Source organism: Nitrobacter sp. MLSD-S21 (assembly GCF_058809865.1).
On sequence record NZ_JBXASZ010000001.1, the window covers coordinates 479,100 to 535,657 of the forward strand.

The window sequence follows — 56,558 nt, forward strand, 5'->3', positions numbered from 1 at the left end:
GTCGAAGTTGGGTATCGTGTTCGCAGCCCGAAAATTTGCGTCGCTCTGCTTGGCTTGAAAAGACGACGACTACGGAAGTGGCGGGATGATCGCACGGCGGCATGTCTTTCATATTGGCGGATACGATCCGATTTCGCCGGAGCAGCAGCATCGTCGCTGTGAACGATCACTGTCGGTGTTTCAACGCACGTGGGGCGTGAGGGCCGAAATCGTAAGCGCGATCGAGGCGACGCCGGTTAGCGCGTCTTGGGTAATCGAGGCGTCCGGACCCAACTGGAACACGCGTACGTCCTATGAAATGTTGCGATGGGACGACTTGATCCTTGAGGATCACACGCGAGGCATGTGGTCGCGCCTCGGGCAGAGCCTCGTCACGCTGGCTGATTTCATTGTGACCGGCACACTGTTTCGTTTCATGTATGCAAGCTGGAAATACGCCGGCTTCTTTCTGTTTCCGTATCTGTATGTTGCAGGGTTCGCCGCGTGCGGCGCGGGCATCGGATACGGCCTGGTTCGACTAGCGGGTGTGACCGGGTTTGCAGCAGTCCTGCTGACTGCAGCGGTGACCGTGGGCGTGACGGCAGGTTTGCTGCACCTATTAGGCTGGCGATGGCCGATCAATCATGTGTTCGACGATTGGATCTTCTCGCGAGAGTTCGTCTACGGTCGGCGGCCGCGCATGGATGCCCGGATCGATCAGTTTGCGGGGCGAATCCTCGACCGGGTTCGCAACGCCGACGTCGATGAGATCGTCATCGTCGGCCATTGCCTCGGTGCCGCGCTCGTCATGGATTCGGTCGCGCGAGCGCTCAAGCGCGATCCTGAATTTGCCCGGTGCAGTCCTTCGCTGTGCATCTTGACCGTCGGCGCCACGATTCCGAAATTCTCACTGCATTCGCACGGTGGGTGCATTCGTGAGGCCACGCAAACCGTCGCCGACGAGCGCCGAATCCGCTGGACCGAATATCATGCCCGCGATGACGCCATCAGTTTCTATCGCTTCGATCCGGTGACATTGAAGCGCGTCAGCCGCGAGCGCTCCGACGGACGTCCGAACATCCGGCGCGTGCAGTTGCACGACATGATGGACAAGGCTAGCTTCCGGCGCCACCGGTTCAACTTCATGGTGTTGCACTACAAGTTCTTGATGGGAAACAGCGTGCGCGCCAACTACGACCATTGCCTCATCGTCTGCGGTCCGCTGTCGTTCGACGAGATCACGGCGCCGCGCGGCGGTGTCGACCGTTTCGGAGAGGACGGCTCGCTTCTGAAGCGCGCGTCATCCGAGGTGACCGCGGCCACGACCAGGCTGGCGGGCGCCGCCGTCGGCGCTGCGTAAGCGCGGCGGCGGCTGATGTCTTCGATCGCTCTAGGGCAGACGATATGGCTTATCGGCCTCGTCGCCTGGTTTATCATCCGCTATCCCTACGCCCGGCGGGCGCGGGGCACTGCGACGTTGCGGCGCGATGGTACCTGGCGAGAGCGCGCGCTTCTGGCGGCGTCTTTTGTCGGACTGTTTGCCATTCCGATGGTCAATCTCGCGACGGGATGGCCGCGCGCTTGCGCCTACGATCCGGGTTATGGTCTCGTTGTGCTCGGCGGCGTATTGTTTGCCTTCTCGCTTTGGCTGTTCCGCCGGTCACACAAGGATCTCGGTCGGCAATGGTCGGCCTCGCTCGAGGTGCGTGAGGGGCATAGGGTTGTTCGCACCGGTGTGTACCGGACGATCCGTCATCCGATGTATGCGTCGTTCTGGCTGTGGGCGATCGCGCAGGCCTGCTTGCTGCCGAACGTCGTCGCCGCCTTTAGCGGCATCGTCGCTGTGGCGGTACTGTTTTTCGCGCGTGTGCGCTTCGAGGAGCGAATGATGATCGAGATGTTCGGGGAAGACTATCGCCGCTACATGCAGCAAACACACCGTATCATTCCCGGCGTGTATTGACCGGAGGTCGAAGGCCCGGCCAAGTTCTTTGATGATTAAGTCTCTCGCAAGAGACTGCGCCCCGCAGCTTCTCCGCGTCGTCAGGTTGTAATCCAGCCGGCGTGAGTGCCGCACAACCATAGGATTTTCGATGGCATCCCAATCCAGCACCGCCGTTATCGTCGGCAGCCTTCGCAAAGAGTCATTTTCGCTGAAAATCGCCAAGGCTTTGACGACCCTCGCGCCGTCTTCGCTTCAGCTTGACGTCATCACGCTGAATGGATTGTCTTTCTACAATCAGGATCTGGAAGCGACGCCGCCGGCTGATTGGGTGAGTTTTCGTGATCGCGTCAGGAAAACTGACGCTGTCCTGTTCGTGACGCCCGAATACAATCGGTCCGTTCCCGGCGTGTTGAAAAATGCCATCGACGTCGGATCTCGTCCCTATGGGCAGAGCGTTTTCAACGGCAAGCCGGGCGGGGTTATCAGCAATTCGCCGGGTGCTATCGGCGGTTTCGGCGCCAATCATCATCTGCGCCAGTCGCTGGTTTTTCTCAACGTTCCGGTTTTGCAGCAGCCGGAAGCCTATATCGGCGGCATTGGTGATGCGTTCGATGAGAAGGGAGATCTCGTCAAGGCGTCACTGCGCGAGTTCCTCGCAGCCTATGTCAACGCTTTCGACACCTGGGTAGCTCGGTATAGAAAATAGCAACTTGGGTGCCCCTTGGTTGTTAGCGAAGCATTAACCGGACGACCGCATCGTCGAGCCATGGTTTCGCGCTCACGACTCATATCGCTGCTCACCGGCCTTGCTCTCTATGCGATGGCGGCAATGATCGTCGGCTATTTCGGCGTTAACGCCTATATCGGCAAGTACGGGCTGAATGCGCGGCAGGAGCTAGATCAGGAGATCGTTGCGCTGACGTCCGAACTGGAGCGGCTGAAGGCGGAGCGCGCAGAGGGCGAGAAGCGGGTCGCGCTTTTAAGGTCAAGCGGAATCGACCCCGACATGCTCGATGAGCGCGTCCGTTATCAGCTCGACTACGCCAATCCGCGCGATCTGATTCAGATCATCCGTCAGAAATAGGAACGCCGTTGGGAGCGCATTGCTCGCGGTATTCTATCCTTTTCGCAAAAGGCTTTTGTCTAATTTCAAAAACCGCTGATTTTCGGTCACGGAATTTCGTGGCGTATCAAACATCGGTAAGATCACGCGCTTTCAAGGTTGCCTGACTTGGGCTAGAGAGGGTGATCCTTTCTCGCATCCGGAATTGCCATGGTCGCATCCAAGAAGAGCGTCACGCAGGTGGTAGGCAACGGCTCGACTAGCCAGCCACCCCCCTCGTTCACGCGCGAGCAAGACCTTCACGCGTTACGCGAAATGCTGCTGATCCGCCGTTTTGAGGAAAAAGCCGGTCAGCTCTACGGAATGGGTGCGATCGGCGGCTTTTGTCATCTTTACATCGGCCAGGAGGCGATCGTCGTCGGAATGCAGATGTCGCTCGAGGAGGGCGATCAGGTCATAACGGGCTATCGCGATCATGGGCACATGCTGGCCTGCGGCATGGACGCCAAGGGTGTGATGGCCGAACTGACCGGGCGGCGCGGCGGCTATTCCAAGGGCAAGGGCGGCTCCATGCACATGTTCAGCAAGGAGAAGCGTTTCTACGGCGGCCACGGCATCGTCGGCGCGCAGGTGTCGCTCGGAACTGGCCTCGCCTTCGCCAACCGTTATCGCGGCAACGATCGCGTCAGTCTCACTTATTTTGGGGATGGGGCGGCCAATCAGGGCCAGGTCTACGAGAGCTTCAATATGGCGCAGCTCTGGAAACTCCCGGTGGTCTACATCATCGAAAACAACCGGTACGCAATGGGCACGTCCGTGACGCGCTCGTCGGCGCAGACGGATTTTTCCCGGCGCGGGGTGTCCTTCAACATTCCCGGCGAACAGGTCGACGGTATGGATGTTCGGGCCGTAAAAGCGGCAGGCGACAAGGCCGTGAAATGGTGCCGCGAGGGTAACGGTCCCTACATTCTGGAAATGCAGACCTACCGTTATCGCGGTCACTCGATGTCGGATCCGGCGAAGTACCGTACGCGCGAGGAGGTCGACAAGGTTCGACACGATCAGGATCCGATCGAACAGGTCCGCAACCGGCTGCTGGCGGCCAAGCTACCTGAGGACGATCTGAAGAAGATCGACGCGGACGCGCGCGAGATAGTCAATACGGCCGCGGACTTCGCGCAAAACGATCCAGAGCCCGACGCGTCCGAGCTTTACACCGATATTTATCGCTGAGCGCGCAAGCCTTTTTCGGAGCGATCATGCCAATCCAAGTTCTGATGCCCGCGCTTTCTCCGACCATGGAGAAAGGCAACCTCGCTAAGTGGCTGAAGAGGGAGGGCGAGACGATCAAGTCTGGCGACGTCATCGCGGAGATCGAGACCGACAAGGCGACCATGGAAGTCGAGGCGACCGACGAGGGCACGCTTGGCAAGATACTCGTTCCCGAAGGAACCGCGGACGTGGCGGTAAACACGCCGATCGCAACCATTCTTGCCGATGGCGAGAGCGCGGCCGATCTGGGCAAGATCGAAGCGAAGGCTTCAAAAACATCGGCCGATTCCGTCCAGGACGCTTCGAAGGAAGTTGCGGAATCACGTTCGCCGGTTGGCGAGGGCAAGCCGATGATCTCGGATCCGCAACGGCCTGCCGGACCGGCGATGGAGACTCCAGAGGATCCTGACATTCCTGCCGGCACCGAGATGGTGACCATGACCATCCGCGAGGCGCTACGCGACGCCATGGCCGAGGAGATGCGCCGCGACGACAACGTCTTTTTGTTGGGGGAAGAGGTCGCCGAATATCAAGGTGCCTACAAGGTGTCGCAGGGTCTCTTGCAGGAATTCGGCGCGCGGCGGGTGATCGACGCGCCGATCACGGAGCACGGTTTTGCCGGCGTCGGCGTCGGCGCTGCGATGGCGGGATTGAGGCCGATTGTCGAGTTCATGACCTTCAACTTCGCCATGCAGGCGATCGACCAGATCATCAATTCGGCTGCCAAGACGCTTTACATGTCCGGCGGACAGATGGGCTGCGGAATCGTGTTCCGCGGCCCCAACGGCGCCGCGTCGCGCGTCGCGGCCCAGCACAGTCAGGACTATTCGGCGTGGTACTCGCAAATCCCGGGCCTCAAGGTGGTCGCGCCGTATTCCGCCGCCGACTACAAAGGACTTTTGAAAGCCGCGATCCGCGATCCTAATCCGGTGATTTTCCTCGAAAATGAAATCTTATATGGACACACCGGTCCGGTGCCGAAACTCGACGACTATGTGCTGCCGATCGGCAAGGCGCGGATCGCGCGTGCCGGTCAGCACGTTACGCTGGTCTCGTGGTCGAACGGTATGACCTACGCATTGAAGGCCGCGGATGAACTCGCCAAGGAGGGCATCGAGGCCGAAGTCGTCGACTTGCGTACGCTGCGCCCGATGGACACCGAAACAATCGTGGCATCGGTGCGGAAGACCGGCCGCGCGGTGACCGTGGAGGAGGGCTGGCAGCAATCTGGCGTCGGCGCCGAGATCGCCGCGCGCATCATGGAGCACGCATTCGATTATCTCGATGCGCCGGTGACGCGCGTTTCGGGCAGGGACGTGCCGATGCCGTATGCGGCCAACCTCGAAAAGCTGGCGCTGCCGTCGGTGGCCGAAGTCGTCGCGGCGGCCAAGGCCGTCTGTTATCGGTGAGCGGGGTCAGTCATGCCGATTAACATTCTGATGCCCGCGCTGTCGCCGACGATGGAAAAGGGCAACCTCGCCAAGTGGCTCAAGAAGGAGGGCGACAAGGTCAGGTCTGGCGACGTCATTGCCGAGATCGAGACCGACAAGGCGACCATGGAAGTCGAGGCGGTGGATGAGGGCACCATCGCGAAAATCCTGGTGCCGGAAGGTACGCAGGATGTGCCAGTCAACAACGTGATCGCGGTGCTCGCCAGTGACGGCGAGGACGTGAAGGCTGCCGCCGGCGGCGGCGCGTCTTCGAAAAGCGAGCCGAAGGCCGAAGCAAAAGCAGAATCCAAAGCATACACGAAAGCTGTTAGCGGAGGTGCAACTCGAATCGCCGACCTTTCCTCCAGTGCGCCCGCGCCTAAGCCTGCATCGTCAGAAACTCAAGCGGCGCGGCGAGCGAACGGTCACGCCCGCATCTTCTCCTCGCCGTTGGCGCGGCGGCTCGCAAGCGAAGCCGGCATCGACCTGGCGCGCATTGAAGGCAGCGGCCCGCATGGACGTGTCGTCGCCCGCGACGTGGAGCAGGCGAAATCCGGCAAAGGCTTGAAGGCGTCGGCGACCACACCAGCAGGTGCGCCTTCGATCGCGCCTTCGATGTCGGACAAGCAAATTCTGTCGCTGTTCGAGGACGGCTCCTACGAACTCGTCCCGCATGACAACATGCGCCGCACGATCGCGCAGCGCCTGACCGCTTCGATCCAGAACGTTCCGCACTTCTATCTGACGATGGACTGCGACATCGGACGGCTGCTGTCCGCGCGCGAGGACATCAACGCGTCGGCGCCGAAGGACAAGGAGAAGAAGCCGCTCTACAAGCTCTCGGTCAACGACTTCGTCATCAAGGCGATGGCGGTGGCGTTGCAGCGCGTGCCGAATGCCAACGTCAGCTGGACGGAAGGTGGTATGCTTAAACACAAGCATTCCGATGTCGGAGTCGCGGTTGCGATGCCGGGCGGCTTGATCACGCCGATTATCCGCAAGGCGGAAGCAAAATCGCTCTCTGCGATCTCGTCCGAAATGAAGGACTTCGCCGCGCGGGCGCGGGCGCGAAAGCTCAAGCCCGAGGAATATCAGGGCGGCACCACGGCGGTCTCGAATCTCGGCATGTACGGCATCAAGGATTTCACCGCCGTCATCAACCCGCCGCACGCCACCATCCTCGCGGTCGGCGCCAGCGAGGAGCGCGCAGTCGTGCGGGGCGGCAAGATCGAGGCCGCGCACATCATGAGCGTAACGCTGTCCTGTGATCACCGCGCGGTGGACGGCGCGCTCGGCGCGGAGCTGATCGGCGCGTTCAAGACACTGATCGAAAACCCCGTGATGATGATGGTGTGATATGCGCAATAAAAGAAGAGCGCGTCAGCCAATTGGTGAGCGAGATTCTACGGCGCTCGCAAACAGAGTCATGAGACAGATTGAGACTATGGAGAAGGAAAAGGCCGCTCTTCGTCGTTACGAAGTTAGTAGCAGCGACAGACTTGAACTCGGGATGAAAACGTCGGGTTGGACGATATACTTAAGTAGACTTCGAACAGAACTTGCGTTGGCGAGGAAATGCAACTTTGTGTCGGCTGACGATATTGCGCGTGTTTGGAACGGCAAGGGATTTAAGACCGGCTACGGAAAGGTCTGGACAGCGCGGCTTGTGAAAATAGCCAAGACAGTCGTCGCCGACGCCGCAATTGAACAAATAACTACCAGGAAATAACTGATACGTCCTTCAACGTCATCATCATCGGTTCTGGGCCCGGCGGTTATGTCGCCGCGTCGCCCGCCGCAGAGCCGATGACGGGACTGGCGCGAATCGTGCGGTCTGCGCTTGGTAAAAGACGTGCAGGCTATAAGTCAGACTAAATCCTGTGAAGGAAAAAAGATGCGGACCTTCCTGATGTCTCTTGGTGTGGTTCTGGTCGCGGCGTCCGTGCAAGCAGCGGACATCAAGGGCGGCAAGGATCATCCGTTGCTGCCGCGTTATGACGGCTCGGAGATCACCCGGTACAAGCAGGAAGCGTTTACTGATTACAAGCTTGTGACCGCGCCCGTTAGAGATCACGGCGGAAAGGATAGGAATCCAAATTCCGTGACCCCGCTGGAGGGTAAGTTCACGCAGATCTCCTACAAGATGCCGGAAGGCCGCGCGGCATTGGAGGTGTTCCGCAACTACGAGCAGGCGATCAAGAAAGCCGGCTTCGAGACGCTCTTCACTTGCGAGCGCGAGGCATGCGGCGGGCGAAACTTCAGCCTCGCTATCGCCGGCGACCCGCTCTACATGCTGTTCGGAGACCAGCAGGCCGACCAGCGCTACATTGCCGCGCGACTCAAGCGGGCCGAAGGCGACGTCTATGCCTCGCTCTATGTCATCATGCACCGCTCGGGTGGTGGACCGCTCAAGGACCGTGCACTGGCGCTTCTCGAAATCACCGAAGTCAAGCCAATGGAGGAACGGATGGTGGTGGTGGACTCGTCCGCCATGCAGCGTGATATCATGGCACAGGGACGTGTCGCGGTTCACGGCATCCTGTTCGACTTCGACAAAGACACCATGCGTTCCGATTCGAAACCGCAGATCGAAGAGATCGCCAAGCTCTTAAATGAGCAGCCCAATATGAAAGTGCTGATTGTCGGGCATACCGATTCCAAGGGAGCGCTCGACTACAACCGCGACCTGTCGTATCGCCGCGCACGATCCATTGTTGAGACCCTTAGCCGCGACTATGGCGTCGTCGCGGCGCGTCTGACTCCACTTGGAGTCGGGATGGCCTCCCCGATGGCGACCAACCGCACCGAAGAAGGTCGTGCGCTGAACCGGCGGGTCGAGCTGGTAGACGCCACGAATTGAGGACAGAAAGCAGAAGCCATGCCTGATACCTCCTTCGACATCGTCATCATTGGCTCCGGTCCGGGCGGTTACGTCACCGCGATCCGTGCCGCCCAGCTTGGATTCAAGACAGCAATCGTCGAGAAGCAACATCTCGGCGGCATCTGCCTGAACTGGGGCTGCATTCCGACCAAGGCGCTGCTGCGCTCGGCGGAAATCTATCATTACATGCAGCATGCCAAGGATTACGGCCTGTCGGCGGAGAATGTGAGCTACGATCCGAAGGCCGTCGTGCAGCGCTCACGCGGCGTGTCCAAGCGCCTCAACGAAGGCGTCGGCTTCCTGATGAAGAAGAACAAGATCACCGTGATCTGGGGCGATGCATCCATCGATGCGCCCGGAAGGATCACGGTGAAGGCGGGCAGCGCCGATGCGCCGAAGGGCGTGCTGGGTGCGGGCAGCTATCAGGCCAAGCACATCATCGTCGCGACCGGGGCGCGGCCGCGCGTGCTGCCGGGGCTGGAAGGCGACCAGAAGCTGGTCTGGACCTATTTCGAGGCGATGGTGCCCGATCGCGTGCCCAAGTCCCTGCTCGTCGTCGGCTCCGGCGCGATCGGCATCGAATTCGCCTCATTCTTCCGCACCATGGGGGCCGAGGTCACAGTTGTTGAGGTGCTGCCGCAGATCCTCCCCGTGGAGGATGCCGAGATCGCCGGCCTTGCCCGCAAGCAGTTCGAGAAGCAGGGCATCAAGATCATGACCGGTGCCAAGGTGACCAAGCTCGACAGGAAGGCGGACAGCGTCGTCGCCACCATTGACGCAGGCGATGGCAAGCCGGTTACCGCCGAGTTCGAGCGGGTGATTTCGGCGGTCGGCGTGGTCGGCAATATCGAAAATCTCGGATTGGAAAAGCTCGGCGTGAAAACTGATCGTGGCTGCATCGTGATCGACGGCCATGGCAGAACCAACGTACCTGGCATTTACGCGATCGGCGATGTCGCGGGACCGCCGATGTTGGCGCATAAGGCCGAGCATGAGGGGGTCATCTGCATCGAAACCATCAAGGGGCTGAAAACGCACCCAATGGACAAGCTGCTGATCCCGGGTTGCACTTATTGTCACCCGCAAATCGCGTCTGTCGGCCTGACCGAAGCCAAGGCCAAGGAGGCGGGCAAGGACATCCGTGTCGGCCGCTTCCCGTTCGCAGGCAACGGCAAGGCCATCGCGCTGGGCGAGGATCAGGGGCTGGTGAAGGTCATCTTCGACAAGATGACTGGGCAATTGCTCGGCGCGCACATGGTCGGCGCGGAAGTCACCGAACTGATCCAGGGTTACGTGGTTGCGATGAACCTGGAGACGACCGAGCAGGAATTGATGCACACCATCTTCCCGCATCCGACGCTCTCGGAAATGATGAAGGAAGCGGTCCTCGACGCCTACGGGCGCGTGCTGAACATGTAAGAGCAATAGCGGGTTTGGACAGCAACCGCGCAGGCTCGGATTTAGCCTGCTCGGACTACCGCAAAACTGGACATTGCTCGGTCAGAATCCGCGCGAGTTATTGATTGAGGGTACATATCGCAGAGCAACAGAGCATGTTGCCCCGCGATATCGTTGTTGCCAGGTCGCAACACCAGCCGGTCATTTAACCCTACAAACAGGTGGCTCTTGCAGACGCCGCTATTTAGCCACACCCCTTCGTGAAGAATTTACCCGTCGGCTAAAAGGCTGGCGCTTTTGGTGGCTCGGACGTCCCGGAAGCGTCTTCAGAAAAAATGGCCGCTGGGAGGAGTGGGTTCGCGATGGACGTCGAGGCGGGCATCAAGGGCAGGCTGTCGAACCGTCACCTCGCGGAAGGTCAGACGCGCGTGCCCGGCCGTTCGGGTTCGTATGGCGCGCGATGGATCGTTTCTCTTAACCCTGCCGGGCTCGCGATCGTTGTTGGCGACACGCGGATCGTAACGGCGGTCGGCCGGCCTTCTGACGTAAATTTGATTTGTGCCCGATGCCTTGACCGCGAGACCGAATGGCGGATCGGCGCGACTAATCCTACATCCGGCGAGCGCACAAAATACGCTCGGCAGTTTGGACAAATGTTTAGTGGTACCCTGACCTATTCGGGCGGGATGTTCGAGAAGTTGCGTTATGCGGATGGCTAGGAGCACAGCTTTTGCGTTGGCGTGGAGCGTGGCGTGCGTGAGCGCGTCGGCCTTTGCCTTCGATGGAACCGTGGCCGGACAGCAGGATGCCGCCGCGGCGCTTCCCGTAGCCTCTGCGCCCCTCGCTGGTGGGGAGACGCTGAAAAAGGCGGTGGCCCCGAGCGCGTCGTTGACAGCCCTGCAGTATGCGGCCGAGGGTGGGCACCCGATTGCCCAGTGGCGGCTGGGGCGTATGTACGCCAACGGCGATGGCGTCACCCAGGATGATCTACGCGCTTTCCAGTACTTCAGCCGTATTGCCAATGCGCATGCCGAGGACAGCCCTTCGGCACCGCAGGCCCCCGTTGTGGCCAATGCGTTTGTTGCGCTTGGACGCTATTACCTACAGGGGATTCCTAACTCGACCATCAAGCGCGACGCCGAGCGCGCGCGAGAGATGTTTTCCTATGCGGCCTCCTACTTCGGCAATGCCGATGCGCAATACGATCTGGCGCGGCTTTATCTGAAAGGGGTCGGAGCTCCTCACGATGTCAAGTACGGCGCTCGTTGGCTAGGTCTTGCGGCGCAAAAGGGCCAGCATCAGGCGCAGGCGATGCTCGGCAAGATGCTGTTTGTCGGCGATCAGTTACCCCGGCAGGCTGCGCGCGGGCTGATGTGGCTGACGCTGGCACGCGATGCCGCTCAGCCGGACGAGACCTGGATCACCGAGAGTTACAATAAGGCGATCGCGAAGGCTTCGGAAGACGACCGCGCCATGGCGCTGCAGATGCTGGAGCACTGGGTGCAGGGACGGCGGGACTAGCGCGGAAGTGCGGTAGCGGTCCGCCGTATAGCTCTGAAATCTCGAAAACAAGAAGACTGCGTCGCTAAGGCTGTCCGGCGGGGTCCAGCTCCAGATCGATCCAGACGGGAACATGGTCCGACGCCTTCTCCCAGCCGCGGACATGACGATCGATTCCTACTCCGCTGAGCCGGTCACTGGCCTGCGGCGACAGCAACAGATGATCGATCCGCAATCCGTTGTTCTTCTGCCAGGCGCCGGCCTGATAATCCCAGAAGGTATATTCCCCCGCGGCATCCGACACCGCTCGTAACGCGTCGGTCAGGCCCAGCCCGAGCAACGTCTGAAACGCTTGCCGTGTTTGCGGGCGAAACAAGGCATCATCGACCCATGCGGAAGGGTTGTACACGTCACCCGCTGTAGGGATGACGTTAAAATCGCCCGCAAGTACGAAGGATTCTTCGCTTTTCAGCTGCTCTTTTGAATACTCAATAAGTCGGGATATCCACTTGAGTTTGTAAGGATATTTATCGGTGTTCGGCGGATTTCCATTGGGCAAATAGAGACAGGCGATCCGGACGACCCCTTGTTTGAGTGAGACAACGCCTTCAAGGAATCGCGACTGTACGTCGTCGTCATCGCCGGCCAGCCGGGGCCGGGTTTCGTCGAACGGGAACTTCGATAGCAGCGCCACGCCATTAAAAGTCTTCTGACCGTGCGTCACCACATTGTAGCCGAGCGCCTCAATGGCTTCGCGCGGGAATTGTTCATCAACGCATTTGATTTCCTGGAGACAGACGACATCGGGCGCGGTCTCCCGCAGCCAGGCGAGCAGGTGATCCAGGCGCTGCCGGACCGAATTGACGTTCCAGGTGGCTATGCGCATGAGACGGTCCCGCGTGCGATGACCGACATGATCGGGCAATCCCGCGCAAAGGTCTTCTTTCGGCGGAGGAGCGGGTTAAACCCGCGCATGACATGAAAGCCTAGATCGAAAAGCTGGTGCCGCAGCCGCAGGACGCGGTGGCGTTCGGATTGACCACGCGGAACGACGCTCCGATAAGATCGTCAACGAAATCGACTTCGGACCCGCTCAGGAACGGGACGGAGGCTGGATCGACGAGCACCACTGCGGAATCTCGCGCGATCACCAGATCATCGTCCGCTTTGGCCCGTTCGATGTCGAATTTGTATTGAAAGCCCGAGCAGCCGCCGCCTTCGACGCTGATGCGCAACATGGCGCCGTTACCCTCGGATTTCAGGATTTCCCCGATCCGCCGCGCCGCGCGCTCGCTGACGGTGATGTTGGTTTCTGTCATCCTGCGACTCCGTATGAGATGGCGGATATTGTCCAATATTTTGAATTACCCGCAAGCCATAGTTAAGTGCCCGGACGACAGAATCAAACGATCGGAAGGGGGCAAGTGCCGTGGCAGTCGGAATGGCAGCTCCCCGCGCGCCTTTTGCCAGCGAGCCCGACCGCAGCCGCGGTCGGTTGTATGACGAGCCGCCGAGCCGGACCCGCAGCGCGTTCCGGCGCGATTGCGACCGGGTGATCCATTCGACGGCGTTCCGGCGGCTGAAACACAAGACCCAGGTATTCGTCTATCATGAGGGCGATCACTTCCGGACCCGGCTCACCCATACCCTCGAGGTGGCGCAGATCGCCCGCGCGCTGGCCCGGCAGCTCGGGCTCGATGAGGATCTGACGGAAGCGCTGGCGCTGGCGCATGATCTCGGCCATCCGCCGTTCGGCCACGCCGGCGAACGGGCGCTGGACCTCTGTCTCGGTCCGTATGGCGGTTTCGACCACAACGCGCAGACGCTGCGGATCGTAACCCTTTTGGAACACCGCTACCCGGATTTCGATGGCCTTAACCTCACCTGGGAAACGCTAGAGGGGATCGTCAAGCACAACGGTCCGCTGACGGATGCCGCGGGGAACGCCATTGGACGTTATCAGTGTCGCGGCGTTCCACTGGGTATCGTCGATTTCAACCGGACCTGCGATCTGGAGCTATGGAGCTTCGCCTCGCTCGAGGCGCAGGTTGCGGCCATTGCCGACGACATCGCCTATAACACCCATGACATCGACGATGGCTTGCGCGCCGGCTTGTTCGCTGTCGATGATCTTAAGGAAATGCCGTTAACTGACGGAATAATCGCCGATATCACACGCCGTCATCCGACGCTGGATCATGGCCGGCGCGGCGCCGAATTGGTGCGTGAGCTGATCTCCTATCTGATCATGGCCGTTTTGTCCGAGGCGGGCACGCGGCTTGCCGTTGCGCAGCCGCGGTTGGTCGATGACGTGCGGCGGCACTCTGCGCCGCTGCTTGCCTTTCCGACGGAGGTGGCAGAGGCCGAGACTCGGATCAAGGCGTTTCTCAAACAACGGATGTATCGCCATCTCCGCGTCGTGCGGGTGATGGACCAGGCCGAGACTATTGTTCGGGACCTGTTTGTACGCTACCGCGACGATCCGGCGGCGCTGCCTGCCGAATGGCTGCCGGAGAATGGCAACAACCGCGAATTCGATGCCGAAAAAGCGCGCAGGGTTGGCAATTTCATCGCCGGGATGACCGACCGGTTCGCTATCAACGAGCACAGGCGTCTTTTTGACTCGACTCCGGAATTGCGTTAGGCGGCGCGTATTCCAGGTCCACTCAAATCGCAGAAATCATGACCAATTCCAGTCCATCGCAGCATCTTTTCGCGGATGTGCTTGCGCGCGTGCTTAAGGCGTGCGCCGCGCTCGTGGAAGACGAAGCGCTGCCGGCCGGGCTTGATCTGTCGCGGATCGTGGTTGAGCCGCCGAAAGATGCCGCCCATGGTGACATGGCGACCAACGCTGCCATGGTTCTGGCGAAGGACGCCAAGACCAAGCCGCGCGATCTTGCCGAACGGATCGTGACAAAACTGCGCGCTGACGACTTGGTCGAAAACGCCGAGATTGCTGGTCCCGGTTTCATCAATTTGACCCTGAAGTTGCAGGTCTGGTCTAATGTACTGCGCGACCTGCTGCGCGAAGGCGAGGGCTATGGCCGCAGCGCGGCCGGCGCGGGCGAAAAGGTCAATGTCGAATACGTCTCCGCCAATCCAACCGGCCCCATGCATGTCGGACATTGCCGCGGCGCGGTGTTTGGCGACGCGCTGGCGAGCCTTTTGTCATTCGCCGGCTATGACGTCACGCGCGAATACTACATCAACGATGCGGGCGCGCAGGTCGACGTGCTCGCGCGCTCGGCATTCCTGCGCTATCGCGAGGCACTCGGCGAAAACATCGGCGAAATTCCGGAAGGGCTTTACCCCGGCGACTATCTGAAGCCAGTCGGGCAGGCGCTTGCCGACGAGCACGGCGACAAGTTGTTGAGGGCGCCGGAAGCCGAATGGCTTCCCATCGTGCGCGCCATCGCGATCGCCATGATGATGGAGATGATCAGGGGCGATCTCGACGCGCTGAACATCCGCCACGAGATGTTCTTCTCGGAGCGCTCGCTGATTGAGGGCGGTATGGACCGAGTCGCCGCCACCATCGATTTTCTGCGACAGAAGGGCGACGTCTATGAGGGTCGATTGCCGCCGCCGAAGGGCGCTCCGGTAGAGGACTACGAGGATCGCGAGCAAACTCTGTTCCGCGCCACAGCCTACGGCGACGATGTCGATCGTCCGCTGAAAAAATCGGATGGCGGTTACACCTACTTCGCCTCCGATATCGCCTATCACAAGACGAAATTCGACCGCGGCTTCCTCAACATGGTCGATGTCTGGGGAGCCGATCACGGCGGTTACATCAAGCGCGTTCAGGCAGCGATCAAAGCCGTTACCGCAGGCAAGGCGACGCTCGACGTCAAGATCGTGCAGCTCGTCAAGCTGTTGCGCAACGGCGAGCCGGTGAAGATGTCGAAGCGCGCCGGGGATTTCGTGACGTTGCGCGAAGTGGTCGATGAAGTCGGCTCCGACGCCGTCCGCTTCATGATGCTATTCCGCAAGAATGACGCGGTGTTGGATTTCGATCTTGCCAAAGTCATCGAGCAGTCGAAGGACAACCCGGTGTTCTACGTACAGTACGGCCACGCCCGCGGGTTCTCGATCTTCCGCAACGCGCGGGAAGTGTTCCCGGACCTTCCTGAAACAGATGCGGCGCGGAGGGATTTCCTCGGGGCGGCGGCTATGGAACGGCTGTCCGATCCGGCGGAACTCGGATTGCTGCGGCGGCTCGCGCTCTACCCGCGAACCGTCGAAGCGGCCGCGGTGGCACACGAACCGCACCGGATCGCATTCTACCTGTATGATCTTGCAAGTGAATTTCACGCGCTTTGGACGAAAGGGCGCGATTTGCCTCATTTACGCTTCATTATCAATAATGATGCACAAATAACCAGGGCACGGTTGGCGCTGGTTCAGGGTGTTGTCGCTGTTCTGGCATCCGGACTTGCCGTTCTCGGCGTTCACGCGCCGACCGAGATGCGATAGTGGTTTAGCCATCATGAAGGGGATCGTGATGGGCTTGATTGGCAGCTGTTTCGTTTAGAACGAGCGAGTTGGCGCCTTTCCGAAAGGGACGCGACATCACAATGGCTCATCGATATCAGGACAGACCTTTCCCGGAGGACGATGATTACGGGCGCGACGATCGGGGCGCGACAACTCCCCCCGAGCCGGATCCGCTTGCGGAACTTGCGCGTCTGATTGGTCAGACTGATCCCTTCGGCGATGTCAAACGAGTAGCACCGGTGGCTCCGGTGGATGATCCCGTAGATCATTTTGAGCCGCAGCCCACCGCAGAGGATGAGGTTCCAGCCAGTCCGCCGCAGTGGATTCAGAGGCGAATGGCCCAACCTGATCCTTCGCCGGAGCAGTTCGAATCCCCGCCGCATCCGGTTCTGCGGCGCGCGGCGGTTTATCCCGACAATCAGCATCAGCCGCCTGAGCCAGAGTCATATTATCAGGCTGACCGTTATGACGACGTGCTGTACGGGAGGCGGCCGGACGAGCAGCCGGCGTATGCGTATGGGGATCATGTTCCACGCGACGCGTATGAAGGCCAGTTTCCGCGCGAGACCTATACGGAAGCGCCATTCGGCTACGAGAACGGTTATGAGGAAGTTGATCCGGCGCCCGGGCGTCGCGGCAAAATGGCAACCGTGGTCGCGGTTTTAGTGCTCGCCGTGGTCGGTACTGGTGCGGCGTATGCTTATCGCACCTTTGTTGGAAATGCCCCGAAAGGTGAGCCGCCGGTCATAAGGGCCAACACCGAACCGAACAAGATTGTGCCTCAGCAGGCCACTTCCGGGGATGCCGTTGGCAAGTTGCTTCAGGACCGAATGTCCTCGGAGAACGGTACCGAGCAGATGGTGTCTCGCGAAGAGCAGCCAGTCAACGTTAAGGATGCCGTTAACGCCGGCCCGCGTGTTGTATTCCCGCCGTTGAACCAGAACGGCCATCCGCCGTCCGCAGCAAGCGTGGCTCCGAACATCAAGCCTCCCGCGACGGCGGCAAACGGAACAGTTGCTGGCGATGAACCACACAGGGTCAGGACCCTGACGGTCCGTGGTGATCCGGCCGATCTAACGGCGGCGGCCGTTGCGCGGCCTGAGTCCTCCGAATCTCGGCATACGACTCCCACGGGTCCTGCATCCGGGGCAAATGCGCCTCAGTCGGTGTCACCACAGGCTGCCGAACCGCGCACCCGAATAGCTTCGACCAATCCGACCCAGCAGGCGCCGGTCGTCGCCAGTACTGGGGGTTATTTGGTGCAGGTTTCCTCTCAGCGTAACGAGGCGGACGCGCGGGCATCGTTCCGGCACCTGCAGGGTAAATTCCCGGTGCTGGGATCGCGCGCTCCTTTAATCAAACGCGCAGACCTTGGCGCCAAGGGTGTCTACTATCGTGCCATGGTCGGTCCGTTCGGTTCCTCCGAGGAGGCCTCGCGTTTCTGCGGAAGCCTCAAATCGGCCGGCGGACAGTGCGTCGTCCAAAGGAATTAACGGCCGATTCCTTGACCGTCGCGGCCGATGAAGGCTAATCGGCCGCCATGAGTTCGCGCGCATTCATCACGGGAGCGTCAGGCCTAAGTCTGACAACGGAGGAGCGCGAATTCCTGCGCGAACAGCGCCCGTGGGGGTTCATTCTGTTCAAAAGGAATGTAGACAATCCCCTGCAAGTCGCTCGTTTAGTTCAGGAGTTTAGAGAAGCCGTCGAGGATAGCGATGCTCCTGTCCTGATAGACCAGGAAGGCGGCCGCGTGCAGCGGTTGGGACCGCCCCACTGGCCCGTCTATCCGGCAGGCGCGACGTTCGGCGTCCTCTATGACCGCGACCGCGACGCGGGGCTAAAGGCCGCACGGCTCAGCGCACAACTGATCGCGGCCGATCTCGCCGATCTCGGCATCACAGTCGACTGCCTGCCGCTGGCGGATGTTCCTGTACCCGGTGCGGATGCCGTCATCGGTGATCGCGCCTATGGCGCTGATCCTCACAAGGTCGCGACGATCGCACGGGCCGTTACTGAGGGACTAGAGCAGGGTGGTGTTCTGCCGGTTCTCAAGCACATTCCGGGTCACGGTCGGGCGACTGCTGACACCCATCACCGACTCCCGATTGTGGAAACCTTGAAAGACGATCTGGAGGCCTTTGATTTCGCTGCATTTCGTCCCCTTGCGGACCTGCCGATGGCGATGACCGCACATGTTGTGTTCAGTGCAATTGATGCCACCCAACCGGCCACGACATCTGCGACAATCATCGAACGGGTGATTCGCGGGACCATCGGGTTTCAGGGATTATTGATGAGTGATGACGTGTCCATGAACGCGTTGGCGGGATCGATCGCCCAGCGGACGAGAGCAATCGTTGCGGCTGGCTGCGACATAGTCCTGCACTGCAATGGCAATCTGGATGAGATGCGGCAGGTCGCCAGCGAAGCTCCGGAGCTATCGGGTTTTGCGCTGGACCGCGCCCGGCGAGCCCTGGCCAAGCGCAAGCCGCCGCAACCGTTCGACCGCGAAGCGGCGCGGGCGGAACTCGACGCGTTAACGGCAGCGGGGGCAGCGAGCGCATGAGCGCGGAAATTCTGTCGTTTGAAACAGGTCGGCCCACCGAGCCCGTCGTCATCGACGAGGTTGCGCTCGTGGTCGATGTCGAGGGTTATGAAGGCCCGCTTGACCTTTTGCTGGCGCTTGCCCGCCAGCAAAAGGTCGACCTGTCGAAAATTTCCATTCTGGCGCTTGCCGATCAGTATCTCGTTTTCATAGAGGCGGCCCGCAAGATTCGTCTCGAACTGGCCGCCGACTATCTGGTCATGGCGGCATGGCTAGCATTTCTGAAATCGCGCTTGCTGCTGCCGGAGCCCCCGACGCCGGATGGGCCCAGCGCCGGGGAGATGGCGACGGCGCTTGCCAATCGCCTGCGGCGTCTTGAGGCCATCCGGGAGGCGTCGAACCGCCTGATGAATCGTCAGCAGTTGGGGCGTGACATCTTTCCGCGAGGCAACCCGGAATCGATCGCTGAGATTCGCCATCCGAGATTCACCGCGACGCTGTTCGACCTGCTCTCCGCTTATGCCGTGCAACGGCAGCAGCGTGTATTGACGACCGTTCATATGGCCAAGCGAACGGTCTGGTCGTTGAGCGAAGCACGAGCCTCGCTTGAGCGTCTGGTCGGTCTCTCCGGCGAGGATTGGGGATGTCTCGACCAGTATCTGATGACCTTTGTTGTCGATCCGTCGCAGCGGGCTACCGTGTTCGCGTCGAGTTTTGCGTCTGCACTCGAATTGGTGCGCGAGGGTGTCATGGATCTGAATCAAAAAGAGGCCTTCGCACCGCTTTATTTTCGCAAGCGTGCGCGGCAGCCGGCACCCGATCCGATGGCGGGGCCGGACACCTCGACGCAGTAAGTGAAGAAGGAGAGCGAGCATGGCAAGCTTGGCGGAAATGCGCGTGGAGCAGCTCGAGGAATTTGAGTCGGAACGACCCGCAGCGCGTCCCGAGGAATTACGGTTGTTGGAGGCGCTGCTATTCGCTTCATCCGAGCCGCTGGATCAGGCCGCGCTGGCCAAGCGGATGCCCGACGGTGTCGACATCAAAATGGCCCTTGCCCAGTTGCAGGCGGACTACGCCTCGCGGGGCGTCAACCTGGTGCGCATCGCCAATAAGTGGACATTCCGTACAGCGGGCGATCTGGCGTGGCTGATGACGCGGGAAAGCACGGAAACCCGGCGTCTGTCGCGCGCGGCGATCGAGGTGTTGGCGATCATTGCCTATCATCAGCCTGTGACCCGCGCCGAGATTGAGGAAATTCGCGGCGTCGTCACCTCCAAGGGGACGCTCGACGTGCTGCTGGAGACCGGGTGGATCAAGCCGCGCGGCCGCCGCAAGACACCAGGCCGCCCGCTCACCTTCGGAACGACAGAGACGTTCCTGTCCCAGTTCAGCCTCGAAAATCTCGGCGACCTGCCGGGCCTGGAAGAACTGAAGGGAACGGGGCTGCTGGATTCTCGTCTGCCGGGCGGGTTCAGTGTTCCCACACCTTCCGACGATCCGACTTTGCGGGACGATGAGGAGCCGCTTGAGGCGGGCGATCTCGAACTGGCGCTAGTTCCGCCTCTGGATCCTGAAAGCGATAGTTCGAGCAGCGGCGGCTCGGCGCAGTAGGGTCTAAGCCTAGCTTGAGCTAGAGGCTCTCCGCTGCTGATCGGATCGGTCGCGGGTTCGATGTTTTTTTGGTCTGACGCGTTTTAGCCGCGATTTTTCGCGCGTGTTCCTCCGCCGCTTGCGTTGCCTGCTGGGCCTCCCCGCGCCGGCCGAACCCTCACCACCATAACCGTCACGCAGGTCGTCAGCGCGTAGTCAGGACCACCGTTCCATCATCAGATTCTGGTTGCCAGAATAGCCTATAAGTGTCTGAAAAAACGACGGGAAAAAACCGCCTTGCAGGGCTGCCGAAGGTGGTCTTCCGAGCCTCGATAAGCTATATGAATCCAAGTAGAAACCGACCGGAATCCTTCTTTGTCAGACACCGACGACACCAAACCCGGGGAGCCGCCGGCGCCTTCGGGCATTCGGCCCGTTTCGATCCTCGATGAGATGAAACGAAGCTATCTCGATTACGCCATGAGCGTAATCGTGGCGCGGGCGCTGCCGGATGCGCGTGACGGTCTCAAGCCGGTTCACCGGCGAATTCTCTACGCGATGTACGAGAACGGTTTCGAGTGGAATAAGCCCTATCGCAAGTCGGCGCGCACCGTTGGCGACGTCATCGGTAAGTACCATCCTCACGGCGACCAGTCGGTCTACGACGCGCTGGTGCGTATGGCGCAGAGTTTCTCGATGCGCGTGCCGCTGATCGACGGGCAGGGCAATTTCGGCTCGGTGGACGGCGATATGGCAGCGGCCATGCGCTACACCGAATCCCGCCTTACCAAGATCGCGCAATCGCTGCTCGACGATATCGACAAGGACACCGTTGATTTCCAGCCCAACTACGACAACAGCGAGAAGGAACCCTCGGTCCTTCCGGCGAAGTTTCCAAACCTTTTGGTCAACGGCGCCGGCGGCATTGCCGTCGGCATGGCTACAAACATCCCGCCGCACAATCTCGGCGAAGTCATCGATGCCTGCGTGGCGCTGATCGACAATCCCGCGCTGGGGATCGACGACCTCATCAACATCATTCCGGGCCCGGATTTTCCAACCGGCGGCATTATCCTCGGGCGGCAAGGCATCCGCTCGGCTTATCACCTCGGCCGCGGCTCGATCGTGATGCGCGGCAAGGTGTCGATCGATACGATCCGCAAGGACCGCGAAGCGATCGTGATTTCGGAGATCCCGTATCAGGTCAACAAGGCCAGTATGGTCGAACGTATCGCCGAGCTGGTGCGCGAGAAGAGGATCGACGGTATTTCGGACTTGCGTGACGAATCCGATCGAGAGGGTTTCCGCGTCGTCGTCGAGTTGAAGCGCGACGCCGTTCCGGAAGTCGTGCTCAACCAGCTCTACAGGTTCACGCCGCTGCAAACCAACTTCGGCGCCAACATGGTGGCGCTGGATGCGGGTCGGCCGCAGCTCATGAATCTGAAAGACCTGCTGACGCTGTTCATCGCGTTCCGCGAACAGGTCGTCACCCGCCGAACCAAATTCTTGCTCAACAAGGCGCGCGACCGCGCCCATATCCTGGTTGGCCTGGCCATCGCCGTCGCCAATATCGACGAGATCATTCGTGTGATCCGGGAGTCTCCCGATCCAACCACGGCACGTGATACCCTGATGTCGCGCGATTGGCCGGCGAAGGACGTGGCGGCGATGATCACGCTGATCGACGATCCGCGCCACCGCATGTCGCCGGACGGCACCGCGCGGCTGTCGATGGAGCAGGCCAAGGCTATTCTCGATCTGCGCCTGCAACGCCTGACCGCGCTTGGCCGTGAGGAAATTTCTGACGAGCTCGACAAGCTCGCCATCGAGATTGCCGATTATCTGGAGATCCTGCGGTCGCGCGCCCGCGTACAGGCCATCATCAAGAGTGAGCTTGGCGCGGTGAAGTCCGAATTCGCCACTCCGCGCAGGACGATTATCGTCGAACAGGAAGGTGAGGTCGAAGACGAGGACCTGATCCAGCGCGAGGACATGGTCGTGACCGTCTCGCACGCGGGTTATGTCAAACGGGTGCCGCTATCGGCCTATCGCGCTCAAAAGCGGGGCGGGAAGGGCCGCTCCGGAATGCAGACGAGGGATGAGGATTTCGTCAGCCGGCTGTTCGTGGCATCGACCCATACACCGGTGCTGTTCTTTTCATCTCGCGGACAGGTCTACAAGGAAAAGGTCTGGCGGCTGCCGATGGCGGCCCCGAATGCGCGCGGCAAGGCGATGATCAACATCCTGCCGCTCGAACAGGGCGAGCGCATCACCACCATCATGCCGCTTCCTGAAGATGAATCGTCGTGGGCCGACCTGGATGTGATGTTCGCGACCACCAGCGGAACGGTCCGCCGCAACAAGCTCTCCGATTTCGTCGATGTCCGGCGCTCCGGCATCATCGCGATGAAGCTTGGTGAGGGCGAGTCGATCGTCGACGTCCAGATATGTACTGAGCGCGACGATGTGCTGCTGACCGCCGCAGGCGGTCAGTGCATCCGGTTTCCGGTCACCGACGTACGCGTGTTCTCGGGCCGGACATCGATGGGCGTACGCGGCATCGCGCTGGCTAAGGGCGACCGGGTTATCTCACTGTCGATACTGCATCACTTCGACGCCACGCCGGCCGAACGCGCCGCGTACCTCAAACAGTCCGGCGCGATCCGCCGCGCTGCAACCGGCGAGGATATCGAGCCCGAGGAGGCGACGCCCGAGGCTGACGAGGCCGCACATACCGATCTCTCGCTGCCCGAAGGGCGCTATGTGGAGATGGGCGCCGCCGAGCAGTTTGTGCTCACTGTCACCGCACAGGGTTATGGCAAGCGATCGTCGTCGTTCGAATTCAGGGTTTCAGGACGTGGCGGCAAGGGTATCCGCGCGACCGATCCGACCAAACTCGGCGAGATCGGCCATCTCGTGGCTGGATTCCCGGTCGAAATGTCGGATCAGATCATGCTGGTGAGTGATGGCGGGCAATTGATCCGAGTGCCGGTGGAAGGCATCCGCATCACCAGCCGCGCTTCCAAGGGCGTTCGCGTGTTCAATACGGCGGATGATGAGCATGTGGTGTCGGTCGAACATATCCGCGAGGATGGCGAAAACGGCAACGGCGGATAGCGGGCTTTGCCCCTTTGCGCCAAATGCAAAGGCCGCTCGCGTCATGCGGGCGGCCCCTCCTTAGGCGATCAAGGAACGGAATTAAATCCGGATCAGCGATGCTCTGGCGTGACGAGCCGAGCTTCACGAACTACCGTTTTGGAGCCGGCGGCGCGAAGGCAGGACGTTTCGAAATTCGGCCAGGCTCGCTGTGAGCAGGTCGTTCCAACCGGGTGGATGTCCAGCCGGTCCGCTTTGGCGAGCGGAACGGGCGTGCTGGCGGAAACCTGGGGAGCAAAACCGGGAAGAACGGTGAGGGCGGCTGCGATGAACGCCGCGACCGCGACTGCGGAAAGAGCTTTGATCATGACGGTCCCCTGTAATTTGAGCCTGTCCGTTTGTTTTGGCGGCCCGTTTGTTGGGCGGATTGATAACCGACCCTGGTTTCGCGATATCTTCGCCAGCCATGAAAAGCGGTTTCATCATGCGAAGAATTGTTTCAACCTGGTCTTTCGGACGAAACAAAATCCTGAAATCTGTAATGATTTCAGTTGTCCCCTGACGTACGATAAGACGCGTACACCCCCGCAGCGGTTCGATCGGCGCCAAGAAATAAATATCGACGGAAGCCCCGAATATTGTGGAACCCGGCCTGCTTGCGGCCCCTGAACAGGCGCGCTAGAGGGGGTGATGCCACGCGTCGCGCTCTATCCGGGATCGTTCGACCCCGTCACCAACGGCCATCTCGACGTCGTCAGACACGCCGTCGTCCTATGTGACCGGCTGATCGTGGCTGTCGGCGTTCACCCCGGCAAGACGCCGCTGTTTTCGGCAGAAGAGCGTCTTTCGATGGCACGCTCGGTGTTCGAACCGATCGCGGTTGAAGCGGGCTGCGCCTTCGATTGCGCGACTTACGACGACCTCACAGTCGTAGCCGCGCATAAGGCCGGTGCCACGATTCTGGTTCGGGGCCTGCGCGATGGCACCGATCTCGACTATGAAATGCAGATCGCCGGTATGAACGAGACTATGGCCCCCGACGTGCATACGGTGTTCGTTCCGGCTTCGCCCGGCGTCCGCCCGATCACCGCCACACTGGTGCGCCAGATCGCAACGATGGGCGGCGATGTCTCAGCTTTCGTTCCGCAACTGGTCGCCTCGGAGCTCAAGACCAAATTCGCCGGTTGAATGAACCGATCTTCCTCTGATCCGGAGTTATCATGATTAGAATCCTTGGCCTCGTTGCCGCGCTGATGTTCGTGGTCCCCGCCCTTGCGCAGCCATTGCCGACCAGTCTCGACAAGCAGAACGCCATCGTGATCGACACCACGAAAGGCCAGATTGTCATCAAGCTTCGGACCGACATCGCGCCCAAACATGCCGAGCGCATCAAGCAGCTTGCTCGTGATGGCTTCTACAATAACGTTCCGTTCCATCGCGTCATGGATGGCTTCATGGCGCAGACCGGCGACGGCAAAAATTTCAACGGTACCGGTGGCTCGAAGTATCCGAACCTCCAGGCCGAGTTCTCCACCGTTCCGTTCAAGCGCGGCGTGGTCGGCATGGCGCGCGCGGGAAGTAATGACTCGGCGAATTCGCAGTTCTTCATCTGCTTTGACGACGCGTCCTTCCTCAACAACAAATATACCGTGGTCGGCGATGTCGTCTCCGGCATGGATGTGGTGGACAAGTTGAAAAAGGCGCCCGCCGGGTCGCGAAGCGGCACCGTCACCGATCCGGACAAGATGCTGAAGGTTCAGGTTGCCTCCGATATCAAGTGAGCGCAGCCCATGCGCTGGCTGACCGTAATGGTTGCGATCTGCATCGCCGGCGTATCACCAGATACGATGGCGCAGGACGGCGGCGTGGCGAATCTGGCCGCCATGTCCGCGCGCTTGAAGGGATGCTGGCAGCCGCCCGCTTTGCCGCGCGACAGTGCCGGCATGGAGATCACCGTGCAGTTCACATTCAGGCGGGACGGCAGCTTGTTGGGTCGGCCGCGGATTACTTACGAGAGGCACGACGCAACGGACGGAGAGCGTATCCTTTACCGGACGGCCGTGATGGAAGCATTACAACGCTGCGCACCGATGCCATTTACCTCAGGCATGGGCGAAGCGATTGCGGGCCGTCCCCTGACCATCCGATTTGACGATCGACGAACCCCTCCCAAAGCAAGAGAAGAGAAGAGAGCATGGCTGAAAACGAAAACACTTTGATCCTCGAAACCACGCAGGGACCCGTGACTATCGAAATGCGGCCCGATCTCGCTCCCGGTCATGTTGCGCGGATCAAGGAGCTGGTTCGTGAGGGGTTCTACGATGGTATCGTATTCCATCGCGTTATCGATGGCTTCATGGCGCAGACCGGATGCCCGCAAGGCACCGGTATGGGCGGCTCAGGCCAAAAACTGAAGGCTGAGTTCAACAGGGAGCCCCATGTGCGTGGCACCGCATCCATGGCGCGAGCGCAAAGTCCGGATTCGGGTGACAGTCAGTTCTTCATCTGCTTCGACGATGCGTCTTTCCTGAACGGGCAATATACTGTCTGGGGCAAAGTGATCGAAGGTATGGAGAACGTCGACAAGATCAAGCGCGGTGAGCCAGTGCAAAATCCTGACAAGATCGTGAAGGCCAGGATAGCGGCCGACGCTTGAGGCGATATTCCGACTCTTCAGACCGACGTGAAATGGCCGGATGCGTTCCGGCCATTGACGTTTCGGGCTAACGGGTTCAGTGACGAGTTACATCCGTCAGCTTGATAATTTCATGCGAACCGATCTCTTCGATTTCGAATTGCCGGCCGAGAGCATTGCGCTGCGTCCGGCGAGCCCGCGCGATTCCGCGCGGATGCTCGTGGTGCAGCCCGGGGCCGGTTTACGCGACCAACGGGTAAGAGATCTTCCAGAATGGCTGCGGCCCGGTGACCAACTCGTCGTGAACGATACGCGTGTCATCGCCGCTCAGTTGCATGGCCGCCGCATCGGTCGCGAGACTGAGCCGAGGATCGACGCCACGCTGATCAAGCGCCTCGACGGTTCTCGCTGGAGCGCATTGGTCAGGCCGGCCAAGAAGCTCATGACGGGAGACATCGTTCGCTTTGGCAACGAGGGACGGGTGTGCTTCCTCGGGCACCTCGATGCGCAGGTCGAAAGCAAAGGCGAGGAGGGCGAAGTGACGTTCGCCTTTTCGTTTCACGGACCCACGCTGGATCAGGCCATTGCCGATCTGGGCTCAACGCCGCTACCGCCATACATTGCATCAAAGCGCGCGCCCGACGACCGCGATGCTGCAGACTATCAGACGATGTTCGCAGCTCATGAGGGAGCCGTCGCTGCACCGACCGCGGGACTGCATTTCACGCCGGCGATCGAAGCGGCGCTACGCGAACGCGACGTGGGCCTTCATCGGATCACCCTGCATGTCGGTGCCGGTACGTTTCTTCCGGTCAAAGCCGAAGACAGCGCCGGGCATCGTATGCATTCGGAATGGGGTACGATATCCGCCGAAACCGCGGCCGCGCTGAACGCGACGCGAGCGAGCGGTGGTCGGATCGTTGCCGTCGGAACGACATCGCTTCGGCTTTTGGAAAGCGCGGCAGGCGACGACGGTCAAATCGCGCCGTTCACCGGGGAGACCGCGATATTCATCACGCCGGGCTATCGCTTTCGCGCGGTCGATATCCTGATGACAAATTTTCATCTGCCGCGGTCGACGCTGTTTATGCTGGTCTCGGCCTTTAGCGGTCTTGAAACCATGAAACATGCCTATGCTCATGCGATCGCGGGGGGGTACCGGTTCTATTCCTATGGCGACGCCTGCTTGCTGTTTCCGGACAGGTCGGACGCATGAGCCTCGCCAACCATTTCGAAATTCTCGGACGCGACGGCAGCGCTCGCACCGGACTTCTCACCACAGCTCACGGCGCGGTGCGCACACCGGCGTTCATGCCCGTCGGGACACAAGGCGCCATGAAGGGCCTCCAATGGCAAGAGGTGCGCGACGCCGGGACCGATATCGTGCTCGGCAATACCTATCACCTGATGCTGCGGCCCGGAGCTGAGCGGATCGACGAACTCGGCGGCTTGCAAAAATTCACGACCTGGGGCGGGCCGATGTTGACGGATTCCGGCGGGTTCCAGGTGATGTCGCTGGCCCAGTTGCGAAAGGTGAAAGAGCAGGGCGTGACGTTTCGCTCTCATATCGACGGTACCGCGATCGAACTGACGCCTGAACGCGCCGTCGAGGTTCAGCGGCTGCTCGGCTCCGACATCGCGATGCAGCTCGACGAATGCGTTCGGCTCCCCGCCGAGCGTACCGACATTGAGCGCGCTATGCAGCTCTCGCTGCGCTGGGCCGAGCGCAGCAGGCGCGCTTTCGAGGGCGCCCCCGCCGCCAACATGCTGTTCGGCATCGTTCAAGGTGGGGACAGCTCCGACCTGCGGCGCACGAGCGCGTGCAGGCTGACCGAGATCGGCTTTCACGGTTACGCCATCGGCGGTCTCGCGGTCGGAGAACCGCAGGCCATCATGCTCGCGATGATCGAGGAAACCGCGCCGTGGCTGCCGGTGGACCGGCCGCGCTATCTGATGGGTGTGGGGACGCCGGACGATTTGCTGGAAGCAGTCGCGCGCGGCATCGATATGTTCGATTGCGTCATGCCGACACGGAACGGACGCCACGGCATGGCCTTCACCCGCTTCGGCCAGATCAATCTTCGCAACGCCCGTCACGCCGACGACCCGCGTCCACTCGACGAAGAGAGTTCATGGCCGGCATCGCGAAATTATTCGCGCGCCTATCTGCATCATCTGGTGCGATCCGGCGAAACGCTCGGCGCGATGCTACTCTCCGGGATCAACATCGCATATTATCAGAGCCTGATGCAGGCTATGCGTACGGCGATTAAAGGAGGAACCTTTCAGCAGTTTCGCGAGCTGACACGCGAAGGCTGGGCGCGCGGCGATATCGCTATGCGCTGATGTCTGACTGCATCGGAAAAGATCGTATCAATTGCAGGCGATGCGTTGGACGACATGCTTGGTTACGAAGCCGTAACCGCATGTGTCGCAGCTCCACAAGTGGCCGATGACGTTGTCGGGCAAGTATGCGGATGCTTCCGCTGCAATCATCGAGTCGGCGCAAACCGGGCACGTCGGAAGATCGCTTCCGCGAGGCACGGAGTGCGGCAGGGCGGTCGACCGGATTTCAGCAATCGCTGGCATTCGTGACCTCCTTATGAAAATTAATCAGTCTGGACTTTCGGGCACGCTACACGCATCGTTTGACGATGTCGCAACACAAATGCGTTTCTTTTACGAATTCCAGTTCTGCAAGTATCGGGCTTGGCGCAACGTATTGCTGCCAGACTTTAGCCCCCGACACGCTGGCTGATCGTGATGAGCATTGTTCAACTACTCGAGGACGCTGACATGGATACAAAATCAAAGGTTGATGCACCGCACCATGCCGGCCGTGGCCGTGTGTTCGACAGCATTGTCGATACGGTTGGAGACACCCCGATCGTCCGGCTGCGCAGGCTGCCACAACAGCATGGTGTGAATGCAATCATTCTGGCCAAACTGGAATACTTCAACCCAGCCACGAGCGTGAAAGATCGTATCGGCGCGGCAATGATCGTGGCAATGGAGAAAGCTGGCAAGATCGATGCCGACACGGTTCTGATCGAACCGACCTCGGGAAACACTGGCATAGCGCTGGCGTTCGTTGCGGCCTCGCGTGGCTACCGCCTGAAGCTGGTGATGCCAGAGTCAGTCTCGACGGAGCGCTGCAAGATGCTGGCCTTTCTGGGAGCGGAAATCGTTCTGACGCCGGCGGCCGAGGGTATGAAAGGATCAATCGCCATGGCCGAGGAGCTGGTGCGCACGACTCCGCACGCCGTCATGCCGCAACAGTTCAAGAACCTCGCCAATCCGGAGATTCACCGGCTCACCACGGCCGAAGAGATATGGAACGATACCGGCGGGAACATTGATTGGGTCGTGGCTGGGGTCGGGACTGGCGGGACCATAACGGGGATTGGTCAGGCCCTGAAGCCCCGCAAGCCGTCCTTGCGCATCGTTGCAGTCGAACCCGAGGAGAGCGCGGTACTGTCGGGCGGACGGCATTCGCCGCACAAGATCCAGGGGATCGGCGCGGGTTTTGTCCCCCAAATCCTGGATCGTTCCGTCATTGATGAGGTCGTGAAAGTCGATAGCGCCACGGCATTGGAAACCGCCCGTGCCTTGGCGCGTAGCGAAGGCATTCCAGGGGGGATTTCGTCCGGTGCAGCTGTTGCAGCGGCGCTTGCCATCGGCCGGAGGCCCGGCAGCGAAGGCAAAACCATTCTTGCCGTCGTCCCCTCGTTCTCGGAGCGATATCTCTCGACGGCGTTGTTCGAGGGAATCTGACCAGAGTCTTTCACCGCTTCACGGAACGGTGAAAGACTCGATCTTTTTCTGACGTGCTTTTCTTCTCGCAACCGAATTGCACTTCGTTCGGAAGCGCTATACCGAAGACTGCGCTGAGATCAGGAACGGGACAGCGAGATATTGGCCCCCCTGAACTGACCGTCCGAACTGATGACCACGTCCTGCCGGTTGCCGTTCGTCTTCATCTTGAGCTTTGCCGTAAATGCGGGAGCGCTGACGTCGACGTTAAACTGGCCGTTACCGGCCCGTCCTTCGAGGGTTCCGCTAACATTGCGGCTGGTCTCGCGCCACTCTCCCGACAGAACGCCGTTACGAGCGAGCACATTGCTTCTGAGTTCGAATTTGTAACTGTCGCTGGCGCATAGCAGCGTCTGATTGAGGCCCTGGGCATCGCCACTCACGGCATAGGTGGCCTTGCAGCGGATCTTTTCGGTTGAGCCATCCTCGAGCTGGATACTGCCACGTCCGGTCCAGACACCCGCCAAGCCTTCAAACGGCCCCGCTCCAGCGGAGCTAGCGGATATCGACAGCATCACCACAGCGCCGAGCGCGCACGCGGCGGATAATCCTCGTGACATGATCCCCCCAAATCCCATTTGCATCATCCCATTATTACTGACGCGAAGCTTCCCAGCGCCCGCTACAAGGAACTCCTCCGGACGCTCCATTCCACTTCCCCGATCCAACATTACCGTTGAGCTGTCCGTTGGCGTAAGCGCCGCGGATGGATACCTTCACGTAACCTTGGTTTCCGACACTGCCGGTGATGTCAGCGCCTGCCGCCGAAACCTTACCGTCGGTAACGGTCAGAGGATATTGCGCCACCGGGTCGCAGGTGCCCGTCTTGGTGACGATTTTGACGTTCCAAAGCCCGTCATAAGTTTTTCCGGCAAGCGCCGGGGAAGCCAAGCCCGCAATCAGGCCACATGAAAAAAGAACAGCATGAATGCGAACATGACGCATGAACTAATTCCTCGATTTTCGTGATCGCCGCGTTATTCCGGCAGATTGTGTCCAAAATAGCGGCAGGGCGGATCGCGGCCGATAGCTTGAGGCCAGCGTCAGGTTCGCGCGCACGAAATAGTGTCTCGGCCGATATTGGCCAATCACTAATCAATTCAATATATTACCTCCGCGCATCAGTCGCGCACTTAAAGAAACTCCTGACCCGCCACTGTTGCTGTCCAGCAAAACCGTAACGAATCGGGCAGTTTATTGACCTTGAAACGCTCATACTCAGTTTCGGTGAGGAAGAATAGAGATCTTCAAAAGACGCCGTATCGAGGCTGGATATGACGATATACGGCTGCCGGCAAGCCAGAATTTCAGATGCTGTTCGTTGAGGATAGCGACATGCGGGCCCTATGCCTTCGACGATTGGCAACTAGAGATTACCCACCGTGTTGCTTCAAAGGAGTTCAAAGGAGAGAATATATTCAATCCGACCGAGGCCTAAAGTCAGGAGGTTTCTGGTCGGGAATACTCAAGGCCTCGCATGAAGGATGACGCACAGAAGAGCCTGCTGCAGTGGCTGGCTCCCGAATTCGCAGCGAACGGTCTGCTGCGGGACGAACCTTGGGTTCAGGCCTGTGCACATGAAGCTGAGAACATGTTCGCGGTCAGGCCATTGGCGATCGCGGCTGTGACCATGGTCGTGGCCGAACCTTTCGCGATCGATTATCTGCGGCAAGCTCCGGTCCTCGTCGTCGCGGCGGCGCAGGGCATGGAGTGTTTTCGCCCAAGCGAACGAGAATTTATCCAGCAGGACTGGCAAGCGATTGTTCATGATCGCCCAAAATTGCGCGATCTCTTGAGGTATTATGGACTTATCCGGCCCTTACGCGCGCTAAAAGGGCAAGCGTTTCGTGCTGGTCCCACCGAATATCAGACCATTCAGAATTTGTGCGATATCCCGCCCTCACCACTGGCGCAGGCAATTCCATCCGCGATCCGCAAGCAGCACAACTGGTTGCGCGCGCTGGGGGAATGGTCCGAGGCAATGTGTCGTCGTGAGCAGAGTGCGAAGGCCCTCTTTGACTGGGCAGTGTGCGCGATGGGTGATCATACGGCGAGCACGGCTGGTGGTTCCCTGGATCAGGCGTCCGCTGTTGCGGATTATGCGGCATTTCATATCGGCCGGTTCAATCGGCGCTGGAGTTATGAACGCGCTTACCGAGCGGCGCTCGAGTGGCACGATGAGCTCGCGCAAGCCAGCAGCGAGAAGGCGTACCTTCTGACCCACAAGATCGGGTGGAACGAGGTCATCGACTATGGAGACCTGCCGCGCAGGAGAATCATTGATGGGTACGAAATTGTAGCGCTTCAGTCAGGCGCGGCGCTTCACGCCGAGGGCGCGGAAATGCATCATTGCGTTGCGAGCTACGCAGGAAATGTCATACGCGGCTTCAGCCGAATTTTCTCGGTGCGCGGAGACGGCCAGCGGCTTGCGACGTTCGAGGTCAGTAAATCAGGCTTCCTGCTTGCGTCGGGCGAATTTCTTCAACTGCCTGCAAGAAAACGCTCGCCTTACAAGCTTATTCAGATCAAGGGACCATACAATTCCGAGGTCTCCCAAGACGTTGAGAAGGTGATTCAGGCGTTTATCTCCAGCCTGAACCAAGCCGCCCCAACGGTCGGTTGAGCAGTTTTGTCCCAGGTTCAATAATCCCAGGTCCAATAATAATGACAAAAGGCCCGCCATCCACGCGTGAGGGAGGCGGGCCAGGTCGAGTGAAGTCGGACGGTACCCGGCCAAGGGACCGCCCGGATCGGGCAATGCGCTGAGAGGCAGATGGTTCCTGAGATCGTGTACGATCTACTGCTGTCCCATCATCGACCAGATCGTCAGCATGACTAAGACGATCGCGATGAATTGCAGTACAACCCGGGTTTGCATCAGGTATTGCGAGCGCCACGGATTGCCGCCGCGCATCATGTTTACGAGGCCTAGCACCAATACGGCCGCGACGGAAGCCAGCGCGATCGGGATCATAATTTGACTTAGGAATTCTGTCATGCCGGTAAAGTCTCACGCTGTTTGATCGATTTAATAAACTGTACAAGAGGGAAGGGTTCCGCAACCGGAACCTTCTCGCCCCGTCAAAGGAAGTCGAGTTTGGCGACGATTTATACGACGCGGAGGCCTGAATTGCGACAAGGCTGGCGCGGATTATCGCCGTCGCTCTTGACCTCCAATCGTAACGGCGGCGCTGGCGCGTCGAACGTCTCGCCAAGGAGCGAAGCCTCGGAACTATCGCGCTCGCGCTCGGTTGATGCTTCAAACGGAGCGATCAAAGGGAGCGATTGATGGCGAATATTAGCGGCGACGCGGAAAATGAAGGCGCACTCCGAAATGCATCCGATCAGGTCAAGCGCGCCACGCGAGACTTGGCTGCTAACTTAACGAAATCCGGCTCAGCCGCTTACGATCACGGCTCCGATCTCGTCGCCAGAAGCCCGGGGAGTGCTCTCCTAACGGCAGGGATTATTGGTTTCGCGCTGGGCGTGATCTTGACCAAAGGCTCTCAGACGCCCCGGAACAGTCTTCAACGATATTACGATCGCTACACTCGTTAGCCGGTCTCGAGGCTCGCACCTCCAGTAGGGGCGATTACGCGACTTGGGCACGGGTCGGTATGCGAGTCCGCCCCAATGTCTATAGTGGTGCTAAACCGGCGAGAGACGCTGCAATCCCTCATCTGGACAAGTGCCGGGTGAATGCCGCTACGGCTCCAGTTACTGGTGATCAGGCGGTGTTGATAGCCGCGATGAGGCCCATGGCTACGCTCGAACCAATCCCAGGCGAAAGCGAGAACAAACATGATGGTGCAGCCCACGGCGCACGGAACAAGGAACGGGCCTAAGTCCCTAGACTCGAAAGGCTGGTCATGAAATGGCCCAGCCCGAAAACGAAGGCGGATAGGATGACGGAGCAGACGATAATTCGGCTCATTCTCGGATCGGATGCGAGGTGATTTACTAGTATAGTACCCGTTCGGCCTTGGGTTCTCATAGGGCTAAGATACGCGGCCTCAGACGCCATCCACGACAGCCTCAAACAAATTTCCTCCGCGGACAAAGCAAAAAGGGCCGGCACCTGATGCCGGCCCTTTTTGCTTTCAGAACCGCGAGGTTCGAGAGTAATCAGTATCCCGGGGCAAGCGGAGCGCCCATCGGAGCGCCCCAGTTGAAGCGGTAGTTCAGACCGATCTTGATGGTGTGCTGGTCGTTGTGGAGGTTGCCCCGAACAAAACGCGGGCCCGGGCCCACGAAGTTCACAGTGCCGAGATCGTAGTACTGGTACTCGACCTTGCCTGACCAGTTCTGGGTGAACAGGTATTCGAAGCCGCCACCAAGGGTGTAGCCGTCACGGCCGCCGTTGCCGCCGAAGCCGTTGCTAAAGCGAGAGTCAGCCCAGCCGTAGCCGCCCTTGAAGTACAGCAAATTCGGACCCCAAGTGTAGCCGATTCGGCCGGTGACCGATCCGAGGCCACGGTTGGCGAAGGTACTGCTGGTATCGAGGAAACTGTAATTGGCTTCGATACCGAAGACCCAGTTCGGCGAGAACTGCGTGTCATAGCCGATCTGGCCGCCGCCCATGAACACGCCGTCGTTGTTGTTGACAGCACCGGGTAAGAAGATGCTGTTCGAGGAGTTACCGAAGGCACCGCCGATGTGACCGCCGATATAGAAGCCGGTCCAATTATAGATCGGAGCGGGCGGTAAGGGCGGTGCTTTGGTGTAGGGATGAGCTGCTAAATCAGCGGCGGACGCAGCCGACGCGCTGATCAGCACGGCTGCGGTCGCTAGAAGAATCTTCTTCATGAGGTAGCCTCAAAGCTGTAATCGATCGATACCGCTCAATATAACGGTAGGAGCTCGGGTGCGGCTGTAGCGTGTCTGCCACACACGGTTGAATTGTTGACGACCCGCTGCTGCAAAAAAAAGCCGCGCCATCGTGGGCGGGACTAAGGCTTCGATCTTGGACCGGACAGTTGCCAGCCTAGACAAACAGGCACAGATCAAGTCGCGCCATCTTAGAATAGGCGCTTGGATCTTGTCGTTGGCAGCCTTGAGCGGAATTGTTTTCCTAGCCGTGCGGTGGTGGTTTAGAACGTTCCCGCTGCCGAAAATGAGCGGTGGAATCGCGGGCTTGGTTGGTGAGCGCGGAGGGACTCGAACCCTCGACCCCATGATTAAAAGAAGTACTCGGTACATTCGCAGAGCGTTGCAATCAGGGGGTCTCCGGCTATAAAAGTACCACATTTGTTGACTTTAGTGCCATTCTATGCGACGCAACGTTTCGCATCGGGCCACAAGCTATTTCGCGATCATGTGGCCCCTAGGGGGCCCCAATGCCGAAGACGGATCATCGGGTAAACCTTACCGATAGCCGCGTGCGTTCACTGAAGCCCGCATTAAAGGGGCAGCGATACCAAGTGATGGACGCCCAGGTGCCCGGCTTTGGCGTTCGTGTAACGGATAACGGCACCCGTACCTTCATCCTGCGAACACGATTCCCGACGAGCAACAATCCGACCCGCCGAGAGATCGGGCGTGTGGACGTGATGACGCTCGCCGACGCCCGCGAAAAGGCGAAGAATTGGCGCGCGCTCGTGGCAAAGGGTATCGACCCCTCCGTTCAAGAGGAGCGGGACCGCTCTGCGGAAATCCAAAAAAGAAAGACGACGTTCGGCGCGGTCGCCGAGGACTTTATACGGGATAAGCTGCCGGCAGAACGGAAGGGCAAAGACGTCGAGAATGAGATCCGGCGTGAGCTCTTACCGAAATGGCGGTCGAAGTCGATTGCCGATATAACCGATGTCGATGTTCTAACACTGGTCAAGGCCAAGGCGCGCAAATTTAAGATAGCGGCGAAAAACCTTTTTGCCCTTATTAAGCGATTTTTCCGTTGGGCCGTCGCGCAACGGATATACGGCATAACAAGCTCGCCCTGCGCTACGATCGCCGCAAAGGATATCATTGGCGACGTTAGCTCTGTCCGCGATCGGGTTTTGACCAACGAAGAGCTGACGGCGCTGTGGCGTGGGTCCGGTGAACTGACCTATCCCTACGGTCCGGTCTATCGGCTTCTCACGCTAACGGCGCTTCGCCTTCGTGAGGTTGCGAATGCCGAATGGACTGAATTCCATCCCGATGTTGTTCGTGCGCTCCGCAATCGCAAAGACGGCGAGCGTGTTGATTGGTCGAAATTTTCTTCCGAACAATTGATATGGGTCGTTCCGGCCGCACGGATGAAGGGGAAAGATAGCGGGTCGAAAAAGGCTCGTCCGCACACGGTTCCGTTGACGGGCGAACTCCTGACGATCTTGGAAGAATTACCTCGGATCAAAGGCGCTCGTTTTTTATTCTCTACAACGGCGGGGGAGAAACCTGTGTGGATGGGCGGCAAAGTTAAGGATAATCTGGACGAAGCGATGCTAATGGCACTTCGAAAAATGGCTACTGAGTGCGGCGACGATCCCGAAGCTGTCATGCTGCCTAATTTTGTGAACCACGACATCCGCCGCACGGTCCGAAGCCACCTGTCGCGGCTCAAGATATCAGAAGAAGCGCGCGAGGCTGTACTGGCGCACGTCCGTCCCGGAATTAAAAGCGTTTACGACCTGCACGAATACTTAGCCGAGAAGCGCGAGGCGATCGAGCTATGGGCGGCGCGCTTGCGCACGATGGTTGAGCCGGCGCCGCGAACGTTGTTGCTTTGAAGTTGGAAGCGTAGCGCCGCATTGACTTTCTTAAAAATAGGAGTATAGTCCACGATGTTCTAAGCGTTGGACGATGCGAATGAGTGCGGCCGGATAGCCCCTCAGAACCTCAAGGTTTAGCATCCGGACCGCTTAACGGTCGGACGGCCGAGACGATTGCGCAACAAGCGCTCGCCTCGGTTTTTTTTGTGCCCGTGGCGAGCTAATCGGAGCCGCCGGGCATGTCCCCAGTCCTAATCCCTTATGATGGCCTCAAGGCCAAGGGCATCACGCTCTCCAAGTGTCAGATTTGGCGCCTGGAGCGGCAAGGCAAATTCCCAAACCGAGTCCCTATCTCGCCAGCACGACACGCTTGGCTCGAATCTGAGATCGACGCTCACGTTGCTGCGCTCATCGCTGCACGTCCCAAACGATCCCGGACGCCAGCGGGGTGCGTCGCGTGAGCAGCACAAAGTTCACTGGCACCATTGTGCACTGGAATGCCGACAAGGGATTCGGCTTCGTTCAGCGTGACACCGATCAAGCCCAAATTTTTGCGCACATTTCAGAGGTCGACGAGGCATACGAAAGCCTCGTGATTGGTCAGCGTGTCGAATTCGAAGTGGTTGAGAGCAAGCGAAAGCCGGGATGTCCCGCGTGCAGCAACATCGACGTCATCTGAGAGAAGAATGGAAAAACCAATGAATATTGAGCAACTCAAAATCGCCCGCGCAACTGCGGGCGCCAATTACGCGGCCGCCATCCAGCAGTATCACGACGCGCTTATCGAACTGGCTGCGATTGACCAACTGCTAGACGTTCCGTCCTTCGGTGTGTTGCCAGATCCGGTGCAGTTTCGCCATCCGGAGTTTGCGGCGGATGTCAGCGGACATTGGCAAACTGACATTGCTGATCGTCGCGACCAAATCAACCGGGGGACTCTCTGATGAACCCGGACTATCAAAACCTGCTTAGTCGGCTTCGAAACCATCCGCCGCATTCGACCGCCATTCGAGCCGGCGCCGAATCCGCACTGGTAATTTCAACGCGACTGGCGGCTCGGCGCGCGGAGATGGCCGCTTCAGGTCAATACACACAAAGCGGCATAGAGGCGGCCGTTCGTGATCTCCTACCGGCGCAGTTGCGAGCGCTCCAGGTGGCGGCGGCGCCTGTGTCAAAATTGAAACGCGAGGTTGCCAAAAAGCGCGACGCGCTGCGGCCAAGTCAGCCAGACAAGACCGACCTCGTCGGCGCGATTGAGCGTGGAGAAATTCGCAATCATCTACGGTCGCTGAAACCGGGCGAGCGCCATGCGCTTCTGCTGAGTACAACGGACCTGCGGCTGATCGAGGCTGCAGTGAGCAGCCCGCCAGAATTGAGCGGTTTTACCGCAAACGATCGCGCCTTGGTCGAAAAGATCGAAGCTCGTTACGTTGAACTAAAGCATCCGGCCGAGATCGCTGAACTAGAATCGCTAGACGGTCTTATTGCAGAGGCGGAAGCAATTCTCGCCGTCGCCCGGAATGGCATTCGCACCGCGGCGGCAATGGAGCAGCGTGAATTCGAGCGAGAAGCGCTGAAGATTGAAGCCGCGGTGTGGATCGTCGGCGACCCGGGACGTGAGCAAGTCTGCGAACCAGGTCCGGATGGTACCGGTACTTATCGGCCAGCGACGCCGGACGAAATTGCGGTAGGCGTCAGGTATGCGAGCGCGGCCGAGTATTTGGCGGCCGAGAACGCCAGCAGCGTGGCGATGGTGTTTTAACTTCACAATACGAGGTCTAATCAATGACTGGTTTCTGGAAACTAAACACCACAGAGTCCGCCGCGCTTGCGATCGACCGCGCAGCACTGAAAGCCTTGGACACGTCAAACAACGCCGCGACACTCGTTGAAGACGGGTTCACCTTCCGGCGCGACAATTCCGATATGTCGTCGACGCTGACAAACCTGAGCGCCACGAGCACAAGTGTTGATTCAGGTACGGAAACGATCACCAAAACTGCTCATGGGTTTCGAACCGGAGACGCTGTTATTGCCACAACGGCAGTCAACGGCCTGTCGGTTGAGACGATCTATTACGTGATCGCTTCGACGGCGGACACGTTCAAGCTGGCCTCGACCTTCCTCAATGCCAGGGCTGGAACTGCGATCAATCTCACGGGGACAACAAACTTTACCGTCAAACGTCTCGTTGATCCTTTGCAGGGTGTCTACGTCATTTCGACAGGGCACAGCCTTGACGGCAGCAATGGTTGCTGGGTGCGGGAGTATTCTGGTCGGGCCGATGTCCGATGGTTCGGAGCGGTTGGCGACTATCCAACAACTGACAGCACTCACGCGCTGCAAGCATGTTCGGACCTTTGCAGAGGCGTGTTCGTACCTGACGGTCAGTACAAGATTACTAAGACTTGGCTATTGGACGACTACACCGAAATTCATTTCGAAAGCCGCAACGCAATCATTCGAACGGCAGCAAGTATCGATATGATGGCGGGTCGCGGCACCAGCGGATATCACCATACGCCATATCGAAATTTACGCGTCTCTATCCACGGCGGGTTCTTTAACGGCCCAGCGCCGGATAATGGCCTGGCGGCAATGAATTGGGAATCCTTCACCTTCGTCAAGGTGTTCGGGACAGAAATTTACGGCATTCAGTACGGTATCAAAAACGGCGGGCCAAATTCGGTTGGCGCTTACTACAATGATTTCTTCGGTGTCGACATCAGCAACGTGACCATAGCTGTAAGCAATGGAACGCTTGGCAACCATATACAATTTCATGGTGGTCGCTCCGCCACTATGCTCATCGGCACTGAGGATTACGACAACACCGACAATACGTATTGGGGTTTCAGCACCGAAGGGTACACCAACTGCGGTGCCCGCGTATCTCACACTGGGCAGGCTTCGCAGCGCATCCGTTTCATGGGTGGCCGGTATGAAAACCTTGCGCCGGGAGCGACGGCTGGCATTGTGGTTCACGCTGCTGCACAGAACACGGTGATCCACGCGCCATTCTTTACAATTGCTGGCGCAGAGGACATATCCGATAGCGGCACAAGCACAGTGGTCACGGCGCCGTATGTTTAGACGGGTGACGCATGGCACTTGATCTCGAGAAGCTCGCTAGCACATGGAGCCAAAGCTCCGCGATGCATTCCTGGTCGCGATCCGCAGTATCACCGATCGGACTAACCTGACGGTGATCACGCGCCTTCTGGAAAACGGCGACGTCAACGGTGCCTTGCGGCGCTCAATATCGATCCGGCGGACTTCAGCCAGCTTGCGCTCGTCCATCAGCAGGGTTTCAATGATGGCGGCGCTGCCGCAGCGAATTCCATTCCGCCGATCCGGCAGGCCGCGGGGCATTCGCTGCGAATCCTTTTCAACGTCCGCAACGTGCGCGCTGAAGATTGGATCCGGCATCGATCTTCGAACCTGATCACGGAAGTGGTTGACGACCAGCGAGACATGATCCGCGGCTTCCTGCAGCGCGGTCTGGCCGCTGGTCATAACCCGCGCAACACCGCGCTTGACCTGGTCGGCCGCATCAATCCGCGCACCAAGCAACGAGTCGGGGGCGTGGTAGGCTTGCACTCGAGGCAAGAGGCGTGGCTGGCAAGCTATACCAACGATCTTGGCAGCACCGATGCAGTAGAGTTGCGTCGGCTGGTCGAGCGCGGCTTGCGAGACAAGCGATTTGACGTTGCGGTGACTAAAGCGATCGCACAGGGCAGGGGATTGCCCGCCGACACCCAATCCAAGATGCGCGCCGCTTATGCGAACCGTGCTTTGAAATGGCGTGGGGATAATATCGCGCGTACGGAAGCGATACGCGCGCTCGGTGCCGCACAGACCGAAGCCTATCAGCAGGCAATAGACAAGGGTCACTTAGACAAGTTGCTCATTCGGCGATTTTGGCAAACGTCAGACGATCAGCGCGTGCGGCCGACACATCGGCTCATTCCAGGCATGAACAAAGACGGCCGCAAGTGGTTCGAACCGTTCCAGACGCCAGACGGACCATCAATGCACGCGCCTTCTACAGACCCCCAATGTCGATGCCGGGAAGTGGTGCGAATAAATTTTCTAGCGCGCGCAATCGCAAAGGCGAGTGCCGCTTAATGATGACAGGTCGAGTTGTGCAAGCGTCCTAAACCCTTGACATGAGGGATTAGACGTGTTATCCTTAAAAAATGAGAACTACGACCCTACAAAACTTCCTCTCCGACAAATTTCGTAAACCAGTCAAAACGGTCGAAGCCCGATTATCGGCTCTGCAAGCGGCCGGCTTGGTTGCCAAAGGCAAGCCTGGCCGGTACGGCGGTGTCGACCTAGCGGAAAGCGATGTCACGTCGGCCGCATTGTCCCTCATTTTAGATTTCGAGTACGGTGCGGATATCGCCGCCGAAGTCCTGCGCGTGAGGAATCTGCCCGCGACGGGTGGGTTCACGAACTTAAGCCTCGACGCCGCGCCGGGAGACGAGGAAGCGAACACGCGCGCCGCGTTTGAATTCGCATCACCCATGAGCATTCTCGCAGCCCATCAATTCGGCGACGCTTTGGACTCACTGATCCAAGATTTTCGGAGCGGCACATATGCCGCGTGGACCAGTTATGGCGGATTCTTAGCCTTCGAAATTGTCGACAACGGCACGCACGCGCACATTTCGCTAAGCCGCAATCCTTCAAGCAGCGCAACATTTATTTATGGCGAGTGGGATCCTGGAGAGCACTTCATCACGCGAAATGTGCGCATATCGCATGAGTTTTTTCGCGACATCGCGCAAGAACTGGGGCCGCTAGCCGTGCCCGCCTAGAAATGAAAAGACCCGCACCTTACGGCACGGGTCGGAAAACGCTGGGTATCGCTGACACTTTACCTGTCGCATTTTTCGGCCATTTTGTCAACGGTTACGGGTCTTCAAACGCCGCAACGCGCGGCAGAAAGGCCCGAAGTGACTACGACAACAGATTACGATCCGCTCGACGATCCGAAGGTCGTCGGCATTCAGCAATGGCTTGACGATGGTGCAAAAGACGAACCTCCGCTAGAGGCACGGTTAGCTGTCCCTATTAGCGAAGACGCCGCATACTCGCTGGTGGATTTCGCTAACGAATATCGCTTCGGCTATTCGGAAGATTTCGGTTGGGACATCCTACGCCTGTTCGGTGATGTCGGCGGATGCGGCCAGGACATCTTCGACAACTTCTATATCCTTCGCCGAAGAACGCCGATCCCCGATGACTGGCGTCGAGAGACGGAGCGTCTATGGCGCTCTTTCGATCGGCCACGCCAAGACACGGACCGTCTTCTAATAGATGCGATGGACGAAGTTGCACACTTCGGATGGCAACCGACTCCCGATATTGCCGCCACGATCGAACATCTCCGCGACATTTATACGCAACGAAAAGAAGAGCGGCGGCGGAAAGAACAAGAAGAGGAAAAGACGCATTTTGCAGCCGTCGAAGAAAAAGCCGAACAAGAATGGCTTTTGTATCAACAATGGCTCGCTGCGGGTGAACCCGCGTCGGATCCTCTCGCCCAGCGACACTGGGAACGAAAAAAGCGAATTGTGGGACAGTCGCTTCGCGACGAATACGTCGCTTTGGACGCTTGGTTCGATGCCCAGACGGCCAAGATCGCCGATGACGACGGGGAGTACGCGCGTCTTTACGAGGAATACACCCAACGAATCCGACCCATCCACGCGAAGTTCGAGCAAATGATGCAAAAACAATCCGAAGCGAGCCGCTCAAAGTCAAAGGCTATCCCGCTTGCTGACACACAGCGCATCGTTTCCGCTCTTGGGCAGCCAATCCTTGATGAGTTTTTGGCTAGCACCCACGACATGCCAGGGCCGAGCAGTCCGATTCAGTTACCTGACGTGATCAAGGATCATCCGCTCTTCGGGCTGCTCAACCTTGCGATTAAAAGCACGCTTGCAATGGCAGAGACGCAGCCGAAGCAGTTTCGCCAAGAGCGTGTTTTACCGATGCTCGCAGTCCTCTACGCGGTACATCCGGACGTGTGCGAGCGCGTGTTTCATCGCATTACAGCCGTAGGCGCCATCATCACCGGCGCGAAGTTCGATGCTGCAATCAAAGCATTTGAAGGCAAGGTCCGCCGCGAGATCAACACTGGTGCCGGCTTCATTCTGGACTCAAGGGGCAATCCTGATCCGGCGAATTCCGACAACGTCTCCGTTTTTCTGCGAACCGCGGGAAAGCGACTTCGCAGGAACGAATGGTTTGGTCGCAACGAGATATCGGACATTGGTAAGGACAATTGGCAGCACCTTGACGATGATGCGAAAGGCGATCTCCTCGTCGACGCCGAGAACAGCCAATTCAACTATCATCCTACCGTTGAACGATTTAAGCGCGCCTTGAACAAGATCGCTCGAGAGGAATTGTACGATCCCGTTCTGGAACGCATCAATGAATGCGCTCGAGCGTGGGACGGCGTGCCCAGACTGGATTTTTGGCTACACATGACTTGCGGTGTAACCGACGACGCCTATCACAGCGCGGTCGGTCGCAATATTATTGGGGGCATGATCCGTCGCGCGCGTCACCCCGGATGCAAACACGATGAATGCGCAATTTTGATCTCCAAGCAAGGCACGGCCAAGTCGACGATAGCTGAAATGCTCGCACTGAACCCCGACTGGTTCACGGACACGATTGAGATCGGCGGGCGTAAAGTCGACACCATTCCGGAGATGCGCGGCCGCTGGGTGATCGAGCTTCAAGAACTCGCCGGCATGTCCAAAACTGAGGTCGAGAAGGTGAAGGCGTTCATCTCAACAAAAAAAGATAACGCCACGCTCAAATATAAGGAGGAAGCATCCGAGCCACCGCGCCGTTGCATCTTCATCGGCACGAGTAACGATCCGCGTCCGCTCCGTGACGCGAGCGGTGGACGCAGATTCCTTCCTGTGCATCTCAATGGATACGCCAATCTAGAGTGGCTACGTGACAATGTAGATCAAATGATCGGCGAAGCGGCGGTTCGCGAAGCCGAAGGCGAGACGTTTGGTATTCCGAAACACATATGGACGGTCGCTGCGGAGCATCAAGAGGCTGCCCGGCAGCTTGCGCCGCTCGAAGAGCATGTCGTCGAGCTAATCGGACCGTTCAAAGATTTTGCATGCATAGTCACCTCGGCCGACATTCTGGAGGCGCTGCGCTTCCGTAAATGCAACGACAACAAAATAGGAAGCGCGATGGAAAAACTCAGCTTTGCGCAACCTAACCAGCGCGACCGAATTTGGCTTTCGAAGAGCGCTATGGGCGGTGCGAAGGGCGCCGCTTCGTTGATACTGCATCGGACAATGCATGCGGTAAGATTCCAGTTAGACAGACTGCCACCGCCCCCCTATTGAACTCGAAACGGGAGTTGACTGTCTTGCGCCCGTTCCGTTGGAGCGGGCGTTTCCATTTCGAGGTTGCGTTAGCCCATTGCGCAGGACAGGACGTGCGCCGCGCAGGTCAACGTGCGCAACTTTTCTGTATATGCTTCAAATACTTGCGCAGGTTCGCAGGTTAAATAGAGAAAGAGTGAGTAAGGAACGATTCTATGTTGCGCGTCGATCGTAGTGTGTGGTGCTCCTTGGAAACAACGTGCGCACCTGCGAACCTGCGCAAATTTGGCTGGCGCTGGTTCGAAAATGGAAACGCGAGAGTCAACCCGTAACTGCAGGTGGCTCCAGTCGCTGCCGCCCCTCTGACTTTCAACCCGCGCCCATTTCGGGCCCTCATCGCACCTGGTTTCGGCCGTATCATGTGATATTCAATCATGTGGTCGAATTACAATTGTGCCGTGTTTATTGGTGTTTTTTGACAAAATGTCTATCTTGCAGTAGTGTAGGGCCACATGGGGGACACATGACACAATTCGCTCAGGATTTTTGCAGGTGAAAAGAGGGCCGAAATGTACCGTATGCTCGCATCCCGATAGATGGCGCATCGAATTATTGCGGGCCGGTGGCGCGAGCCTAGAGTCACTGGCGACAAAATTTAAACCCCTCAGTAGAGACGCCATACATCGCCATTGGCAACGCCATGTATCGGACGAAGTGAAGGCGTCCTATCTCGCCGGACCGGCGCAACTCGCTGACCTGGCAAACACGGCGGCAGAAGAGGGCGCGTCGGTGCTTGACCATTTTCGCGTCGTTCGCACGATGTTGATGGCTCAGTTGGCGCTCATGACCGAAGCCGGAGATGGTCGAGGCGCTGCCATCGTGGCGGCACAGCTTACATCGGTGCTCGAAAAAATCGGCAAGGTGACTGGCGAGATCGCCACGATCGCCGGATCCACGATCAACATTCAAAATAACGTCGCCATCCTGGGCAGTCCACAGTTCGCTCGCGTGCAGGCGGCCATCCTTCGTGCACTGGCGCCCCACAGCGCCGCACGGGCTGCGGTTGTCGCTGCTCTGCAGGAATTGGACGCCGAAGATACGACCGGCACTGGCGCCCGTCTTATTGAAAACAAGGCGCGTCCTATGCCACCAATCATCGATTCCGTCCCCGTGGCGAACATCGCGCCGCCACCATACTGAGGCTTCAATGACCACGAGCATCGCCGCCGCACTCGCCGAGACACTCCAAGATGGCGGGTGGCGCGCCAAAGCCCGTTCCTCACAACTGCCGCCCGATGGCAACTGGAACGGGTGGGTCGTCTGCGCGGGAAGGGGCTTCGGGAAGAACTTCACTGGGGCCGGTTGGATCAATGAATGCGTCGAAACCCAAGTTGCCGGCCGTATCGCCTTGATTGCGGCGACCGCGGCAGACACCCGCGATGTTATGGTGGAAGGCGAGAGCGGGATACTCCGATTGGCGCCGCCGTGGAACATGCCTCAATACGAACCGAGTAAGCGCCGTCTGACATGGAATAACGGCGCTATCGCCACTCTGTTTTCAGCGGAGGAAGCGGACCGGCTTCGCGGACCGCAGTTCGATTTAGCTTGGGCCGATGAATTGGCAGCGTGGCCTGATCCGGAATCGACTTGGGACATGCTCATGTTTGGCTTGCGCCTTGGCAAGCATCCGAGATGGTTGGCCACGACCACGCCGCGACCAATCAAGTTATTGAAGGCGCTGCTTTCGCGCGAAGGGGCGGACGTGGTCGTGACGCGCGGCTCTACCTTCGAGAATGAAGCGAACCTCGCTCCGACGTTTATCCAGGCATTGCGCGATCGTTATGAGGGCACGCGCCTCGGTCGCCAAGAGATAGAAGCCGAGCTGCTGACTGATACACCCGGCGCGCTTTGGCATTTGGAATGGCTCGACCGCGACCGGGTGACGGAATCTCCCGATCTTAGGCGTATCGTCGTGGCGATCGATCCTGCGGTTTCCAACAACGAAGGATCAGATGAGACTGGAATCGTCGTCGCAGGTGTTGCGGCTGATCGGAAAATCTATGTGCTCGACGATTTATCCGGCCGTTACGCGCCGCATCAGTGGGCGGCCAAAGCTATTGCAGCATACCGAAGACACCAAGCGGATCGGATCATAGGTGAAGTGAACAACGGTGGACAGATGATTGAGGGCACGATCCGCGCAGTGGATCCGAACGTCAGCTTCCGCGCAGTGCACGCGAGCCGCGGCAAGGTCGTGCGCGCTGAGCCTATTGCGGCACTCTACGAGCAACGCAAGGTGCATCACGTCGGCTCGTTCGCTACGTTGGAGGACCAGATGTGCTCGTTCACCAGCGACTTCGATCGCGCCAGGGCGGGGCACTCACCGGATCGTGTCGACGCGCTCGTGTGGGCATTGACTGAACTGAGTTCGAAGGGTGCGCCGGTCGCAGCCGTCGGTACTCGCTCGATGTTTGCTCCGAGCCGGCGTTGACATACTGAGGATTGCGTTGACATACTGCAAGCTATTGATTTTAAAAGATTATTTCTATTGCGATCGACGGCAAGTCATGGTTTACTTTGGTCACTGAACGAAGCGGGCCGCCAAGGTGTCTCACCACCCCAACGGCCCTAACCCAAGCGAATGGAGTGACCCATGGCCCAAGCTAGCATCCACGATACCACCAAACCGATCGATATGGATTTTGTCGCTCGCACGGTGCTCTCGCTCGCTAACGGCGTTCTGACGAATAACCAAGAACAAATTCTCGCCGCCGCGGAAGCACTCGCACGCGAGTGCGATATCCCGATGCCCCAGTTTTGTTTCGCGGCGTGAAGGAGGCGGGCATGGATATTGAGAACAGCTTCGCCGCGGCGGTGCTGAACGCCCAGCGTGCGGCCAATGAAGCTTGCAAAAAGGGATCGCCGCAGAGCGTACCGGAGATGGTGGGTTTAGCGCTAGACGATCTTTGGGCTTTCTACACTGCGGGACATTTTAGCCGCGAAGACATTGGTGCAATCGTTGACAGGTACATTCGAAACGATGCCGACGACCAGCCGTGGCCCCGAGACGATGTTGATTGGGGGAATGTGGCCGCGCTGCGATGAAAGCGCTTGTTTTCCGCCGACTGCAACGGCTTGCCCGTGCGTCGGTAATCATCGCGACGGCCACGTTCACACTGTACCGTTGCTATTCCTTACGCGGCGACCCGCTTGTGGGGTAGTTCGTCCCAAGTCCGGCCATCCAAAGTGCGTCCGAATTGTTTCTTTTGGACGCCGCCCCATTGCTTGAAGTGGAAAGCGACACCCGCCGACATGCATTGATCACGAATTGAGCGGACCCAAGAAGGATCCATCGGTCGTGCATTGGGTCCGCTCTCGCCACCGGCGATCGTCCAATCGATACCACTCAGGTTGAGATGGTCCAAAGGACCAAGAAGAGGTTCGAGGCTAAGAAATTTTATGAAAGCCGGTGTGGTTCGCAGATGATCAATTCTGTCGACGTAATCTTCGTTTTCAACGCTAACACCCATCCACACGTTATCGGGCCAAGGTAATGTCGCTGCGATCTCCGCAAGTCGTTCGGCACGCTTTGTCAGGACCTGAAACGTATGATGATGAGCCGCACGCATTACCTCAAATACCCGCAAAATGAATTTATCGGGGATCTTTTCATGGAAAAGATCAGACATCGAATTCACAAAAATGATCTTCGGTGATTTCCATCTCAGCGGAATTCCCAAGGCATTCTCGTCAAGTACAATCTTTCCATTCCATTTCGCGCGACCACCACTTTTCCGCGTCGTGCCAGCGTATTTGGTCTGACCCATCGCTTCCAAGCGACTTGCTAACCTCATGGCGTAACAGTTCGTGCAACCTGGTGAGAGGATCGTGCATCCTCCGACTGGGTTCCAAGTTGCCTCCGTCCACTCTATTGGTGAGTTACTTGACATGTTGAACCCTCACGGAAACGTCACCAAGATATCATCGGCGAATGTTCCTTTTCGTCGATTCGGTCGATCTGTGGTGATGATCTTATCTTCTTCAAGTTCGCGAAGCGCCTGCTTGTAGTTCTTTGCAACGTAGGGCGTGTCTACCGAATGTTTCTCGTAAATCTGGCGCATCGTCAGAGTTCGACCGGAAAACGCACTCGGAAGACTTTCCTTTAACTTTCCCAGGGGCTGTGTGAGTGAAAACAGCAAGGGCATTGACGCATCGGCTGGCGAGTACGTGAATGATGGAACGCCTTGATCCTCGGTCGAGCTAGCCTTGGCCATTACGTCTTTCATAACGTCATAGCCGCGAAAATTCTTAGAAACAAAGATAAGATAGTGCGATGTTCGCTGACCGCGCTTAAATCTAAACGGTAGCACGAATGCTCCTCCCATAGCCTTCAGGGCCTGGGACATCTCCTCCAAGACGAACGATTCCCTGAGTGCTGGACTCTTTTGAGGAAGAGTTTCTCGAAGTTTTGTAGCGCGCTCTACTCCGAAAAGCGCATCCATGTGAGTTTCGACTTTCGGGTTGCTGATGCCGGCGTTTATTCTACTGTGATTGAAAAAGAATACGCAGTCGCATCCCCAATCTTTAATTACGCCATTCACGATCTTGAGCGACAAACCCTTGTATCCAAAGGGATCGACGAATGAGAAAGATGGAATCAGGCGCGTCTCGTTAAAATACTTTTCGGCGTCCTCTCCGACTTCGTTGCATTGAACGACCGGCTTGTATTTCAACTTTTCAATACCTGGCAACTTATCGATTTCAGTCTGCAAAGTGGCAGAATGGTTTTTGTCGACGTCATTGAAGAATGTCACGAGCATTTGACCGAGCGCCGGCTGGGCGATTGCGCTCTGCAAGATTAAGAGCGGCGTCGATGCGGCGCCGTCCTTGTACCGCCCCGGCCCGGCGTAGAGATCGATGTAGCCAATTTTCTTGGCGCCCTGCATCGCTGTCGGGGTAACTATTCTTGCCCATGCGTAGAAATATTTTTGAATAATCTGAGCTTTGATTTCCGACTGATCCAATTGCTCGTCGAAAAATTGATCTGCCACAACGTCCCCCGATGCATCCTCTAGTAGAATCAGAAGGATGATACTTCTTATCGGTAGACCTAGCATTGGGACTTCCTCGTTCAGCGTCCCGCAGCCATGGCACAGACGAAAACGATCATTAGCGCCGCAACCCATCCGGCCCTTTGAATGATCTTTCGATCCCGCCACGGCAATGCGATTGAAGTCGCGTCCGTTCGGCAGTCCTAATTCTCTTGCGAGCGCCAGCCCATTACTTTCACCGATTAGCAGTTGAACGGTCGTTGCCGCGCCGGTAGCCGTACGATGGCAGTTTCCGACTTGACCCGGCAGCGTCTATGTTCCTATTTTGTTCTCATGAAGTCAAGCGGTTGCAGGCGTCGTTTTCCAGCCCCATGGCATGTTCACCGCGATGGCGGGGGACCGTTCGTCATCAGTGACGCCAAGGGCGTACCAGTCTTTACGTGCCCTGCCGGGACGATCTGCAAGGTATCGGATTCGCCCACAATCATCTGACGTCCGACGAGGCGAGACGGATCGCGAACGGCATAGCGCGGTTGCCCGAATTCATGATGCAGCGGAAAGATTTTCACCCGCGAGGTGGCGGAGATTTCCGGTGGAAAAAATCGAGGCCGTATCACGTCGCGCTGGCTGATATGTACATCAGGGAAAATTGGGGATTTATCGACGCGGTCTGCAAGCTCAACAGCATTCCGTTTGACGGGACTGGCGAACGTATCGAGCGCGACGGGATGTGGCGCGTCTATGAGTTTGCTGTGCAGCTAGACGCGATTCAGTTTTGGGACCGATTCGAGGGTCGATGGCTCCGCGGCGAGGAGTTTATCTATCCAGACCGACCAAAGGGTTTGCCGGCGCTACGTGAGCCGCCTGACATGGATCGCTTTGGGCGGCGACCGGCGGGCCTCTGATGGGAGCGGCAGGGCCACCCCTGCTTGTTGCTTATGGCGTTTATCGAATGGTCCGACGCCGCCGCAAAGTTGACTGAGTATCTTCAGCGATCTCTCGCCAGCTTCCGTTTTCCGCAGTGACTGGCCCTTCTTGCCTGCCGGCACAGTCAAGCTCGCTCCGGCGGTCATTCAATTACGAGGTGGCGATAGACCGTCTAGCCAGTCCTGCTCCTCGGCAAGGGCGAGCCAAGCGTCCTGCATTCGCCTGTAGCGGTTCTTCGAGGGCAAATCCTTCGCCTCACCGGCGAGTTCACCGCAGTTGCGGGCGTTCTCTCTGTACTCTTCCGATTTGGTCAACATGATGCGCACTCTGTCCGCTTGCTACATCCTTCACCCATTCCGAGGCCAAGCTTCCGCTTGATCGAGCAAAGAAAAAGGCCGGCGATTGTGCCGGCCTTTTCCACATCAGTCCGATGAAATTTAATATCCCGGGGCAAGCGGAGCACCCATCGGAGCACCCCAGTTGAAGCGGTAGTTCAGACCGACCTTGATGGTGTGCTGGTCGTTGCGGAAGGTGCCAAAAGCTCCGACCGGACCGATGAAATTCACGTTGCCAAAATCGTAGTACTGGTATTCGACCTTGCCCGACCAGTTCTGGGTGAACAGATATTCCAGACCACCTCCGACGGTGTAACCGTCGCGGCCGCCGGTGCCGGCAAAGCCGTTGGTGAAGCGGGAATCGGCCCAACCATAGCCGCCCTTGACGTAGAGCAGCGCCGGACCCCAGGTGTAGCCGAGCCGGCCAGTGACCGATCCGAGGCCACGGTTGGCGAAGTTGCTGCCGGTGTCAAGGAAGCTGTAGTTGGCTTCGATACCGAACACCCAGTTCGGCGAGAACTGCGTGTCGTAGCCGATCTGACCACCACCCATGAACCGGCCGTCGTTGTTGTTGGTGAGAAAGCCCGGTGCGAGGACGTTATTGCTGCCGCCGAAGGCACCACCGATGTGACCACCGATATAGAATCCGGTCCAGTTGTAGATCGGCGCTTGTGGCGCGTAGGCCGGCGCCTTGGTGTAGGGACGAGCCGCCAGATCAGCGGCGGATGCAACCGATGCGCTGACCAGCACGGCTGCTGTCGCAAGCAGAATTTTCTTCATAAGGGAACCCCAAAGTTGGAATCGATCGATAGTGCCACCCTATAGGTAGCAGCCTGGGGCGGCTGTAGCGGGTCTGCCACACTCGGGCGATTTGTTGACGCCGCGCAGCTGCAAAAAAAGCCCCGCCATTAGGCGGGGCTAAGGATTGATTCGATTCCTGGACCGGACAGTTGCCGGCGCAGACTAATAGTCACAGATCGATCTGAAATCCAAGCGAATTTGGTTTAGGCCAGCGCGCTCACTGATGTTCAGCGACGCTCGGTTTCGTCAATTATCAAGCGCTCATATGCGAGACCGCGACAATATGAGAGCGCAGGGCACACTCAGCGCGGTCGCTCGACTGATAGTAAATGTATTTTCGCAGATACGGGCTCGCTTTATCACGATGTGGCCCCTCAGGTGGCCCCGACGAAAATAGCGCCGTTCGGCGCCCTTCGTTAAATCAAGAATTATCGTTTAAAATCAATGGTGAGCGCGGAGGGACTCGAACCCTCGACCCCATGATTAAAAGTCACGTGCTCTACCACCTGAGCTACGCGCTCACATGTCGCGCTGTGTAGGGGGCCAGTCCGCGCTGGTCAATAGCGCCCGTGCCTGCGCGGGATAATGCACAACACAATTAACCCATCTAAATCCAGGTCTTAGAGACAAAACTTTTCAGCAGCCTGCAAACGGCGGATGCCGGCCGGATCAGGTTGTTTCGCGCTGAATCTCGGAGCCGACGGGCGACGACCCGCCTGTCGGCATTGGCGCCGGCCGCAGTCCGATCAATTCGGCGCTGCGGATACGGGCATTGCGCCAGAATGAAAACTGGTTGATGCGTGATGTCTCAAGGATGGCAATGGCGACCGCTGACAGGAACGGCAGGCTCTGGAGCATCAGCACGCCTGCAAAGATGTAGATTTCGGTGACTTCCTTGTGCTGGTTGGATGCGATCAGCACCGCGGCCCCGACCAACAGGAGAACGCCGATCACCGCCTCCCAGAATGCTTGAAACTCAATCGACATCCGCGACAGCCCACCCTTCGAGGTCCGGGCGAAGGCAAGGTGCTCCGTGATAAGTCCCTGTGCGACCGCTCGCGATACGGTCCATTGCACTGACATGGCCGCTACCATCGCTCCCAACATCTGCGCAGTTTTTATCGGCACGCGAAGGCGGTACAGCGCCAGAAAATGGAGCAGAGACACAACGAACGCAGCAATGATTGGCAATGTCAGGATCTTGTCGGGGATGGCGATGTCGGCGAAGGCGACGATCGGCACCCAGATCAGGTTCAGGATCGCAACCACGACGCCGAGGCTTTCAGCGCCCAGCCAGTTGAGCCAGCCCAGGGTAAATTCGCGTTTCTGTTCTTGCGACAGGCGGCTCGCGCCCGGCAGAAAGCGACGCCAGTGCTTCTTGACGATCTGGAAGCCGCCATACGCCCAGCGATGCCGCTGCTTCTTGAAGGCTTCGTAGGTGTCCGGGAGCAGGCCGTAGCCGTAACGGGTGTTGGTGTAGTGCGTGACCCAGCCATGCTGGGCAATCGCGAGCCCGAGGTCAGTATCCTCGCAAATCGTGTCTCCGGCCCAGCCGCCGGCCATGTCCATCGCGGCACGGCGGATCAGACACATCGTGCCATGAACGATGATCGCGTTGGCTTCGTTGCGCTGGACCATGCCGATGTCGAAGAAGCCGGCATATTCTCCGTTCATGACGTAGTGCATCAACGAGCGGTCACCGTCGCGGTGATCCTGCGGCGCCTGAACGAGACCGACGCTGGGATCGTTGAAGGCCGGCACCAGATCCTTCAACCAGTCGGACTGCACCACATAGTCGGCATCGATGACGCCGATGATCTCGGCGTCAGCGGCGGTGCGCTCCATGGCGATGCGCAGCGCTCCCGCCTTGAAGCCCTCAACCTTTTCGGCGTTGATGAACTTGAATCGTTCACCAAGCGCGCGGCAGTGATCCTGGATGGGTTGCCAGAAGGCTGGGTCGGGTGTGTTGTTGATGATGACGACGCATTCGAAATTCGGATAGTCGAGGCGCGAGACTGCGTCGAGCGTCTGCTTAAGCATCTCGGGCGGCTCGAAATATGCGGGCACGTGAATCGAGACTTTGGGCAGCGGTGCGTCGGTGGCCGCCTGGACGGCCACCGCCTCCTTGGTAATCAACCGCCGCGGGCGCTCACCGAATGCCACTGTCGCGATCTCCTCGATGCGGGCCATCGCGATCAGGATCAGCGGTACAAGCAAAATCAACCCGAGCATTAGTGCGAAAGCCGAGCCCAAAACGAAGTAATGGCCGGTCCAGTAGGCGAAAACCGTCGCAACCCAGGCGCCGACTCCGTTGGCGGCTGCCGACAGCAGCACAGCCTGCATCACGGTGGGACGGACGAGCCGCAGAATGGGCAAGGACAGCAGGACGCCGATCAAAAGTGCGATGCCGGCAAGTTTCCAGTAGGCTTCATTGACGACAGGGCCGCTCCAGGAAAATTTCGGTTCGCGATCCGCGTTGAGGATGCCCCAGTACGGGCCGACGCCACCTTCGAAAAACTTCCAGGGCTGGTCGATGGCTTCGACAATGTTGTACTCCATGCCGATCGACTGGGCCTTGGCCACAAAATTGCGAAGCGTGGCCGCTTGCTGGAACGGCCCAGGATCAGCGCTCTTGAGATTATATCCGGCGCTCGGCCAGCCGAACTCGGCGATTACGATCCGTTTGCCGGGAAAGGCGTCGCGCAGCTTTTGATAGATGATGAGAGCCTGATCAACGGCCTGCTTGCTCGAAAAGCCTTCCCAATAGGGCAGGATGTGTGCGGCGATGAAGTCGACCGACGATGCAAGTTCAGGATGCTCGAGCCAGATGTTCCAGATTTCACCTGTCGTAACCGGTATATTTACGGAACCTTTTACGCGCTGAATGAGCTTGATGAGATCTGAAACCTTTTGGTCACCTCGATAGATCGTTTCGTTGCCGACGACGATGCCATTGACGTTACCGTTGTGTTTGGCGAGATCGATGGCGGCGAGCATCTCGCGCTCGTTACGCTCGACAAACTTATCGATCCACGCGCCGACCATGACCTTGAGGCCGAATTCATTGGCAATGGGAGGCACAAGCTCCACGCCGCCGGTCGACGAATACAGGCGGATCGCGCGGGTCAGGGGCGCCAGCGCCTTCATGTCGGACCGGATTTTCTCGCCGGTAGGGATATTATCGACGTCCGGATGAGCGGTGCCTTCGAAGGGCGCGTAGGAGACGCTGCTCAGAACACCCTTGAAGTCAGGAGCCGGCTGCCTGTCCTGAAGAACTCCCCAGAGTGCAGCATGTGCAGCGGTCACAAGTAGTAGAACGGCGACGACGGCGCGCATCGCGACTAAACCATGAGGGGCGTGCCTGCCAGAAACGCGGACCTGCCCCTAGGCCCGACCGACACATCAGCAGACATAATTCTGCGACATAATTTTACAACTGGTATGACGCCGTGGCGTTTTGAGGGCGGTTCCGCGCTTTAGCCTCGAAAATCCAGTATCGTTCTTGGCGGTCGCAGCGGCAATTATTTCTTCGGCGCGGCGGGAGCTGGAGCCGGCTTCGGCGGAGGGGGAGTCGCGGGCGCGGGATTAGCTGCCGGGGAAGAAGCCTCAGCGCCAGGCTCGGACGGTTGTGCATCCGGATTGATCCAGCAGGTATGAACGCGGCCGCTCAGCGCATCTGGCGCTTTGGGGTCAATAGGTCCGAACCGGACCAGACAACGGAATGCCGCCTGGACGTGACCACCCGGACATCCGAAGCGATCGTAGAGATCGAGATGACGGAAGGCCGTATCCAGGTCATCGCGCCACATTAGAAGAACCACGCGGCGGCCGAGCCAGACGCATTCCGGATTTCCCGCCGGACCATCAATGACGCGCGCGGCTTCGACGAATTCGTCGGTTTTGCGCTGACTGTCTTTGGCGCCGTCGGCTCCATTTGTCGCGCTCCCCGCGGCTGGCTTGTTTTGATCCTGGGCTCGAAGATCGCCGCTTTGCGCGATCGCTCCGCCGATGCTGAACAGCAAGGCGAAGCCGGAAACGGCAAAACCGCGCAACAACGCTTTCTCAAACCCAAATAGCATTCGACGCATGAAAGTCCCCCGACTCTTGCCCGCCGCAACCGCGCAATCAGATGACGGGCAAATTGGTCCCCAATGCGGCGAGGCGCCCCGGTCGCTCCATCAGGATTCCCAAATGACGGAGATTTTGGATTTTGTCCAGCAGACGAGCGGCTTGACTGCATCGGGGTAACACGTGGCCTGAATGATTGTGGTCGGAAGGCGCTCCTCTTGGCAGAAAGGCCCCGACAAGCTAATCGGACGACTCTTGCGGAGGATAGGGCCGATTTCATTTCATACGCCACTGGCGCTTCTCATCATTTCGCTAGGTTTGATCGCGGCAGTGTGGTGGTGGCTCGCCGCGCCGATCCAGCTTGCGCGGGCTCCGATCGACCCGGCAGCGAAACTGGAATGCGTATCCTATGCACCGTTCCGGGGTCAGCAGACCCCACTGGTCGCCACAACTGAGATTGCGCCTGAGCAGATTGCTGAAGATCTTGCCCAATTGGCCAAGATCTCGAAGTGCGTCAGGACCTACTCGACCGAAAACGGCCTCGACCGGCTGCCCGCTCTTGCCAAGAAGGTTGACCTCAAGGTCATCCAGGGCATCTGGCTCGGCAATAACCGGCTGAAGAATCTCGCCCAAATCAACATCGCGATCCGTCTTGCGAAGGAGTATCCCGACGTCATCACCGCGATCGTGGTCGGCAACGAGGTTCTGCTGCGCGGGGAAATGACGGCCTCCGATCTGACAGCGAACATCCGGCTGGTGAAGTCACAGGTGACGGTGCCGGTAACCTATGCGGATGTCTGGGAATACTGGTTGCGCAACCGCGAGGTCTATGACGCTGTCGATTTCGTTACCATCCACATCCTGCCCTACTGGGAGGATTTTCCGATTCGCGCGCGTAACGCAGCCGCGCATATCGGCGCCATTCGAAAGCAAGTCGCCGCGGCCTTTCCCGCCAAGGAAATCCTGATCGGCGAAACCGGATGGCCGAGCGCCGGCCGGATGCGGGAGGGCGCGCTGCCCTCTCGGGCCAATCAGGCGCGTGTGGTGTCCGAAATTCTCGACATGGCGCAGCGCGAAAAATTTCGCGTCAACCTGATCGAGGCCTACGACCAGCCATGGAAACGCCAGCTTGAGGGCACGGTCGGCGGCAACTGGGGCTTGATCGAGGCCACCCGGCGTATGCTGAAATATCCAGCCGGCGAACCCGTCCGCAATTTCCCACTCTGGAAGATCCAGATGGCCACGGGAATGGGATTGTGTGTCCTTGTTTTCGCGGTCGCCATGTTGACGTTGCGGCGGAAGCCTTGGAAACCGCGGTGGATGTCCTGGATCGCGGTCGCGGTCTCGGCGACCTCGGCGGGAATCCTGCTCGGAGTTGCCGCAGACAAGCTGTGTCAAGAGAGTTACGGACTAGGCAACTCGCTGCGCTGGGGTCTGCTGCTGGCGGCGGGAGTCGTCTCTCCGTTGCTGGGTGCGAACGCCCTGATGTCGGGACGCGCGCTGCCGACGTTCGTCGAATTGATCGGTCCCCGCCCGGGCCGCACCGGCTCGGTGCTGACGGTGATGCTGGGAATTACGCTGCTCGTAACCACCTTGATCGCGGCGGAGACGGCGCTTGGCTTCGTCTTCGATCCACGGTACCGGGATTTTCCCTTCGCTGCGCTGGCAAT

The 56,558-nt window shown here is 58.8% G+C and carries 56 protein-coding genes and 1 tRNA gene (1 of these 57 only partly in view); 41 read left to right on the plus strand and 16 right to left on the minus strand.

What is annotated here, in order from left to right; genetic code table 11:
- The first annotated feature begins 85 nt into the window (after window positions 1–85).
- From AC1RT6_RS02385 to AC1RT6_RS02435, 11 genes are all read left to right on the plus strand, one after another.
- The gene (locus tag AC1RT6_RS02385; RefSeq protein ID WP_079446985.1) at window positions 86–1,339 is read left to right on the plus strand and encodes a hypothetical protein; all 1,254 of its coding nucleotides are present in this window, start codon (window positions 86–88) and stop codon (window positions 1,337–1,339) included.
- Between the two features lie 15 nt (window positions 1,340–1,354).
- Window positions 1,355–1,942: a protein-S-isoprenylcysteine O-methyltransferase gene (locus AC1RT6_RS02390; RefSeq protein ID WP_079446984.1), complete on the plus strand. Its 588-nt coding sequence runs from the start codon at window positions 1,355–1,357 to the stop codon at window positions 1,940–1,942.
- A 130-nt stretch (window positions 1,943–2,072) separates the two neighbouring features.
- On the plus strand, window positions 2,073–2,630 hold the full coding sequence (locus tag AC1RT6_RS02395; RefSeq protein ID WP_079446983.1) for an NADPH-dependent FMN reductase: 558 nt from the start codon (window positions 2,073–2,075) through the stop codon (window positions 2,628–2,630).
- A gap of 60 nt (window positions 2,631–2,690) precedes the next feature.
- The gene (locus tag AC1RT6_RS02400; RefSeq protein ID WP_079446982.1) at window positions 2,691–3,008 is read left to right on the plus strand and encodes an FtsB family cell division protein; all 318 of its coding nucleotides are present in this window, start codon (window positions 2,691–2,693) and stop codon (window positions 3,006–3,008) included.
- Window positions 3,009–3,197: 189 nt separating this feature from the next.
- Window positions 3,198–4,220, plus strand: coding sequence for a pyruvate dehydrogenase (acetyl-transferring) E1 component subunit alpha (gene pdhA / locus AC1RT6_RS02405; protein ID WP_079446981.1), 1,023 nt, complete (start codon window positions 3,198–3,200; stop codon window positions 4,218–4,220).
- A gap of 26 nt (window positions 4,221–4,246) precedes the next feature.
- Window positions 4,247–5,668 carry a pyruvate dehydrogenase complex E1 component subunit beta gene (locus tag AC1RT6_RS02410; RefSeq protein ID WP_079446980.1) on the plus strand — a complete coding sequence of 474 codons (1,422 nt, stop codon included), beginning with the start codon at window positions 4,247–4,249 and terminating at the stop codon, window positions 5,666–5,668.
- A gap of 12 nt (window positions 5,669–5,680) precedes the next feature.
- On the plus strand, window positions 5,681–7,045 hold the full coding sequence (locus tag AC1RT6_RS02415; protein WP_472789993.1) for a pyruvate dehydrogenase complex dihydrolipoamide acetyltransferase: 1,365 nt from the start codon (window positions 5,681–5,683) through the stop codon (window positions 7,043–7,045).
- Between the two features lie 538 nt (window positions 7,046–7,583).
- Window positions 7,584–8,549 (plus strand): OmpA family protein, encoded by a 966-nt coding sequence (locus AC1RT6_RS02420; RefSeq protein ID WP_079446977.1) that lies wholly within the window; start codon window positions 7,584–7,586, stop codon window positions 8,547–8,549.
- An 18-nt stretch (window positions 8,550–8,567) separates the two neighbouring features.
- Window positions 8,568–9,989 carry a dihydrolipoyl dehydrogenase gene (lpdA, locus tag AC1RT6_RS02425; protein ID WP_079446976.1) on the plus strand — a complete coding sequence of 474 codons (1,422 nt, stop codon included), beginning with the start codon at window positions 8,568–8,570 and terminating at the stop codon, window positions 9,987–9,989.
- A 341-nt stretch (window positions 9,990–10,330) separates the two neighbouring features.
- A complete protein-coding gene (locus AC1RT6_RS02430) occupies window positions 10,331–10,687 on the plus strand; it encodes a hypothetical protein (RefSeq protein WP_472789989.1) in 357 nt (118 codons plus the stop codon).
- Complete coding sequence (locus AC1RT6_RS02435) at window positions 10,674–11,489, plus strand: tetratricopeptide repeat protein (protein ID WP_087881154.1); 816 nt, start codon at window positions 10,674–10,676, stop codon at window positions 11,487–11,489. Before AC1RT6_RS02430 ends, AC1RT6_RS02435 begins: the two co-directional genes overlap by 14 nt.
- A 64-nt stretch (window positions 11,490–11,553) precedes the next feature.
- Here AC1RT6_RS02435 and xth read toward each other — a convergent pair whose 3' ends face one another.
- Together xth and erpA are read right to left on the minus strand one after the other, a co-directional pair.
- Window positions 11,554–12,354: an exodeoxyribonuclease III gene (gene xth / locus AC1RT6_RS02440; protein WP_079446973.1), complete on the minus strand. Its 801-nt coding sequence runs from the start codon at window positions 12,352–12,354 to the stop codon at window positions 11,554–11,556.
- 100 nt (window positions 12,355–12,454) lie between these two features.
- The gene (gene erpA / locus AC1RT6_RS02445) at window positions 12,455–12,787 is read right to left on the minus strand and encodes an iron-sulfur cluster insertion protein ErpA (RefSeq protein WP_079446972.1); all 333 of its coding nucleotides are present in this window, start codon (window positions 12,785–12,787) and stop codon (window positions 12,455–12,457) included.
- 110 nt (window positions 12,788–12,897) lie between these two features.
- Here erpA and AC1RT6_RS02450 point away from each other — a divergent pair, with 110 nt between their 5' ends.
- From AC1RT6_RS02450 to gyrA, 7 genes are all read left to right on the plus strand, one after another.
- Window positions 12,898–14,112, plus strand: coding sequence for a deoxyguanosinetriphosphate triphosphohydrolase (locus AC1RT6_RS02450; RefSeq protein ID WP_173815978.1), 1,215 nt, complete (start codon window positions 12,898–12,900; stop codon window positions 14,110–14,112).
- Window positions 14,113–14,150: 38 nt separating this feature from the next.
- A complete protein-coding gene (argS, locus tag AC1RT6_RS02455; protein ID WP_079446970.1) occupies window positions 14,151–15,944 on the plus strand; it encodes an arginine--tRNA ligase in 1,794 nt (597 codons plus the stop codon).
- A gap of 101 nt (window positions 15,945–16,045) precedes the next feature.
- The gene (locus tag AC1RT6_RS02460; protein WP_079447049.1) at window positions 16,046–17,458 is read left to right on the plus strand and encodes an SPOR domain-containing protein; all 1,413 of its coding nucleotides are present in this window, start codon (window positions 16,046–16,048) and stop codon (window positions 17,456–17,458) included.
- Window positions 17,459–17,505: 47 nt separating this feature from the next.
- A complete protein-coding gene (gene nagZ, locus AC1RT6_RS02465; RefSeq protein WP_079446969.1) occupies window positions 17,506–18,531 on the plus strand; it encodes a beta-N-acetylhexosaminidase in 1,026 nt (341 codons plus the stop codon).
- Entirely contained in the window at window positions 18,528–19,364 is an 837-nt protein-coding gene (locus AC1RT6_RS02470) for a segregation and condensation protein A (RefSeq protein ID WP_079446968.1), read from the plus strand. Before nagZ ends, AC1RT6_RS02470 begins: the two co-directional genes overlap by 4 nt.
- 19 nt (window positions 19,365–19,383) lie before the next feature.
- Entirely contained in the window at window positions 19,384–20,121 is a 738-nt protein-coding gene (scpB, locus tag AC1RT6_RS02475; protein ID WP_079446967.1) for an SMC-Scp complex subunit ScpB, read from the plus strand.
- A 354-nt stretch (window positions 20,122–20,475) separates the two neighbouring features.
- Complete coding sequence (gyrA, locus tag AC1RT6_RS02480; RefSeq protein ID WP_079446966.1) at window positions 20,476–23,217, plus strand: DNA gyrase subunit A; 2,742 nt, start codon at window positions 20,476–20,478, stop codon at window positions 23,215–23,217.
- Between the two features lie 92 nt (window positions 23,218–23,309).
- On the opposite strand, the gene AC1RT6_RS02485 is transcribed toward gyrA, so the two are convergent.
- Entirely contained in the window at window positions 23,310–23,564 is a 255-nt protein-coding gene (locus AC1RT6_RS02485) for a hypothetical protein (protein ID WP_079446965.1), read from the minus strand.
- A gap of 322 nt (window positions 23,565–23,886) precedes the next feature.
- On the opposite strand from AC1RT6_RS02485, the gene coaD reads away from it, so the two are divergent.
- From coaD to tgt, 6 genes are all read left to right on the plus strand, one after another.
- Complete coding sequence (gene coaD / locus AC1RT6_RS02490) at window positions 23,887–24,384, plus strand: pantetheine-phosphate adenylyltransferase (RefSeq protein WP_079446964.1); 498 nt, start codon at window positions 23,887–23,889, stop codon at window positions 24,382–24,384.
- A gap of 32 nt (window positions 24,385–24,416) precedes the next feature.
- Window positions 24,417–24,977, plus strand: a complete 561-nt coding sequence (locus AC1RT6_RS02495) for a peptidylprolyl isomerase (protein ID WP_079446963.1) — start codon at window positions 24,417–24,419, stop codon at window positions 24,975–24,977.
- 9 nt (window positions 24,978–24,986) lie between these two features.
- A complete protein-coding gene (locus AC1RT6_RS02500) occupies window positions 24,987–25,415 on the plus strand; it encodes a UCP034077 family protein (RefSeq protein WP_079446962.1) in 429 nt (142 codons plus the stop codon).
- Entirely contained in the window at window positions 25,391–25,852 is a 462-nt protein-coding gene (locus AC1RT6_RS02505) for a peptidylprolyl isomerase (protein WP_079446961.1), read from the plus strand. Before AC1RT6_RS02500 ends, AC1RT6_RS02505 begins: the two co-directional genes overlap by 25 nt.
- A gap of 112 nt (window positions 25,853–25,964) precedes the next feature.
- Window positions 25,965–27,047 (plus strand): tRNA preQ1(34) S-adenosylmethionine ribosyltransferase-isomerase QueA, encoded by a 1,083-nt coding sequence (gene queA / locus AC1RT6_RS02510; protein ID WP_472789983.1) that lies wholly within the window; start codon window positions 25,965–25,967, stop codon window positions 27,045–27,047.
- Window positions 27,044–28,177, plus strand: coding sequence for a tRNA guanosine(34) transglycosylase Tgt (tgt, locus tag AC1RT6_RS02515; RefSeq protein ID WP_079446959.1), 1,134 nt, complete (start codon window positions 27,044–27,046; stop codon window positions 28,175–28,177). The genes queA and tgt overlap by 4 nt, the downstream gene beginning before the upstream one ends.
- Window positions 28,178–28,204: 27 nt before the next feature.
- Here tgt and AC1RT6_RS02520 read toward each other — a convergent pair whose 3' ends face one another.
- Window positions 28,205–28,420, minus strand: coding sequence for a hypothetical protein (locus AC1RT6_RS02520; protein WP_079446958.1), 216 nt, complete (start codon window positions 28,418–28,420; stop codon window positions 28,205–28,207).
- Window positions 28,421–28,627: 207 nt separating this feature from the next.
- Between AC1RT6_RS02520 and cysK the strand changes: the two genes are divergently transcribed.
- Window positions 28,628–29,605, plus strand: coding sequence for a cysteine synthase A (cysK, locus tag AC1RT6_RS02525; RefSeq protein WP_079447048.1), 978 nt, complete (start codon window positions 28,628–28,630; stop codon window positions 29,603–29,605).
- A gap of 119 nt (window positions 29,606–29,724) precedes the next feature.
- Here cysK and AC1RT6_RS02530 read toward each other — a convergent pair whose 3' ends face one another.
- Window positions 29,725–30,222 carry a hypothetical protein gene (locus tag AC1RT6_RS02530; RefSeq protein WP_079447047.1) on the minus strand — a complete coding sequence of 166 codons (498 nt, stop codon included), beginning with the start codon at window positions 30,220–30,222 and terminating at the stop codon, window positions 29,725–29,727.
- Between the two features lie 16 nt (window positions 30,223–30,238).
- Window positions 30,239–30,589 carry a hypothetical protein gene (locus tag AC1RT6_RS02535; protein WP_079446957.1) on the minus strand — a complete coding sequence of 117 codons (351 nt, stop codon included), beginning with the start codon at window positions 30,587–30,589 and terminating at the stop codon, window positions 30,239–30,241.
- Window positions 30,590–31,121: 532 nt separating this feature from the next.
- On the opposite strand from AC1RT6_RS02535, the gene AC1RT6_RS02540 reads away from it, so the two are divergent.
- Window positions 31,122–32,267, plus strand: coding sequence for a PcfJ domain-containing protein (locus AC1RT6_RS02540; protein ID WP_079446956.1), 1,146 nt, complete (start codon window positions 31,122–31,124; stop codon window positions 32,265–32,267).
- Between the two features lie 174 nt (window positions 32,268–32,441).
- On the opposite strand, the gene AC1RT6_RS02545 is transcribed toward AC1RT6_RS02540, so the two are convergent.
- Window positions 32,442–32,642: a twin transmembrane helix small protein gene (locus tag AC1RT6_RS02545; protein ID WP_079446955.1), complete on the minus strand. Its 201-nt coding sequence runs from the start codon at window positions 32,640–32,642 to the stop codon at window positions 32,442–32,444.
- Window positions 32,643–33,769: 1,127 nt separating this feature from the next.
- Window positions 33,770–34,450, minus strand: coding sequence for an outer membrane protein (locus AC1RT6_RS02550; RefSeq protein ID WP_079446953.1), 681 nt, complete (start codon window positions 34,448–34,450; stop codon window positions 33,770–33,772).
- A gap of 530 nt (window positions 34,451–34,980) precedes the next feature.
- Here AC1RT6_RS02550 and AC1RT6_RS02555 point away from each other — a divergent pair.
- The 6 genes from AC1RT6_RS02555 (at window position 34,981) to AC1RT6_RS02580 (ending at window position 39,426) form a co-directional block, all read left to right on the plus strand.
- The gene (locus tag AC1RT6_RS02555) at window positions 34,981–36,351 is read left to right on the plus strand and encodes a tyrosine-type recombinase/integrase (protein ID WP_472789977.1); all 1,371 of its coding nucleotides are present in this window, start codon (window positions 34,981–34,983) and stop codon (window positions 36,349–36,351) included.
- 221 nt (window positions 36,352–36,572) lie between these two features.
- Window positions 36,573–36,794 carry a helix-turn-helix transcriptional regulator gene (locus tag AC1RT6_RS02560; RefSeq protein ID WP_472789975.1) on the plus strand — a complete coding sequence of 74 codons (222 nt, stop codon included), beginning with the start codon at window positions 36,573–36,575 and terminating at the stop codon, window positions 36,792–36,794.
- The gene (locus tag AC1RT6_RS02565) at window positions 36,791–37,012 is read left to right on the plus strand and encodes a cold-shock protein (RefSeq protein ID WP_472789973.1); all 222 of its coding nucleotides are present in this window, start codon (window positions 36,791–36,793) and stop codon (window positions 37,010–37,012) included. Before AC1RT6_RS02560 ends, AC1RT6_RS02565 begins: the two co-directional genes overlap by 4 nt.
- Window positions 37,013–37,019: 7 nt before the next feature.
- A complete protein-coding gene (locus tag AC1RT6_RS02570) occupies window positions 37,020–37,277 on the plus strand; it encodes a hypothetical protein (RefSeq protein WP_472789971.1) in 258 nt (85 codons plus the stop codon).
- Between the two features lie 125 nt (window positions 37,278–37,402).
- Window positions 37,403–38,095 (plus strand): hypothetical protein, encoded by a 693-nt coding sequence (locus tag AC1RT6_RS02575; RefSeq protein ID WP_493029020.1) that lies wholly within the window; start codon window positions 37,403–37,405, stop codon window positions 38,093–38,095.
- A gap of 23 nt (window positions 38,096–38,118) precedes the next feature.
- Window positions 38,119–39,426, plus strand: coding sequence for a hypothetical protein (locus tag AC1RT6_RS02580; protein ID WP_472789968.1), 1,308 nt, complete (start codon window positions 38,119–38,121; stop codon window positions 39,424–39,426).
- A gap of 36 nt (window positions 39,427–39,462) precedes the next feature.
- On the opposite strand, the gene AC1RT6_RS02585 is transcribed toward AC1RT6_RS02580, so the two are convergent.
- Window positions 39,463–39,705, minus strand: a complete 243-nt coding sequence (locus tag AC1RT6_RS02585; RefSeq protein ID WP_493029023.1) for a hypothetical protein — start codon at window positions 39,703–39,705, stop codon at window positions 39,463–39,465.
- A gap of 396 nt (window positions 39,706–40,101) precedes the next feature.
- Between AC1RT6_RS02585 and AC1RT6_RS02590 the strand changes: the two genes are divergently transcribed.
- The 7 genes from AC1RT6_RS02590 to AC1RT6_RS02620 all read left to right on the plus strand — a co-directional run bounded on the left by AC1RT6_RS02590 (window position 40,102) and on the right by AC1RT6_RS02620 (window position 46,811).
- Entirely contained in the window at window positions 40,102–40,461 is a 360-nt protein-coding gene (locus AC1RT6_RS02590; protein ID WP_493029254.1) for a phage minor head protein, read from the plus strand.
- 167 nt (window positions 40,462–40,628) lie between these two features.
- Window positions 40,629–41,156 (plus strand): hypothetical protein, encoded by a 528-nt coding sequence (locus AC1RT6_RS02595; protein ID WP_472789962.1) that lies wholly within the window; start codon window positions 40,629–40,631, stop codon window positions 41,154–41,156.
- Window positions 41,157–41,663: 507 nt separating this feature from the next.
- The gene (locus AC1RT6_RS02600; protein WP_493029025.1) at window positions 41,664–43,727 is read left to right on the plus strand and encodes a VapE domain-containing protein; all 2,064 of its coding nucleotides are present in this window, start codon (window positions 41,664–41,666) and stop codon (window positions 43,725–43,727) included.
- Between the two features lie 531 nt (window positions 43,728–44,258).
- Window positions 44,259–44,906 carry a hypothetical protein gene (locus AC1RT6_RS02605; protein ID WP_493029026.1) on the plus strand — a complete coding sequence of 216 codons (648 nt, stop codon included), beginning with the start codon at window positions 44,259–44,261 and terminating at the stop codon, window positions 44,904–44,906.
- A gap of 7 nt (window positions 44,907–44,913) precedes the next feature.
- Window positions 44,914–46,197, plus strand: a complete 1,284-nt coding sequence (locus AC1RT6_RS02610; RefSeq protein ID WP_472789956.1) for a DNA-packaging protein — start codon at window positions 44,914–44,916, stop codon at window positions 46,195–46,197.
- Between the two features lie 162 nt (window positions 46,198–46,359).
- Window positions 46,360–46,539, plus strand: coding sequence for a hypothetical protein (locus AC1RT6_RS02615; protein WP_472789954.1), 180 nt, complete (start codon window positions 46,360–46,362; stop codon window positions 46,537–46,539).
- 11 nt (window positions 46,540–46,550) lie between these two features.
- Window positions 46,551–46,811 carry a hypothetical protein gene (locus tag AC1RT6_RS02620; protein ID WP_472789952.1) on the plus strand — a complete coding sequence of 87 codons (261 nt, stop codon included), beginning with the start codon at window positions 46,551–46,553 and terminating at the stop codon, window positions 46,809–46,811.
- Between the two features lie 89 nt (window positions 46,812–46,900).
- Here AC1RT6_RS02620 and AC1RT6_RS02625 read toward each other — a convergent pair whose 3' ends face one another.
- Window positions 46,901–47,656, minus strand: coding sequence for a DUF5131 family protein (locus AC1RT6_RS02625; protein WP_472789950.1), 756 nt, complete (start codon window positions 47,654–47,656; stop codon window positions 46,901–46,903).
- Between the two features lie 9 nt (window positions 47,657–47,665).
- Window positions 47,666–48,757 (minus strand): three-Cys-motif partner protein TcmP, encoded by a 1,092-nt coding sequence (locus AC1RT6_RS02630; protein ID WP_472789948.1) that lies wholly within the window; start codon window positions 48,755–48,757, stop codon window positions 47,666–47,668.
- A gap of 440 nt (window positions 48,758–49,197) precedes the next feature.
- Here AC1RT6_RS02630 and AC1RT6_RS02635 point away from each other — a divergent pair, with 440 nt between their 5' ends.
- Complete coding sequence (locus tag AC1RT6_RS02635) at window positions 49,198–49,662, plus strand: hypothetical protein (protein WP_472789946.1); 465 nt, start codon at window positions 49,198–49,200, stop codon at window positions 49,660–49,662.
- Window positions 49,663–49,830: 168 nt separating this feature from the next.
- Here AC1RT6_RS02635 and AC1RT6_RS02640 read toward each other — a convergent pair whose 3' ends face one another.
- From AC1RT6_RS02640 to AC1RT6_RS02660, 5 genes are all read right to left on the minus strand, one after another.
- The gene (locus tag AC1RT6_RS02640; protein WP_472789945.1) at window positions 49,831–50,001 is read right to left on the minus strand and encodes a hypothetical protein; all 171 of its coding nucleotides are present in this window, start codon (window positions 49,999–50,001) and stop codon (window positions 49,831–49,833) included.
- A 120-nt stretch (window positions 50,002–50,121) separates the two neighbouring features.
- Complete coding sequence (locus tag AC1RT6_RS02645; protein ID WP_472789943.1) at window positions 50,122–50,799, minus strand: outer membrane protein; 678 nt, start codon at window positions 50,797–50,799, stop codon at window positions 50,122–50,124.
- A gap of 466 nt (window positions 50,800–51,265) precedes the next feature.
- Window positions 51,266–51,341: transfer RNA gene (locus AC1RT6_RS02650), tRNA-Lys, on the minus strand.
- A gap of 148 nt (window positions 51,342–51,489) precedes the next feature.
- The gene (locus AC1RT6_RS02655; RefSeq protein WP_493029031.1) at window positions 51,490–54,156 is read right to left on the minus strand and encodes a glycosyltransferase; all 2,667 of its coding nucleotides are present in this window, start codon (window positions 54,154–54,156) and stop codon (window positions 51,490–51,492) included.
- 185 nt (window positions 54,157–54,341) lie between these two features.
- Complete coding sequence (locus AC1RT6_RS02660; protein ID WP_079446951.1) at window positions 54,342–54,908, minus strand: beta-1-3, beta-1-6-glucan biosynthesis protein; 567 nt, start codon at window positions 54,906–54,908, stop codon at window positions 54,342–54,344.
- Window positions 54,909–55,143: 235 nt separating this feature from the next.
- Between AC1RT6_RS02660 and AC1RT6_RS02665 the strand changes: the two genes are divergently transcribed.
- A protein-coding gene (locus AC1RT6_RS02665; RefSeq protein ID WP_472789939.1) for a glycoside hydrolase family 17 protein crosses the window boundary here: on the plus strand, window positions 55,144–56,558 show its 5' portion. 220 nt of this gene lie beyond the right edge of the window; 1,415 of the gene's 1,635 nt are visible here — the first part of the coding sequence; it begins with the start codon at window positions 55,144–55,146; its stop codon lies off the right edge, out of view.

What these genes read in the sequence shown, in the direction of transcription:
- AC1RT6_RS02660 (WP_079446951.1), bottom strand. Translation starts at nt 54,908, where the DNA reads ATGCGTCGAATGCTATTTGGGTTTGAGAAAGCGTTGTTGCGCGGTTTT.
- AC1RT6_RS02640 (WP_472789945.1), bottom strand. Translation starts at nt 50,001, where the DNA reads ATGTTGACCAAATCGGAAGAGTACAGAGAGAACGCCCGCAACTGCGGT.
- AC1RT6_RS02615 (WP_472789954.1), top strand. Translation starts at nt 46,360, where the DNA reads ATGGCCCAAGCTAGCATCCACGATACCACCAAACCGATCGATATGGAT.
- AC1RT6_RS02395 (WP_079446983.1), top strand. Translation starts at nt 2,073, where the DNA reads ATGGCATCCCAATCCAGCACCGCCGTTATCGTCGGCAGCCTTCGCAAA.
- AC1RT6_RS02540 (WP_079446956.1), top strand. Translation starts at nt 31,122, where the DNA reads ATGAAGGATGACGCACAGAAGAGCCTGCTGCAGTGGCTGGCTCCCGAA.
- xth (WP_079446973.1), bottom strand. Translation starts at nt 12,354, where the DNA reads ATGCGCATAGCCACCTGGAACGTCAATTCGGTCCGGCAGCGCCTGGAT.
- AC1RT6_RS02520 (WP_079446958.1), bottom strand. Translation starts at nt 28,420, where the DNA reads ATGCCAGCGATTGCTGAAATCCGGTCGACCGCCCTGCCGCACTCCGTG.
- AC1RT6_RS02505 (WP_079446961.1), top strand. Translation starts at nt 25,391, where the DNA reads ATGGCTGAAAACGAAAACACTTTGATCCTCGAAACCACGCAGGGACCC.
- AC1RT6_RS02610 (WP_472789956.1), top strand. Translation starts at nt 44,914, where the DNA reads ATGACCACGAGCATCGCCGCCGCACTCGCCGAGACACTCCAAGATGGC.
- AC1RT6_RS02400 (WP_079446982.1), top strand. Translation starts at nt 2,691, where the DNA reads ATGGTTTCGCGCTCACGACTCATATCGCTGCTCACCGGCCTTGCTCTC.
- AC1RT6_RS02600 (WP_493029025.1), top strand. Translation starts at nt 41,664, where the DNA reads ATGGACGAAGTTGCACACTTCGGATGGCAACCGACTCCCGATATTGCC.
- AC1RT6_RS02625 (WP_472789950.1), bottom strand. Translation starts at nt 47,656, where the DNA reads ATGTCAAGTAACTCACCAATAGAGTGGACGGAGGCAACTTGGAACCCA.
- pdhA (WP_079446981.1), top strand. Translation starts at nt 3,198, where the DNA reads ATGGTCGCATCCAAGAAGAGCGTCACGCAGGTGGTAGGCAACGGCTCG.
- AC1RT6_RS02555 (WP_472789977.1), top strand. Translation starts at nt 34,981, where the DNA reads ATGCCGAAGACGGATCATCGGGTAAACCTTACCGATAGCCGCGTGCGT.
- queA (WP_472789983.1), top strand. Translation starts at nt 25,965, where the DNA reads ATGCGAACCGATCTCTTCGATTTCGAATTGCCGGCCGAGAGCATTGCG.
- AC1RT6_RS02420 (WP_079446977.1), top strand. Translation starts at nt 7,584, where the DNA reads ATGCGGACCTTCCTGATGTCTCTTGGTGTGGTTCTGGTCGCGGCGTCC.
- nagZ (WP_079446969.1), top strand. Translation starts at nt 17,506, where the DNA reads ATGAGTTCGCGCGCATTCATCACGGGAGCGTCAGGCCTAAGTCTGACA.
- AC1RT6_RS02620 (WP_472789952.1), top strand. Translation starts at nt 46,551, where the DNA reads ATGGATATTGAGAACAGCTTCGCCGCGGCGGTGCTGAACGCCCAGCGT.
- AC1RT6_RS02530 (WP_079447047.1), bottom strand. Translation starts at nt 30,222, where the DNA reads ATGGGATTTGGGGGGATCATGTCACGAGGATTATCCGCCGCGTGCGCG.
- AC1RT6_RS02590 (WP_493029254.1), top strand. Translation starts at nt 40,102, where the DNA reads ATGCGCGCCGCTTATGCGAACCGTGCTTTGAAATGGCGTGGGGATAAT.
- AC1RT6_RS02435 (WP_087881154.1), top strand. Translation starts at nt 10,674, where the DNA reads ATGCGGATGGCTAGGAGCACAGCTTTTGCGTTGGCGTGGAGCGTGGCG.
- AC1RT6_RS02560 (WP_472789975.1), top strand. Translation starts at nt 36,573, where the DNA reads ATGTCCCCAGTCCTAATCCCTTATGATGGCCTCAAGGCCAAGGGCATC.
- AC1RT6_RS02655 (WP_493029031.1), bottom strand. Translation starts at nt 54,156, where the DNA reads ATGCGCGCCGTCGTCGCCGTTCTACTACTTGTGACCGCTGCACATGCT.
- AC1RT6_RS02570 (WP_472789971.1), top strand. Translation starts at nt 37,020, where the DNA reads ATGGAAAAACCAATGAATATTGAGCAACTCAAAATCGCCCGCGCAACT.
- AC1RT6_RS02645 (WP_472789943.1), bottom strand. Translation starts at nt 50,799, where the DNA reads ATGAAGAAAATTCTGCTTGCGACAGCAGCCGTGCTGGTCAGCGCATCG.
- AC1RT6_RS02575 (WP_493029020.1), top strand. Translation starts at nt 37,403, where the DNA reads ATGGCCGCTTCAGGTCAATACACACAAAGCGGCATAGAGGCGGCCGTT.
- AC1RT6_RS02495 (WP_079446963.1), top strand. Translation starts at nt 24,417, where the DNA reads ATGATTAGAATCCTTGGCCTCGTTGCCGCGCTGATGTTCGTGGTCCCC.
- AC1RT6_RS02390 (WP_079446984.1), top strand. Translation starts at nt 1,355, where the DNA reads ATGTCTTCGATCGCTCTAGGGCAGACGATATGGCTTATCGGCCTCGTC.
- AC1RT6_RS02585 (WP_493029023.1), bottom strand. Translation starts at nt 39,705, where the DNA reads ATGCCCCGCGGCCTGCCGGATCGGCGGAATGGAATTCGCTGCGGCAGC.
- scpB (WP_079446967.1), top strand. Translation starts at nt 19,384, where the DNA reads ATGGCAAGCTTGGCGGAAATGCGCGTGGAGCAGCTCGAGGAATTTGAG.
- AC1RT6_RS02415 (WP_472789993.1), top strand. Translation starts at nt 5,681, where the DNA reads ATGCCGATTAACATTCTGATGCCCGCGCTGTCGCCGACGATGGAAAAG.
- AC1RT6_RS02580 (WP_472789968.1), top strand. Translation starts at nt 38,119, where the DNA reads ATGACTGGTTTCTGGAAACTAAACACCACAGAGTCCGCCGCGCTTGCG.
- AC1RT6_RS02535 (WP_079446957.1), bottom strand. Translation starts at nt 30,589, where the DNA reads ATGCGTCATGTTCGCATTCATGCTGTTCTTTTTTCATGTGGCCTGATT.
- tgt (WP_079446959.1), top strand. Translation starts at nt 27,044, where the DNA reads ATGAGCCTCGCCAACCATTTCGAAATTCTCGGACGCGACGGCAGCGCT.
- AC1RT6_RS02410 (WP_079446980.1), top strand. Translation starts at nt 4,247, where the DNA reads ATGCCAATCCAAGTTCTGATGCCCGCGCTTTCTCCGACCATGGAGAAA.
- AC1RT6_RS02545 (WP_079446955.1), bottom strand. Translation starts at nt 32,642, where the DNA reads ATGACAGAATTCCTAAGTCAAATTATGATCCCGATCGCGCTGGCTTCC.
- AC1RT6_RS02470 (WP_079446968.1), top strand. Translation starts at nt 18,528, where the DNA reads ATGAGCGCGGAAATTCTGTCGTTTGAAACAGGTCGGCCCACCGAGCCC.
- erpA (WP_079446972.1), bottom strand. Translation starts at nt 12,787, where the DNA reads ATGACAGAAACCAACATCACCGTCAGCGAGCGCGCGGCGCGGCGGATC.
- cysK (WP_079447048.1), top strand. Translation starts at nt 28,628, where the DNA reads ATGGATACAAAATCAAAGGTTGATGCACCGCACCATGCCGGCCGTGGC.
- AC1RT6_RS02550 (WP_079446953.1), bottom strand. Translation starts at nt 34,450, where the DNA reads ATGAAGAAGATTCTTCTAGCGACCGCAGCCGTGCTGATCAGCGCGTCG.
- argS (WP_079446970.1), top strand. Translation starts at nt 14,151, where the DNA reads ATGACCAATTCCAGTCCATCGCAGCATCTTTTCGCGGATGTGCTTGCG.
- lpdA (WP_079446976.1), top strand. Translation starts at nt 8,568, where the DNA reads ATGCCTGATACCTCCTTCGACATCGTCATCATTGGCTCCGGTCCGGGC.
- AC1RT6_RS02385 (WP_079446985.1), top strand. Translation starts at nt 86, where the DNA reads ATGATCGCACGGCGGCATGTCTTTCATATTGGCGGATACGATCCGATT.
- AC1RT6_RS02460 (WP_079447049.1), top strand. Translation starts at nt 16,046, where the DNA reads ATGGCTCATCGATATCAGGACAGACCTTTCCCGGAGGACGATGATTAC.
- coaD (WP_079446964.1), top strand. Translation starts at nt 23,887, where the DNA reads ATGCCACGCGTCGCGCTCTATCCGGGATCGTTCGACCCCGTCACCAAC.
- AC1RT6_RS02485 (WP_079446965.1), bottom strand. Translation starts at nt 23,564, where the DNA reads ATGATCAAAGCTCTTTCCGCAGTCGCGGTCGCGGCGTTCATCGCAGCC.
- AC1RT6_RS02430 (WP_472789989.1), top strand. Translation starts at nt 10,331, where the DNA reads ATGGACGTCGAGGCGGGCATCAAGGGCAGGCTGTCGAACCGTCACCTC.
- AC1RT6_RS02500 (WP_079446962.1), top strand. Translation starts at nt 24,987, where the DNA reads ATGCGCTGGCTGACCGTAATGGTTGCGATCTGCATCGCCGGCGTATCA.